Here is a 54940-nt window from a genome sequence, read left to right on the forward strand (position 1 = left end):
CGTTGCGGTTCAATCATTTTCCCTCCGTGTCTTGAAATGAGTCCGCAATGCGATCGTTCCGCCGTTCCATCTTGTCCATTGCCATCGTCGGCACCATTGCGGTTACTGCGGTTGCCCCAGCTCCCGCGACGGCGCAGAGCTCGCTGAGTTCGACGAGCTCCGGCAGCTCCAGCAGCTCCCGCAACCTGATCAGCGAGATGGGCGGTGCCCTGTCGGACTCGCCGAACCCCGATCCAGCTCCCAAGCCGAAGCCGAATCCGAAAACCCGCACCGAACAGGGCCTGGACGTGGAGATGCTCGGCGACCTGATGGGCAAGCACCAGCCCAACCTGGGGCTCGGGGCCGTTGACTTGGGCATCATGGTGCCGCTGATCAACGAGACATTTGCGGTCGTCTTCGGCGACTCATTCACCGGCAAGTACTTCGGCGAAGGAAAGTGGCTCAGCCCAGTCGGTCTCGTGGCCAAGCGCGATGAGAACGGCCGAATCATCTTCACCCGCCCGCTTAACGACGGCAAGACCGCCGATCAGCTGATCAACTACAAGCACTACGACAACCGCACCGTCATCCCGTCCGACGTGATCAACCTGGACGGCACGCTCTACATGCAGGGCATGTGGAATGAAGGCATCGGCAATGTGCGTGAGACCGAAATCTGGAAGTCCACGGACTACGGCGCGAACTGGACGTCTGTCGCGCGCACGTCTTACCGCTACATGAACGGGCTGGGCAACCTGATCAGCTGGGAGAAGGGCCCTGACGGCTACATCTACGTCGTGTCTTCCGAATTCCGCCGCGACGACCCTGTCTACCTCTCGCGCTTCCGTGAAGAGCAGATCGCGGACCGCTACTCGTGGGAGATCTACGATCCCTCCACCGGCGAGTGGAGCACGAAGAGGCGCACCCCGATCCTTTCCAAGAACGTCGAGGCCGGCGAGATGTCCCTGCGGATGGTCGAGGGCCACTGGGTGCTGGCAATGTTCAACGAGGAGACGGCATCTATCGAGGTGCGCATCTCGAAGACCATCGCCCGTGACTGGGATTCCATCGAACCCGCTCGCGTCGTCGTCGCCGGCTCGGGCGGGTGGCGTGCCGAGCAGAACGCGAGCAACTTCACTCAGCTCTACGGCGGCTACATTGTCCCGGGATCCACGCTCGCCAACATGGATCTCGTCGTCTCCCAGTGGAATACTTCGAATAACTCGCGGTACATGTCCACCCAGTTCAACGTGAAGGGCTTGGACAAGTTCTTCGGCATCTCCCCGGAGCAGCCGGAGAGCGCAGAATCCGCACCGCAGGGTACAGCGCGCGCCGCAGCACAGACCGGCGACCAGAACGCCGTCGCAGTCAATGAGACCGCGGTGTCGCCGGAGGCCGTCACCCGTCTCAGCGACGAAGAGACCATGGAAAAGGCCGCGGACAACCCGGCTGACACGCTGAACTAGCCCCGCGGCACCGTGCCGCCGGGGGGCTACGACTCGTCGATGATCTCGGCGCCGGCCTCGTCAGCCGCGTCGTCGATAAGCTCTTCGTCCGTCGGCGTTGTCCCCGGATCGACCTCGGGATCGTTGTCGCGCTCGTACTCGCGGACGACGCGAGCCGCCGTGTCCGCGATCTCCTTCATCGACTGGTAGAAACGCCCCATCTCGTTCCACACGCCGTCTTCGGAGAGCACCCCGTACTGGGCTTCGGGGAAGTCGCGGACGTCCTCGCGCCAGACGGATTCGTAGTAGGCAATGAGCTGCGCCATCGTCTCCCAGTCTTCGGCGAGGCGCTCGGGGATTTCTTCCCAGCGGTCATTCGCTTCGACGAAGTGCGCGAGACGCGCGTCGTTGGAAATTATTCGTTCCGGGATGTCGTCGGCCCCGGGGAAATCAGGCTCACCAGTGGTCATGGCCGTCACTGTACCCCGCTTCAGCCCCCTAAGCGGGGTTATCGACAAGGAACCGGCGCACGAAAATCCGCGTACGGTGGGAAGCGGTTGAACCCCACGGCAAGGAGGCCATTATGACTGCACAGAAGGGCAACGACCACGGCCCGAACCCCTACGTCGTCGATATTGAAAAGGCGACCGTCGACAACGAGGCTTTCCGCGACACCCTGTGGACCGGCAAGAATCTCCAGCTCACTGTCATGACCATTCCGGCAGGCGGCGAGATCGGCGCTGAGATCCACGACGGCCACGACCAGTTCCTCCGCCTCGAGGAGGGCGAACTCCGCGCCCAGATCGGTGCGAGCGAGACCGACCTCGAGGTCGACCAGGTTGTCGGCGCGGACTGGGCTGCATTCGTCCCGGCCGGCAAGTGGCACAATTTCGTCAACGAGTCCGACGCACCCGCGAAGCTCTACTCCATCTACGCCCCGCCGGAGCACGAGCCGGGCACCCACCACGAGACCAAGGCGGACGCCGACGGCGACCCGCAGGAGACCGACGGCGTCTAACCGCACGGCACACAGGCAAAGCCCAGCATTTGAACTGCTCCCCATTAGTTGGACTGAGAAATCAGTTACCGACTAGTGGGGAGTAGTTTTCATTGAGAGCACGAAGTTCGCTGGGCTTTTCGCTTGTCGACGACCCGCCCCAGCCCCACGTCATTCCCTTTTCACCTCTCGGTCACGCACTGGTTACACAGCCGTCACACCAGGTCCATGTGGCTGGTTTAGCTTTGAGGCACCCTGGTTGGAAGCTGGCAACCACAGCATCGTGAGCTGGCTGTTTTCCAACCGGTTACTTCATTCCACCGCTGCCCGAAAGGTTCCCACCGATGCGTAACCGCGTTCTGTGCGCCACCATCGCCGCGCTGTCCGTCAGCGCGGGCGTGCTCTCCCCCGTCACCGCTACCGCCGACGAGAACATCGCCAAAATCTCGATTTCCAATATCACCGACTTCCACGGTCGTTTCGCTCCAAACGACGTAAACGTTCGTGGCACAGATACGCGTGACGACGAGAAGTCCATCCCGGGTGCGGAGCGCCTGAAGTGCGCAATCGACACCGAAGCCGAGGGGTACGGCGACGCGCACATTCTGACTTCTTCCGGCGACAACATCGGTGCATCCCCGTTCTCGGCAATGCTTCTCGACGATGCTCCGACCATCGAGGTCCTTAATGAGATGGGTCTTGAGGTCTCCGCCGTGGGCAACCACGAATTCGACAAAGGCGCAAAGGACCTCTCCGACCGCGTCATCCCGGATGCGAAATTCCCGTACCTCGCCGCTAACGCTGAGACCGTCGAAGGCACCAAGCCGTACCACGTTGAAGAGGTCGACGGTGTGAAGGTCGCATTCATCGGCACCGTCACCGACGATATGCCGAACCTGGTCAGCCCGGACGGCATTGAGGGCATCACCTGGAACGACCCGGTCGCCACCACCAACGCCCTGGCCAAGCAGATCAAGGGCTCCAAGGAAGCCGACGTCGTCGTCGCCCTCGTCCACGCAGGCGGCATCACCCCGGACAAGTTCGAGAACGTCGACGTCGCATTCCTCGGCCACACCCATGTGTACGTCAAACCGGACACATCCACTGCCCCGGTCGTCGCACAGGCCGGCCAGTACTCCCAGGGCTTCGCTAACGTCGACCTGAGCATCGACCGCGCCACTAAAAAGATCACTGTCGACGATGCCAAGGTCGTGGACAACGCCACCGTCCTCGGCTGCACTGACAAGAAGTACCCGGAGATCGCCACCATCGTCGACGCCGCAGAGGCGGAGGCGGAAGAGCAGGGCAAGCAGGTCGTTGCCAAGACCCCGGTCGACTTCACCCGCGGCAAGAACGAGGGCGCCGAGTCCGGCTCCAATCGCGGCGTCGAGTCTTCGCTGAACAACCTCCTCGCCGAGGCCGCCAAGTGGAGCGTCGCCGCTAACTCCAGCGTCACCCCCGATATCGGCATCATGAACGCCGGCGGCGTCCGCGACGACCTGCCGGCTGGCGATATCACCTACCAGCAGGCTTTCTCTGTTCAGCCGTTCGGTAACGAGAACTCCTACAAGACCCTCAAGGGCGCCGACTTCAAGGACGCCCTCGAGCAGCAGTGGAAGCCGGGCCAGGACCGTCCGCGTCTGGCTCTGGGCCTGTCCAACAACGTCTCTTACACCTACAACCCGGACGCTGAGCAGGGCAACCGCATCACCTCCATCACCATCGACGGCAAGCCGATGGACATGGACAAGGACTACATCGTCGCCGGCTCCACCTTCCTGCTCGGCGGCGGCGACAGCTTCGACGCACTCACCAAGGGTTCCGAGATGTCCAATATCGGCCTTGTCGACGTGGACGCGTTCATCCAGTACCTGAAGAGCGGCGAGAAGCTCACCCCGCGCGGCCAGTCCGCTGTCGGTGTGAAGTTCGAGCAGCCGCTGAAGGCCGGCCAGGACGCGAAGATCGACCTGTCCTCCCTGATCTACTCCCAGAACGACGACGCCAAGAAGGTCACCGTCGCACTGGAAAACAAGAAGGGCAAGAAGATCGCTGAAGGTTCCGCCGACATCGACCCGGCCCTCGGCGAGAAGGGCTTGGGCGAGGCTGGCAAGGCCTCCGTCAAGCTCGCCGTCCCGGCTAAGGTTCCGGCGGACGCAGTCCTGCGTATCACCACTGATAAGGGCACCGACGTGACCATGCCGGTGGAGATTGAGGGTGGCCAGAAAGGCGGCCAGGACAGCTCCTCCGGTTCCAGCAACGACGGTTCCAGCGCCAAGCCGGTTCTGATCGGCCTCGGCGTCACCGGCCTGCTGGCTGCTCTCGCCGGCGTCATCGTGGCGTTCGTCCCGCAGTTCGCACCGGTCCGCGACCAGATCAACGCCGCACTGAAGGACTTCGGCATCCAGATCTAATCCAGCGCTGAGTCTGCACTCAACCAGAACCAGCCCTCTTCCCCGCCGGGGAGGGGCTGGTTCTTTTTGTGCGGTCGGCCAGCGGGGATAGACCCATTCGGTGTGAAGGGGGTAGATTGCCGGTGTTGGAATAAAGGGGTCAGGAGGCGCAATGACACAACAGGTTTCGGCGTCGCAAAGCTCCCCGTGGCCGGCGCTGTGGTCGATGATGGTCGGCTTCTTCATGATCCTGGTGGATTCGACCATCGTCGCAGTCGCCATCCCGGCGATCGCGGAGAGCCTGCACGCCACGTACAACGGCGTGATCTGGGTCAATAGCGCGTACCTGTTGGCATACGCGGTGCCGCTGCTCATCACGGGACGCCTCGGCGACAGGTTCGGACCGAAGCGACTGTACATGCTCGGCCTCGCGGTGTTCACCGTGTCGTCGCTGGCGTGCGGGCTGGCAGGGTCCGTTGGAGTGCTCATCGCGGCTCGCGCCTTCCAGGGTCTCGGCGGCGCGATGCTCACACCACAGACGATGTCGGTGATGATCCGCACGTTCTCCCCCACCCAGCGCGGCAGCGCCATGGGCGTGTGGGGCGCGGTCGCCGGCGTGGCCACGATCGTCGGGCCGCTGCTCGGCGGGATCTTCGTGGACCTCGGCGGCTGGGAGTGGATCTTCATCATCAATGTGCCTTTCGGCATCATCGGCTTGCTCCTGGCCTGGAAGAACGTGCCGAAGCTCGAGCTGACTGCCCGCCGCCTCGACTGGCTGGGGGTCGCCTTATCTGCGGTGGGCATGTTCTGCCTCATCTTCGGCATCCAGGAAGGCTCCAACTTCAACTGGGATGCGCGCGCGATCGGGCTCATCGTCACCGGTGCCGTCTTCATCGCCGCATTCATCCTGTGGCAGGCGCGCACCACCCGCGACGCGCTCGTGCCGTTGTCACTGTTCGCAGACCGGAATTTCGCGCTCGCCTCCGCGGCGATCACCACCGTGGGCTTTGCGGTGTCTACCTTCGCTATTCCGCTAATGATCTACGTACAGCGGGTGCAGAATTTCAGCCCCACGGTGGCCGCGCTTCTGCTCCTGCCCTCGGGTTTGGTCTCCGGCGCGCTGTCCGGATTCATCGGCAAACAGACGAACACGCACGATCCGAAGCCGTTCGCGATTACGGGGCTGGCGGTGACGTCGATAAGCATCTTTGCGACAGTATGGATCACCGACCCGCAGATCAGCCCGTACTGGATGTTGTTGATCAGCGTCTTCTACGGCCTGGGCAATTCGATGATCTGGGGGCCGCTGTCCATGATCGCGACTCGCAACCTCGATCCGGCACTCGCGGGCGCGGGCTCGAGCGTGTACAACACCGTGCGGCAGGTCGGCGCTGTCATCGGCTCGGCGGCTGTGGCTGCTGCCATGTCCTCGCAACTCGCCCAGCGTCTCGGCGACGACGCAGCGGGGCATTCGGAGACAGGTCCCCTTCCCGAGTTCCTTCATGAGCCGTTCGCTGAGGCGATGAGCGTCGCACTGCTGCTGCCCGCTGGTGTTCTCGTCCTCGGCGTCGCAGTCGCCGCCATGTTCGCGAAGACCCGCACATGGAGCGATAACTAGCCCGCTGTGCTGTAGCGCACATTTAAAGAGCCATTTGTTCCACGCCATACGCATTCCGGATTTAGAGTGTTTTCTATGTGGAATCCATTTGCCAAGCCATTTCATGAAGACACGAACGACACCCCCTATGTGAAGCCCGCGGACTTCATTGCCGACGCCGCCTCCCGCCCCGCCGCGTTCATCACCGGCGGCGCCAGTGGCATCGGCAAAGCCACAGCGCAACGGCTACTCAACCTCGGCTGGACCGTCGGCGCCTACGACATCCAGGACGTCACTTGGGGCACCAGCGACATCCCCGACGGGCAGCTCATCACCGGCCACCTCGATGTCACCGACCGCGACGAGTGGGACACCGCCCTGGCGGACTTCACGTCCCACACCGGCGGCCGCCTCGACTTCCTGTTCAACAACGCAGGCATCATCATCGACGGGCTGCTTACCGAGCAGGATCCGGAGAAAATCCGCACGCTGGTGGACATCAACTGCCTCGGCGTCACCTTCGGCGCGCAGGCAGCCTTCCCCTACCTCAAGGCGACGAAGGGCGCAGTGGTGATCAACATGAGCTCCGCATCCGCCATCTTCGGCCAGCCGGAGATCTCCACTTACTCGGCCACGAAGTTCTACGTCAACGGCATCACCGAGGCACTCAGCGTCGAATGGCGTAACGACGACATCCGCGTCCACGACCTCATGCCCCTCTGGGCCGCCACGCAGGTCGCCAACGTCAAAGCCCAGTCCGTCAAGACGATGGGCGTGAACCTCACCCCAGGCGACGTCGCCGACGAAGCAGTGCGTGTCCTGACCAAGAACGCACCCTGGGGCAAATGGGTGCCGCACTACGCTGTCAGCCTCACCGACCGCTTGCTCAAGTGGCTGCGTAAGCCGTTCCCGGACCCGATCGCCCAGCTTCTCATGCGCTTCGTGGCGACCTGGTAAGCCACCCCCACTTCTCCACCCCAAAACCAAGAAGGGCCCCGACTGGGGCCCTTCTTCCGTCCGGTGTGCCCTATGCGGTCAATACCTGAGCCCCCGAGCATTAGCTCGGGGGCTTAGGACTAGCAGGGCCGGAAGGACCAGCAGGACCAGCAGCGCCTAGCGGGAGAACACCGACTGCAGCGGCTCCTCGCCTTCGCGGACCTCGCGCTCGTACTTCGCGCGCTCGCGCTCGTTCTCGTTCGGATCATCGATGAACAGCGCGTTGCGGCGGGCGTCGTAGATCACAATGGACGCGCCCAGGGCCAGAGCGGTGAACACCAGCAGGACCACGATGGCGATCCAGAACGTGCCGTCGTAGATGCCGTCGACCGAGCGAACGAACAGGTTGCGTGCGTGGCTCATCGGGTGCAGCGGGTTCATGAATGCCAGCGGGGCCGGCAGGGTGGACAGCGGCCAGACCGCACTGGAGACGAACAGGCCCAGGGCGAAGAAGCCGATATTGAACATCGCGCCGACGACTCGGCCGAACAGAACGCGGAAGAACTGGAAGATGGTGGTGCCGGCGACGTCGATAAGCAGAAGCGCCGCACCAATGATGAACCAGTTCTCCGGGCGCCAACCGAGGGTGATGGACACGAATCCCAGCAGCGCGGTGAGCGCGACGTTGATTCCGAGCATGCGGGCCCATGCGCTGAGCACCGGGCTGGCGGCGCTGGACGCCTTGTGGCGGCGACCGATGGCGTGCGGCAGAAGAATGGACACGACTGCCATCAGCAGGAAGTTGATCACGATCAGGCCGAGGATGGAGAAACCGCTCGACGGCTCCTTCTTCGTCGGGTCTGCCGGGTCAACCACGACCTGCGTCGGGTGCAGGTTCGCCTCGTCGAAGATGATCGGAACTGCGATCTGCTCGGAGGACTTGTCCATGGCCTTGACCTTCGGCGCACGGCCGGCACCTTCGTCGAGTTTGGTGGACAGCTCCTCGGAGCCGTCCTTCAGGCGGTTCATGCCGTCTTCGAGCTGCCCGCCACCGTCGACAAGCTGTTGCGTGCCGTCGGTGAGGCGGCTAGTGCCGTCGTTGAGCTGCCTTGCACCGTCGTCCAGTTGGTTCGCGCCGTCCTCGAGGCGGGAGACACCGTCGGTGAGCTGGCCCGTGCCGTCCACGAGCTGATCGGAGCCGTCGATGAGGCGGTCCAGGCCGTTGCGGTACGGCATCTCCGGGTCGGAGAGGTTCGCGTAGAGTTCGCCGGTACCGTCGCGCAGACGGTTGAGGTCGTTGACCACGTTCTCCGGGTTTTCTGGGTCGAGCTGGCTGACGATACCGTCGAGCTTGTCCGCCTCGGCGTGCAGGCCGAATTGACGCAGCGTGTCCACGATGGGCTTGAGCTGACCGACACCGCCCTGGACGTTCTCCAGCAACGGGATCAGCATGCCGGTCAGCTTGTCCACACCCTCGTCAATCTGGCGTGCGCCGTCGGCGAGCTGGTCGGTACCGTCTTCGAGCTGGTACAGACCGTCATTGAGTTGCTTCGCGCCGTCATCCAGACGCCCAGCACCATCGCTCAGCTCGCCGACACCGTCGGTCAGCTCACCAGTGCCGTCGACGAGCCGGCCCGTGCCGTCATGGAGTTCATTCGCACCGTCGTCGAGCTTGTTGATGCCGTCGACAGCCTTCTTGCCACCGTCTTTGAGCTCGCCGACACCGTCGTCGAGGCGCTTCGAGCCGTCGGCAGCCGCGCGAATACCATCGCCAAGTTCGTTGATGCCGCCGAGAACTTCCTCCGCATACGTCTTGGCAACCTCGGCGCGGACCTCGGATTGGATCTGCGGGACCAGACCCGCGGTCAGGATCGCGCCGTTACTGCCGTTGTAGTCGTTGAAATCGACCATGATATTGGCCTGCTTCGGCTCCGGGTCGATGACCGTGACCACGTTCTTGGAGAAGTCCTCCGGGATCGTCACCGTGAACAGGTACTTGCCCGTCATCAGGCCTTTTTTGGCATCCTCTGAATTGACCACGTCGAAGTCGAGGTAGTCCCGGCTGGTCAAGCCCTCTACGACATCGGCGCCAAATTCTTCTAGGCCTGCCCCTTCGCCACGGTCAACGCCCTTGTCGTTGTTGACCACTGCGAGCTTGGTGTTGGGCACCGAACCAGTCGGATCCCACATCGCCCACATGAACAGGCCCGCGAACAGCAGCGGGAACACGAGTGCCAGAATGATAATGGTGCGTGCGACCGTGGAGAACGGACGCCACATCAACAGGCGTTCAAGCGGCCTTAATACCCTGCCCCCGCGCTCAGTGCGCGGTGTGTCTGCATCGCCGCCGGTGACTTTCGTGCTCAACGCAAGTACCTCATTCCTCTTCGTGTTTCGTATCCTCGCCACGCCCCTTTGCGGCGGAGCACACTCGGATTGATACGTGACTTAGATTACTTTGTAGAGGAATATAGTACGAACCAAACTAGAATTCAGGCTTTTATTTACTGTGGCGAAAATTTTTTCTCATTCATCGCCGAAGTTCGTCTGTCCAGCGAACCTCACCAGGATCCTTGTCGTCGCGCCAGCCACGCCACACGGCATGCCGCACCTTGCCGTCGCGCGTTCGACCAGCTAGGGCGACTTCACCGACGAGTTCAGGGGCCACCCACCACACGCCGTCACGGTCGACTTCAGGCACATCGCTTATCGATGCCTTCCCCACCTTCTTTTCCCTCAATTTCTCCTCCATTGCCTGCAGCTGGTGAGTTGTGAACCGCGTTTCCACGCGCCCGGCATAGAAGAGTTCACCAGTCGCATCGTCGGGAACCGCCAGAAGAAGCGACCCGATTCCGCTGACACGGCTCCCCTTTCCTTCCCGCACGCCAATTACGACAACCAGGTTTAAGCGCATGCTTAAAGGCTGTTTCGCCGCGCCCTACGACACCTTGGGCTATCCAGAGCACGCGTACGCCGTCGATAAGTTCCGGGTCCTACTGGTCGAGCCCTCCGGAAATTTCTGCGTCTTCGTCCCTGGCAAGGGCTTTGAAAGCTTGGGCTTCTTCGCGGCGGGTCTTGACCGCGTTGATAAGTTCGCGGCCAGAGCTGAATTGTTGGCGCGGGGGTGGGGCGAACTGGTCTTGTCCTGCCATATCCCTCACCTGCTTTACCAAGTCTCCAAGGCGCATCATCTGGTTGTGCTGCCTATACCAACGATCAGCGGTAGGGGCCTTGCCTGTGTAGAACGGGTTTCGGCTAAAGCGATGGGCAAAGTGCGGATCATGATCTAAAAGCTCACCCAGCACGCGCATAGTCGACTTTTTGGCTTACAATCACCTCTGATTATTCGGGAATGTCTAGAGGTAGTGACGGCCCTGTTTCGTTACCCATGAACCTGCCCTAGCGGACAGTGGGTTAAATGCGTCGAATGTATTCCCGAACTGTTTATTTTGGGTGTACTCCTAGGGACAAGACAGGGACTTAGACAGTAAAGCGTTCCCGACATCACTATATATTGCACAATTATCTCGTTTATAACATTAATCGATATTGGTTTTTGATAGACTGGGGTCATCCAAGCTTTTGACTTTGGAGGAAAAACATGTCTTTGTTAAAACGCTTAACCCTATCTGCCCTTACCTTTGCTTTACCTTTGAGCCTTGCAACTCCCGCTCAAGCTGCATCTTCGACCGCAGTTGGTACTCCGGAAAGGGTAGTAACTTCATACGGCCATAGCAGCCGTCCGCCCAACTACATTGCAAGCTATAGCCAACACGCCCAAGATCGCATGCGAGAACGGAATATATCCCGCGACGAGGTTGAAGGTGCCGTTGCTCATCCAAAAAGCTTCCACTGGCAGAAGAAGCAGAATAATTGGTGGATCATGTCTCAGAATGGGCATCTTGCAGTTATTATCGACGACAACGCCAATGTCGTAACCGTCATGCGGATTTTATGGTAGGTCTTTTAATAATGAATGATTCGGACCCCTTCGCTAGCGATGCGCAATACTTCAATATCAGCGGCGCGAAAGGTGAAGGGATAGTTAAAGGCTCTATTCCGCTGTTTTTAGACGATGGGGAACTTGCAGCTTCTCTTGACATCGGACACGATGGAAAACTTGTTGGTATTGAAGTGCTTATTTCTGACTTTTCCAGCGCTTTCCCCACTTAGGCGCATTAGGCGGATGTTCGCGCTGGCAGGGCATATAGCTATGCGCATAGGTGAGAGCCCGAGGTGAAGTGCCCCGAGTTTTGTTCCTAGGCATTTGCCTTGATTTCTATTATTTCCCGTGGCGGGTTCTGCTTCCAAAATGCGAACGCCGCCCGACCTCCGGGGGAAGGTGGGCGACGTTCTTGCCAGCGGGGCAAGTAGTGCTTTCTCGGGGGCTAAATAAGTTAAGCCTCCTTGCCAGCACTACTGACTAACCAAAAGCATTACCACGCGACGTGGTTCCGCAACCGGAACGGCAAATTCGTTCTAGAGTTCCTCTGTGGCGAAGTCTGTGAGTGCTCTTCGAAATGTAGCCCACTGGCGCTCTTTGAAAAGTAGCCCAGTGTGGTCGTAATTGATGTCGTCGACCTCATGGCGGCGCTCGAAGCCTCCCTCGGCCGCAAATCCGGTAAGGCGGGCGCGAAGACATCAACGAAGAAATCCGTCAAAAAGACCACGGAGAAGGCCTCCAAGAAGTCGACGAAAAAGACGGCCAAGAAGAAAAGCACCAAAAGCGCCTAGTAGCGGTCAGGACACTCACCTGGACCAGGCCGACCGCCTCAACGACCAGGTATTCGTAGAATGGCCGCCATGAAGATGAAGTACTTCTTCGGCGCCGACACCGCCCGCAAGCTGGGAAACCAGCTGGGTATCGACGGTGAGGAGTACGCGGCGTGGATCGCCCCGCGCGTCGACGACCTGGAGATCAAGGACCGCGTCGGGGTTTTCGCGAAGGGCCTGCGCGAGCGGTTGCCGGAGGATTACGGGGAGGCGGTGGCGGGGGTCGTCGATAAGCTCGGCCCCGAATTGGAGGAAGGCGAAGGCTATTTCAACCACGCGTTCCACCTTTGGCCCGTAAGCCGCTTCATCGAGGACTACGGCCTCGACCACCCCGAACTTTCCCTCGCCGCGACCGAGGCGCTCACCCGCGCGTTCACCGGCGAGTGGGCCGTGCGCCCGTACCTTACGCACTACCCCGCGCTCACTATGGAACGCGTCGAGGAATGGTCGCGCTCGACTAGCCACAACGTGCGCCGCTTATCGACGGAAGGCATCCGCCCCCGCCTCCCCTGGGCCCCCGTTCACCGTCCGTTTCTGGACGATCCTGCACCTATCATTCCGGTGCTGGACCGCCTCTACGCAGATACCTCTTTATATGTGCGCACCTCCGTAGCCAATAACCTCAACGACATCGCGCGCACCCACCCTTTATTCGCCGTCGCCACCGCTGAGCGCTGGCTCGCCGAGACCCCGTCCCCGGAGGTCACCTGGGTCGCCGAGCGCGGCCTGCGCGGATTAATCAAGCAGGGCGACCCCGCCGCACTCGCTGCCGTCGGTTTCGCCGCCACCGACAACATCCAGCTGGTCGCCACAGCTTTCCCGCCCCGTGTCGCGATCGGCGAGAAAGCCGAGCTCACCGCGCGCGTGATCAACGCTTCAGATGAACCCCGCGACATTCTTGTCGACTACCGCGTCCACTTCCTCAAGAAGAACGGCACCCGCCGCCCCACCACCTTCCGCCTCGGCCGGCTCACTCTCGCCCCCGGCGAAGAACGCGACCTGACCAAGCGGCACCCTTTCGCTGTCACCAGCACCCGGGTCCTCTACCCCGGCGCGCATGCCATTTCCGTGGTGCTCAACGGTATCGAAGGAGAGCCGATCCCCTTTGAGCTCGTGGCCTGAGCCACCAGCGAACAGTCTCGGCAGCCCCGCCCCGACACGCCCCCGCCCGAGAGGCCACGTGGATCTACTTTCACTTTGACCGGGACCTGCTCTACAAAACCCCAGTTCAGGTTTAGTAAACACGGAAACTATTTAAACTATGTCCACGGCCCTCATCACACTGGCGTGCAACCAGCCTTAGACGACCTCTCCGGTGTGTCTGAACCGTGCTACTTTGAGCGCATGACTTCTCGACGCCGTGCCACGCGTTTCACCAGCGTCATCACCGGCGCCTCCCTGCTTCTCGCAGCCTGCGGCAGCAATGAATCCGCCGAGGTTCCGCAGGCCGCGCCGGAGGAACCTGCCGGCGATGTCGAGATCGTCACCGTCACGCAATACAACGACGGAACTGTGCTCGGCCCCGACGACGAGAGCGACGGCGGAAGCGGGAACGCGACTGAAGAACCGGAGGCCGTCGGTGACACTAAGGCCGATGCCGCGCCCGATGCCGAGGCGGAGGCTGATACCGCGGAGGACAAGGACGAGCCGAGCGACCTCGCGCCGGGAGAATTCGAGTTCATCGGCACGGTGGAAAAGCTGACCGCCGAAGACCTCTTGAATGGCGATCCTCACCCGAACCCTGACTCTGCCAAGCCCTCAGACCGGTACTTCGTGCTTGTCTTGGACGAGCCCACCGAGTTCACGGCGAATAAGGCAGGCGACCAAAACTACAGCCGCGTCAACGAGCTCGTCGAACTCGGCACGAATAGTAAATTCTCGGACGCAAGCCCGCGGTGGGACCCGTACGTGGGCAAGCGCATTAGGCTGATCGTCACCAAACGCGACATGTCCTATCGCTCCGATACGGGTTTACCGCTCGGTGCGCTCATGTTGACCCAAGATCAAGGACGGATCGAGGAGCTTTAGCCCTCCAGCTCCCGGATGTAGCACAGCATCCGGTAGTCCTGTCCGATTTCGTAGTTGGAAAAGCCGTGGCGCTCATAGAAGCGCCGGGCATCGTGGTCGATCTCGTCGACGTTGATGAGCATCTCCTGGGCGCCGCGGGAGCGGGAGAGGGCGCAGGCTTCGTCGATAAGCGTGCTACCGGTGCCGTGACCTCGGTGCGCGGGTGCTACGTAGAGTTCCTCGAGCTGTGCGAGGGGGCCGTCCCAGTAGGGCGTGGGGCGCAGGGTCAAGAATGCGAAAGCGACTTCGCCGGCGAGAAGGACGAGGACGTCCTCGCGCGCAAGCAATGCTTCCCACCTGTGAGTCAGCGTCGCTTCGTCGGGAACGGGTGTGTCGAACTCGGTGTTGAAGGCGTGCAATAGCTTCGCGACGGTGGCGGCATCGCTGGGCCGTGCTCGGCTCACACGATTTATAGCCATGAATCCTGCCCTTCTTCTCTTTGCGATAAATGTAACAATCGCAGCGTGGGCCGGATCGTTCCGTGGCATGTTATAGCTAGATCGCATGAAGGGTTACCGCACGGGCGAGCATCTCCTCGCTGTTTATCTGTCGTCCATCACGGGCTTCATCGACGCTCTCGGATTCATGTACCTCGGCGGATATTTCCTGTCATTCATGTCCGGCAACACGACGCGCCTCACCGCGGCGCTTAACGACGGCCACCTCGACGTCGCCGCCAAAGCCGGCACCTTGATGGTGCTCTTTCTCGTCGGCGTGGCCATCGGCGCACTGATCAGCCAACTCGGGCACCGCCACCTTCCGCGCACCCGGACCCGCGAAGCGATCCTGTTGTTCGTCTGTCTGACATCGGCGATCGCGTCGGTGTGGGTGGCCACCGGGCACGAAGACCTGGCGGTCTACAGCCTCTCGTTCACCGTCGGCGCGATGAACTCGACGTTCGAGCGCAACGGTGAGGTGTCCATCTCACTGACGTACATGACCGGCACACTAGTGAAAATGGCGCAGCGCTTCGTCGCTGCGTTCTTCGGCGGCTCGCACAGCGCGTGGCTGATCAATTTCGCACTGTGGCTCTCGCTCGCATGCGGCGCACTGATCGGTGGCCGCTGCTATGTCGAGTTCGGTCTGTACTCCGTGTGGGTAGTCACCGCGCTCCTCGTCGCGGGGACCGCGGCTGCCCTAGTGAACCGGCACATCCGCCGTTCCCGCGGACTACACGTCTAGCTACTTGCCCAGCTCCTTGCGCCGCTCGTGCGCGATGCGGAGACGCTCCGCGCGCTCCTTGCCGCGGTCCTCCAAAATCTTGTCGAGCATCTCGTCTTCTTCGTCGCCAATGTCGTAGTACGAGTACAGGCCCCAGGTGAGCACACCCGCCACCGGGAACACCACCCAGAAGTAATCCCCCTCAAAAACGAAGAGCCAGAGGAAAAACGCTGCCATCGTGATCGACCAGAGGATGCCCAGCGCACGGTTCAGCTTCTTCTTCCGGTCGAGCGCTTCATCAAGCTCACGGTCGGAGTACTCCGCGTTCGCTACCGTCGAGCCGTTCTCGTTAGTCGCTGGCACAGGTACCTGCTGTGCCTGACCACCCGGCAGGTCACCGAATAGCGCTGTCAGATCCGCCCGCGTGCGCGCCGCTGCTGCCCGTCCCGTGCGTTCCTCGAACTCGTTGACGTCAAGGTAACCGTTAGCGAAGTGCTCCCCCAACCGGTCCAGCGCCTCCGAGCGCTCCGGGTCTCCCACGCGCACCTGGTTCGGATCGAAATTCTCAGTCACGAGGGTGGACCTTTCTAACTAGTCGCGGACTCCGCCACGGAGCGCGAGCCCGTTCGCCATCAACTCATCGCATTTTAGCAGTCTAATCCGCATAGAATTCTGCCTATGAACTGGATCATCGCGCTCATCGCATTAGCACTTTTCACCGTTGTCGCCGTGGTCTTCGTAATGATTTATATCGCCGAAGACGTGACGCCGCACCCCGATCCGAGTCAATGGGGTCCGCCGCCGGTGTTCCGGGGCAGTCCACGCGTCGTTGCGCTCGCCCAAGCTTTGTATCCACGTTTGCTCGGAACGATGTTCACCATCACGACGACACCTTCGAGCATGGTGATCCAGACTCGCCGGGACAATATCGTCAGAGAATACGCCACCGAAAGAGAAGCTTTCGACGAGGAGCGCGTTGTGATCCTGCACGACCGTCCCGAAGGATTCGTGCGCGAGGATCGCATCATTCGCCATGGCACCGAACAGGGACCGAATTCGACCAGCAAATTCACCTCCGGTTTCATGGGCACGGCGTTTAGGGCCGACCTGAACTGGGAGGTGTGGCGCGACGAACGCGGCAAATGGGTCAAACGCAGAACGAGCGGACCGAACCTGGATAGCGAGATCCACAAAGCAATGAAAGAAACCGGGGTGAAATTCGCGCCGTTCAAATTCAAGGAGCAGGACTTCAAGACACAGATCGGATGCGTCTTCGGTGTTATCGGACTGTCAATAGCGTTGGTGCCGTTCGTGATCTTTCTTTTTCTTTAGCGAGTCCGTGATCAGGGCAGTCCCACCCTCCCAAGCGACCGCTGCTGGTGCTCGTTACAGTGATGCACGTTCCACGAATTCACGGCTAGGTCAGTGTCGAGGAGGTCGCAGTTGCCCACGTCCAATCCGCTGTTCCAGATGGGTCCTGCTCAGCGCGACCATATCCCGGCATTCCGCACGGCCCTCGGCGTGGCCATCCCGATGTTCACGCTGCTGGCGATCGGACGGATCGATCTGGCTATCTACGCGAACTTCGGGGCATTCACCGGCGTGTACGGCCGGCATGCAACCCGCCAGAAACGACTGAAGCACCACATCCTCGCCGGGATCGCCTTGACCCTCGCTGTCACAATCGGCGCGACAATCGCCTGGTTCGACCTGAGCCCCTGGTTGCTCATGGTGGTCACGGCGTTGGCCTCCTCGCTGTGGGCGACAATCGCATTGTCGGCGGACATGAAACCGTCTGGTTCGGTCTTCGTGGTGTTCTCCGTCGCGGCGGTCGGCTCCCTGAGAAACCCGGTCCATCCTCTACTGGCCTTCGCCATCGCCGGCAGCGCGGCACTGCTGTGCCTCGTGCTCGGTCAGCTGTCCCAGTTCATCGGCGAGGGGCCAGGCGGCAACGCGAAACCGAACGAGGTCCCGACTCGCGCCCCGGGCGCTGCGCGCCTCCCCTGGCAGCGCTTGGCTGTCGAAGCCAGCCGGTTCTTCTTCTCGCCGCTCATCGCCGGCACGCTGGGGCTCATCTCAGTGAGTCTTTTCGACCCGCTCTCCCACTCGTACTGGGCGATGGTCGCCGCGGTCGCGCCGCTGGTCAACTCCCGGTTCAAGATGCAGTACTACCGCGCAATCGAGCGCGTGGTCGGCACCCTTACCGGCATCGCCGTAGCGGGCTTTCTCCTGTCTCACTCGTTGCACGGCTGGCAGATCGTCGTGTGGATCATTGTCCTGCAGTACCTCACGGAGATGTACGTGACGCGGAATTACACCATCGCCGCCACCTTCATCACCCCTACCGCTCTGCTCATGGTCCAGACCGTCGACGCAGCCCCCATCGCCCCGATGCTGCTGGCCCGCACCGCGGAGACCGTCATCGGCGCATTCGCCGCGCTGGTCATCATCGCGGTCGGTTACGTGCGCACGTACCCTTCCGTCGTGCTGCCGGGTCGCCGGTAGCGCAGTTGCTTTACGACGGGACACCGCCCGTCCCTGGCCCTACCGGCCGTCGCCAGTAGTGATGTTCCAGGCCAGACCGAACTTGTCCTCGACGACGCCGAAGTGCGCACCCCACGGGGCCTGCGCGAACGGCATGGTGACCTTGCCGCCGCCACGGGTGAATTTCTCGATGAGCAGCTCTCCTTCTTCCACCGAATCCACCTCTGCGGTGAAGCCGAAGACGCCGCGGTCGAGAACATCGGCGTTGTTCTGCAGGTCGTCGCCGCCGCCGAATGTGAACGGGCCTGTCAGGGTGCCGTGCGCAACTGCGTCGCGGGGCGGGTCGAACGGGAACTGCGCGCCGCGGTCGAGCTGCTCGCCGTAGGTGATGATATCGAGTTCGCCGCCGAAGACCTCGTGGTAAAACTCGAGCGCTTCGCGGGCATTGCCGGGGAAGGAAACATAGAGCGATGTCTTCATGCCCGCCAGTGTAGGCGGTCACACGTCCGTCAAGTAGCCCCCTGCACTGCTTGTAGGGTGGGCTGCATGAAGGACCTGACCATCGCGCCCGGCCCGGGGACCCCCCGACGGAATGGTCATCGCCGCCGCCGACCTGAAGGAGCGTTTCGTGAAGGCCTCGGGGCCGGGCGGCCAGGGCGTCAACACAACGGACAGCAAGGTCCAGCTTTCCATCGATATCGCCAAAAGCGCATCGCTTACCGACGCACAACGACGCCGCATCTTGCGCAACCTCGAGCACCGCCTGGACGGAACAGTCCTCACAGTGACTGCATCGACCCAGCGGTCGCAGGTACGCAACCGCGCCGAGGCGCGCGAACGCATGGCCACCCTGTTGCGCGAGGCCCTCGCGCCACCGCCTCCCCCACGGCGTAAGACGAAGCCGACACGGGGCTCGGTGCGGCGCCGACTCGAAGCGAAGAAACGGCGCTCGGAGCTCAAGTCCACGAGGCGGCGGCCCCAAATCCCCTAGGTCGGGTCTACGCCGATGCTGTTGGAGCCGTTCCTGAAGGTCTCCTTTAACGGGTACACGGCTTTCCGGCGAAACCTTGCAGGTACGCAAACGACCACCGAAAATGGAGACCATGAGCGACGCTAATTTTGTCATCCGACAGATCACCTTCGACTGCCACGATCCGTCCACACTCGCTGAGTTTTGGTCCTCTGCGACTGGTTGCGAAATCGCTGGCGACTACGGCGATTTCGTGATGGTTGATTCCACTCCAGCACTGGGCTTTCAACGCGTTGAGGAGCCCACGCCTGGGAAGAATCGTATGCATATCGACGTTAGCGGGGCGGAGCGCGAAACCTTGGTAAAGCGCCTCAAGGGGTTGGGCGCTACCGAACTCGGTGCCCACGAGGCACCAGGACTCGTTTGGACTGTCATGCAGGATCCGGAGGGCAACGAGTTCTGTGTGGGCGGCCCCACTGCCTAGTAACACGTCAAATTTGAATTCCACATAGCTGCAAACGAATTCCACCAGCCCTTTCGCGCAATCCGCAATGTAGAGTCAGCATCATGGAGCGCATCTACAAGTGGGAGCACGTCGACAACCCCCTCATCCGGAACGATGCTGCAATTCAATTCTTCGGATCCGGGCTGACAGCCACCGGAATGCAGTTCGGCGAGGGATACGAAGCCAGGTGGGAGCTGCAAGCCACTGAGAACTGGGTGACCCAAAGTGTGTCAGTGACGGTTGAGGGAGACGGCTGGGAGCGGAGCCTCAACCTGGTCAGGTCAGAGCAAGGCATATGGTCATCGGAGACCAATGAAAAGGGCACCCAGCCTTCCGATCTGCCTTCCCCCGGAATCGCGCAGTCAGCCGACCTGAGCGCCGCTCTGGATTGCGATCTCGGTCTTTGTCCTCTCACAAACACAATGCCCATTCGGCGCCTGGGATTATTGGAAACGCAGGTTCCGAAGACTCAACTCATCATGGCGTGGATTGATATGCCGTCTCTTCAGGTAATCGCCTCGGACCAGTATTACAGCTCAATCGACTCAAAGACCGTCCGCTATGCGAGCGGAACGCGCGGGGTCGATGTCGAGTTAGAAGTCGACGGTGACGGAGTGGTCGTGCAATACCCGGATATGGCGCAACGGATCTGATGAGAAAAGAACTCTAAGTAGTCTGGTCGGCATCAAGGACCTGACCATCGCGCCCGGCCCGGGGACCCCCGACGGAATGGTCATCGCCGCCGCCGACCTGAAGGAGCGTTTCGTGAAGGCCTCGGGGCCGGACGGCCAGGGCGTCAACACAACGGACAGCAAGGTCCAGCTTTCCATCGATATCGCCAAAAGCGCATCGCTTACCGACGCACAACGACGCCGCATCTTGCGCAACCTCGAGCACCGCATGGACGGAACAGTCCTCACAGTGACTGCATCGACTCAACGGTCGCAGGTACGCAACCGCGCCGAGGCACGCGAACGCATGGCCGCCCTGTTGCGCGAGGCGCTTGCCCCGCCTCCTCACCTGCGGCGCAAAACGAAACCGACTCGGGGCTCGGTGCGGCGCCGTCTCGAAGCGAAAAAGCGGCGCTCGGAGCTCAAGTCCACGAGGCGGCGGCCCCAAATCCCCTAGGTCGGGTCTACGCCGAGGCAGCTTGGACCGGCTGAATCTGTTCAATCTCGGCGAGGATCTTGTCTTCCGCCACGTCCAGGTCGTACTGGGTCTGCAACCCGAGCCAGAACTGGGGGCTCATCCCGAAAAACTTCGCCAAACGAAGGGCTGTGTCAGCGGTGACAGCGCGCTTGCCGTGGACGATTTCGTTGATCCGGCGAGGGGGAACGCCGATAGAAACAGCAAGCTTGTGCTGCGTAATCCCCATCCCCTTGAGGAAGTCCTCCATGAGGATCTCGCCGGGGTGAACCGGAGGGAGCTTGTCAGTGGTAGTCAACGACCTCAACCTCTTCTGGCCCCGCGGCGGACCACCGAAAACAGATCCGCCACTGGTTGTTGATTCGAATACTGTGCTGACCCTGCCGATCGCCTTTCAATGCCTCGAGACGGTTTCCAGGAGGAATCCGCAACTCTTGAAGGCTTTGTGCATAGCCAAGCTGACGCAATTTACGCAGCGCCACTGAGTGAATGCGGGAATCGATCGAGGGCACCCTATCTCGATTCCACAAACGCTCAGTGTCCTTGTTGGCGAACGACTGAATCATGCTTCACCCTATCCCCCCATAACGCGAAGCGTCAATAACGTATCGCGTTAAACGTTAAACTTGAACTCCACGGTATCTCGTTGCACAGTTACTTTCTCGTTAACACCATCCCCACCGGGATGGGCGTGGACGTCAACGTGAAGATCTTGGACAGCTTCGCCACGCATGTCGCCCCCGCGTTGGGTTGGCAGCCGAACCGCGAAGGCCCAGTTACCGGCTATCTCATCGACTAATTCCCGCAGGTTGCAAGCTCTTCGCTCCAATGTCAGTTCAGTGCGTGTTAAATAGTTCAGTGAATACTGTATAGTTCAGCACATGCTGACTATTGCTTCACGCCTTGACGTCATGAACCGGCTCGGCCGGGCTATGGCCGATCCGACGCGCTCCCGAATCCTGATGACCCTACTAGACGGCCCGAGCTACCCAGCCGTGCTTGCGCGCGACCTGGACCTGACCCGCTCGAACGTCTCGAACCACCTGACCTGCTTGCGCGACTGCGGCATCATCGTCGCCGAGCCAGAGGGCCGCAAGACTCGCTACGAAATCGCCGATCCGCACCTCGCGGCAGCGCTCGACGCGCTAGTGAACGCGACGTTGGCTGTCGACGAAAACGCCCCGTGCATCGACCCTGAGTGCTCCGTGCCCGGCTGCGGCGTGAAAGGAGCGGACGCATGAGCTCGGCGTGTGGATGCGAACACGAACCCGCCAATGAGATCGAAGAGCTCGATCGGCCATGGTGGAAGGACCCCGAGTTGCTACTGCCAATCTTCTCTGGCGTAGCCCTCTGCATAGGCCTCGCGTTGGACTGGACCGGGCTGGAGACACCCGCGACAGTACTGTTCTGGGTCGGCCTGCTGCTAGGGGCGTATACCTTCGCGCCCGGCGCGATACGGAACCTTGTCACGAAGCGCAAGCTCGGCATTGGCTTGCTGATGACGATCAGCGCGGTCGGTGCGGTGATCCTCGGCTTCATCGGAGAGGCCGCGGCGCTAGCGTTCCTGTACTCGATCGCCGAGGCACTGGAAGACAAGGCGATGGACCGGGCCCAGGGCGGACTGCGGGCACTGTTGAAGTTGGTACCGCAGACCGCGACGGTGCTACGCGACGGCACGGCGGTCGAGATCGCAGCGAAGGACCTCGTGGCTGGCGAGCTGATGCTCGTGCGCCCCGGGGAGCGGATCGCCACGGACGGCATCATTCGGTCTGGGCGCTCCAACCTTGACACCTCAGCGATCACCGGAGAATCCATTCCGGAGGAGGTCGCGCCCGGCGACGAGGTGCCCGCGGGAGCGATCAACTCCGCCGGTTCGCTGGAGGTCGAGACGACCGCAGCTGGAACGGACAACTCGCTGACCACACTCGTGGACCTAGTCGAGCAGGCGCAGGCGGAAAAGGGCGACCGCGCCCGGATCGCCGACCGGATTGCCCGACCCCTCGTGCCCGGGGTGATGATCCTGGCGGTGCTAGTCGGCGTGATCGGCTCGCTGCTGGGCGACCCCGAGACGTGGATCACCCGAGCGTTGGTGGTCCTGGTCGCAGCGTCGCCATGCGCGCTGGCAATCTCCGTGCCGCTGACAGTCGTGGCCGCGATCGGGGCAGCCAGCCAGTTCGGCGTGGTCATCAAGTCCGGCGCGGCATTCGAGCGGCTCGGCGGCATCCGTCACCTAGCGGTGGACAAGACCGGAACCCTCACCCGCAACCAGCCCGAGGTTACCGACGTGGTCCCGGCAGACGGATTCAATCGGGCGCAGGTGCTTACTTTCGCGGCGGCAGTTGAGCAGCAATCGACGCACCCCCTCGCCGCGGCGATCGCGGCGGCGGAGCCCGAAGCGCCCGCTGCCCTGGACATCAGCGAGGAAGCCGGTCATGGCATCGGCGGCACCGTCGAAGACCGACGGGTGCTGGTGGGCAGCCCCCGATGGATCGACGCCGGGCCACTGAAGGCCGATGTTGAGCTCATGGAGTCCGAGGGGCAGACCTGCGTCCTGGTCGCCGTCGATGACGCCCTTGCCGGGGCGATCGGGGTCCGCGACGAGCTGCGGCCCGAGGTGCCCGAAGCCGTGCAGACCCTGCACGCCAACGACGTGGAAGTAAGCATGCTCACCGGTGACAACACTCGCACCGCCCGGGCACTGGCTGGAATCGCCGGAATCGACGACGTGCGCGCCGAGCTGCGCCCGGAGGACAAGGCGAGCATCGTTGCCGAACTCTCCTCCAAGACGCCGACGGCGATGATTGGTGACGGCATCAACGACGCGCCGGCACTGGCGGGCGCTACGGTGGGCATCGCGATGGGAGCAACTGGCTCCGACGCCGCGATCGAGTCCGCTGACGTCGCCTTCACCGGCCACGACCTCCGGCTGATCCCGCAGGCGCTACAGCACGCCCGCCGAGGCAGCAGGATCATCAACCAGAACATCGTGCTGTCTCTGGCCATCATCATCGTGTTGATGCCGCTTGCGATCAGCGGCGTGCTGGGTCTGGCCGCCGTCGTGTTGGTTCACGAGGTCGCCGAAGTCATCGTGATTTTGAACGGCCTGCGGGCCGCGCAAGCGAAGCGCTGAGCCACACTTTCGCCCAGCGCGCTGGCTCTCCAACGCGGATCTTGGAAGGATCGAGCTGATCAGGGACCAAGCGTCATCTCAAAACTTGTGATGCCGAGCTTCATCGACACGGCCCGCAACTACCTGGGCGGTGTGTTTGGCAAAGGGCCCCACACCCATCAGCGTTGCCGAGCCGTCGCCGGTCCAGTTGCCGTAACCGACTAGATGCAAATTCTCCACCTCAGGTTCGCGGTCGCGCATGAGGTGGCGGAATGGAGCGAGGGCCGGACGAAAACCAGTGCACCAGATCAGGTGGTCGTGGTCGAGCTCGCTCAAGCTATCGAAAATGGGGGTAGCGGTGAGCTGACCGGAGTTGCGGAGCTCACGTAGATGAGGAAGCGCGACAATGTCCCCGAGGTCCGGTCCGGAACCGCCGCCAAGAATCCGGCGGCGGCTGTTGAGAAAGAGATCGCGGCCATCGACGTCGTCAGGCATCCAGCGCGGTTGCTCACGTGTGAACCATGTGACCTCCGACGTCCCGATGAGGTCTGCGGCGATCTGGGCACCCGAGTTCGCCCCACCGACCACCGCGACCTTCGCCCCGCGGAATGGTTCGGGACCGGGGTAGGACGACGAGTGCCACTGGCGTCCCTGGAAGGTACCGGGATAGTGGGGCACGAAGGGCGCGGACCACGTACCTGTGGCCGCGATAACGTGTTCCGCTGTGAATTTACCGGCGCTCGTATCTAGGTAGAACATCCCTTCGTCATGGGACACGCTGTGAACGTGCACTGGGCGCCTAACCGGGAGTTCATAGCGTTTTTCGTAGCTTTCCAGATAGTCGATGACATGACTTGCCGGCGGGTACCCCGGGTACCGCGGCATAGGCCAGCCGGGCAGGTTGGAAAACTCCGCGGCGGAGAAAAGTGTCAGTGAAGGCCACGTGTGCAACCACGCTCCACCGGGTTCCTCTTGGTTGTCCAAGATCATGAAGTCCACTTTGAAGCGCCGCAGGTAGTATGCCGTGGCTAGGCCGGACTGGCCACCACCGACGACGATGGCCGTGTGATGCTCAGCCAATCGATCATCCCTCCATAATCTCCCGGAAGTGACGCTTCAGTATCGTTTCTCACCTCATCGGGCACATGCCCGACCAGTTGTGTCTCCGCAAACTCACCAACAGGGAGAGCTTGTCAGTAGTAGTCAACAATCACCACCTTAACGCCCCTCGTTACACGTTGAGCTTGAGCTCCACGGATTGTCGAAAGACAATCACCTCCCCCGAGCCGCCAAGCCCTTTTCCGTATTACGATTACGTCGCGACGCGGTCTTCGTTTCCGCCGAGACAAGAACGACTCGTAGGGCACCTAAACTGGGCTGCATGAACGACCTGACCATCGCGCCCGGCCCGGGGATCCCCGACGGTGCAGTCATCGCTGCTGCCGACCTAACGGAGAGGTTCTCGAAGTCGTCGGGTCCGGGCGGCCAGGGCGTCAACACGACCGACAGCAAGGTCCAGCTTTCCATCGATATCACTGAAAGCGCATCGCTTACCGACGCCCAACGCCGCCGCATCTTCCTCAACCTCGAGCACCGCATGGACGGCTCCGTCCTCACCGTGACTGCATCGACCCAGCGGTCGCAGGTGCGCAACCGAGCTGAGGCACGCGAACGCATGGCCACCCTGTTGCGCGAGGCCCTCGCCCCGCCTCCTCCCCCACGGCGTAAGACGAAGCCGACACGGGGCTCGGTGCGGCGCCGACTCGAAGCGAAGAAACGGCGCTCGGAGCTCAAGTCCACGAGGCGGCGGCCCCAAATCCCCTAGGTCGGGTCTACGCCGAGGCAGCTTGGACCGGCTGAATCCGCTCGATCTCGGCAAGGGCCTTGTCCTCCGCCACCGCAATCTCATACTGGTTCTGCAGATTCATCCAGAACATAGGCTCGACGCCAAAGAACTTTCCGAGCCTAAGCGCGGTGTCAGCCGTAATCCCGCGTTTCCCGTGCACGATCTCGTTGATACGACGAGGGGGCACCCCGATCGATACGGCAAGCTTGTGCTGGGTGATTTCAAATCCCTCAATGAAATCCTCGAGAAGAATCTCTCCAGGATGAATCGGCGGATAAAGCTTCTCCGACATGGCGTTCCTTAGTGATAATCCTCGATGGTCACTTGTTCGGGCCCCGCGCTCGTCCAGCGAAAAGTGATTCTCCACTGGTCATTGACCCGGATGCTGAAAGTCCCTTTCCTGTCGCCCTTGAGCGCCTCTAGGCGGTTCCCGGGCGGCATACCGAGGGAGTCAAGGGAGACTGCCGCATCGAGCTGGTGGAGTTTCTTGTTCGCCGACGTGTGGATCCGAAGATCCAATTTCGGAACCGGCTCACGCAGAAACACCAGTTCTGTTTGTCGATTCCCGAACGAATAAATCATGCTTCGCCCTATCCCCCATAACACGAAGCGTCAATAACGCTACACGTTAAATTTGAACTCCACGGTATATCGTTGCAAAGTTACTCCCTCTCGTTAACACCATCAAAAGGAGTGTTATCCAATGAAAGCGTTCGGCTTCTTAAGCTTCGGGCATTACGCCTTCGGCAGCTAGTGCGGGCCATCTGCGGAAAAGATCGCCAAGACTCGTCTGGAGATCACCCAGGCTGCGGACGAAATCGGCGTGAACAACGCGTCCTTCCGAGTCCACCACTTCGCGCTGCAGGCCTCCGCCCCGATGCCGCTGCTGTGTGCTATCGCGGCCACCACCAAAATCATCGAGGTGGGCACCGGCGGCATCGACATGCGCTAGCGCATATCGGGGTTGTAGCGTTTGAGTCATTGACTCCCGCCGTCTACAAGTACCTACACACTTGATCGGTGCTGCACGTTTCAGGATCCGGGTGCGCGGCTTCCTGGCTAAGGTCCGCGATAGTGTCGCGCAGCACGGAGAGCTGCGCGATCTGCTGCTCGATCTCAGCGAGGCGCACGTCAAGCAGGTCGCGCACGTGCTCGCAGGGCGCATGGCCGCCGTCGCGGATGTCGAGGATCTGGCGGATCTGGGCGAGGGTGAGGCCCGCGGCCTGGCCGCGGTGGATGAAGTCGATCCGAGCGACCGTCTCGGGCGCGTAGTCGCGGTATCCGGACGGCGTGCGCTCGGTCGGGGGCAGAAGGCCCTGTTCCTCGTAGAAGCGAAGGGTCTTCGCGGTAGTGCCCGCCCTCTCGGCGAGTTCTCCGATCCACATTACTGTCTCCCTCCGTGGCCGCGCTTGACCTTCCCCTGCACTGGAAGGTCCAGTATGGCTGAGACAGAGCAGAAAGCCAAGAGTTGACAGGAGCAGCGATGCCTACGAAGTACGATCTCGCCATCATCGGATCGGGAGGCGGCGCGTTCGCCGCTGCGATCCGCGCCAGCACGCTCGGGAAGTCGGTGGTGATGATCGAGCGCGGGACGCTCGGCGGCACCTGCGTGAACACGGGCTGCGTCCCGTCGAAGGCGCTCATTGCCGCGGCCGGCGCGCGGCACGTCGCGGTCGACGCCGCAACCCGGTTCCCCGGGATCGCGACGACGGCGGATCCCGTAGACATGCCCGCGCTGATCGCTGGGAAGCAAGCGTTGGTGGAGTCGCTGCGCGGCGAGAAGTACGCCGACGTCGCCGACTCCTACGGCTGGCAGGTCCGACGCGGCGACGCCTCGTTCGTGGGCACCCCTGATGCGCCGGTTCTCGATGTTGCCGGATCCGACGGAAGCGTCGAGACCATCGAGGCCCACCACTACCTGGTCGCGACTGGTTCTCGCCCGTGGGCACCGCCGATCGACGGCCTGGAGGAGACCGGATACCTGACCTCGACCACGGCGATGGAGCTGACGGAGGTCCCCGAGTCGCTGCTGGTGCTCGGCGGCGGCTACGTCGCCCTGGAGCAGGCGCAGCTGTTCGCCCGCCTCGGCTCGCAGGTCACGCTGCTCGTGCGGTCCCGGCTCGCGTCGAAGGAGGAGCCGGAGGTGTCGAAGGCGCTCCAGGAGGTGTTCGCCGACGAGGGCATCCGCGTCGTCAGCCGCGCAGTGCCCACCCGGGTCTCCCGCGGCACGGGAGGCGAGGCCGTCGTGACCGCCGCCTTGTCCGGCGGCTCGCAGGAGTTCCGCGCCGACCAGGTCCTGGTCGCCCTCGGACGCCGTCCCGTCACCGATGGCCTGAACCTCGATGCGGTCGGGGTGAATACCGGAGACTCCGGCGAGGTGGTCGTCTCCGACCGGCTGCAGTCCTCGAACCCGCGGGTCTGGGCCGCGGGCGACGTGACCGGGCACCCCGAGTTCGTCTACGTCGCCGCCCACCACGGCACCCTCGTCGCCGAGAACGCGTTCGCCGACGCCGACCGGTCCGTCGACTACGCCCGCCTGCCGCGGGTGACGTTCACCGGGCCCGCGATCGGCGCGGTCGGGATGACCGAGAAGGACGTCCTCGCCGCGGGGATCCGCTGCAACTGCCGCGTCCTGCCCCTGCACCACGTGCCCCGCGCCTTGGTGAACCGCGACACCCGCGGGTTCATCAAGATCGTCGTGAACGCCGAGACGAACGAGATCCTCGGCCTGACCGCCGTCGCCAAGGACGCCGGGGAGCTCGCCGCCGCAGGCATCCACGTGCTCGGCAGGACCGTCGCCGAGGTCGCCAACGCCTGGGCCCCCTACCTGACCATGGCCGAGGGCATCCGGATCGCCGCGAAGGCCTTCACCACCGACCCGTCGCTGCTGTCGTGCTGCGCATGAACGGCAACGCAGGCAATCGGGGAGATCTCATCCTGAAGCAGACGATGAGCGCCGATCAGGACCGCGACGAATGGCGCGCCGGTCCCGTCGTCGCTGCAGTGACCGGGCTGCTCTTGCTGGCATGCTGCGCGCTTCCGTCGCTGCTCTGCTGCGGCCTGCCGTTCATCGCGGCGGGCGGAGCACTCGCAGGCGTCGGTGGGCTCCTCGGTAATCCCTGGATCATCGGTGCCGGGACCGCCGTCGTGATGGCCGTCATGGCGGGGATGCTCGTCAGGCTACGGCGGCGGCACCGGCGCCGCAGGTCCGGCTGCTGTGAAAATCCTTCGACCGCTGATCGGAACCGGTAGTTCGAGCGGATCCAGCGATCACTGCCACCTGCGGAGGCCGCTGAAATCGAAGCCCGACGGGAGAAGGAGGAGCAAAAAGCGTTCGAATCAACCGGTGACGAGGATAATACTGAGGCTGGATCCCGGCCGTCGCGACGCGGTCTCCGCTTCCGCCGAGACGAGAAAGGGTTGTGGGCACCTAGGCTGGGCGGCATGAACGACCTGACCATAGCGCCCGGCCCGGGGATCCCCGACGGTGCGGTCATCGCCGCCGATCTCGCGGAGCGTTTCGCGAAATCGTCGACTCCAGGCGGCCAGGGCGTCAACACGACGGACGGCAAAGTCCAGCTTTCCATCGATGTCGCCGAATGCGCATCGCTTACCGACGCCCAGCGTCACCGTATCTCGCGCAACCTCGAGCACCGCCTAGACGGCTCCGTCTTTACCGTGACTGCGTCGACTCAGCGGTCTGTGTTTCGCTCCTGGTCCTCTCGCTTGCACCTGCGACACAGCCTCGTGCCCCCGGGCCGTAGCGTTCGGGGGAGCACAATAGCCCCAGCCCCTTCACGTCCCGGGATCAAAGAGTTCCTCGCAGAGGTTAAGCACTACACGTTGAACTTGAACTCCACGGAGTGTCGGCGATAAATAACCATTTTATTCGCAAGTGCGGAAGTAGCAACGAAATACCGCTAAAACGGACAACATGGGGGTGCACAGAAATACATATAGGTTCTGCGGAAAACCTATAGGGATCGTCGCTATAAACCGCTGTGCGTGGAAAACATAAAGGGTTTACGGACCCGGTCCCAGCCCCCTCAATACTCTGAGCCGGGAGAATGGAAAATGGAAGTCGATGTATCCCCACTATTCATTTTTCCGTTCTTCGGAGTACACCGGGAGCTACTCCTTCGGACCAGCTCCGTGTGAACTAGATGAGAAAGCGCAGCAGCGAATCATCGACGCTGGACAGTTGGTACTGCGGGCCCGCGAGCGGCACCCCGAGGGGTCACTCGCGGAGCACTACAACCCGTTAGCGATGGACCAAACTCTGCTCAAGGCTCACGACGAAATGGACCGAGAAGTAAATAAAGCTTTCGGTGTGGCACGCAAACTCACCAACGAGCGCCAGCGCCAGGAGCTACTGTTCGCCAGCTACGGGGAGTTGTCGAGGGGCTAATCTCCTCGCTTCCATCAAAATCGAAACCACCAGCAGGGTCGTTCCCCGTGCGGGTAATTTTGATCGGCCCCGCTGCTGGGTATAGAACCCTGTCGCCGGCAACGCCGGGAACTATGACTGTGCCCGACGAGAACACGTCACTGTCATAACCCGGCTCACGGTAGACCAGCACTGGTCGTCCACTACTACTGGTGGATTTCGGTTTGGGTGGCGGGGAGATTAACGCCGCCGGCCTCGTTTTTTGCGTTGAGGAGGGCGTTGACTACTTCCCGATTGTGAAATTGGCCGATGGTGCGATGGAGAGGAACCAGTCACCTGAAAGAGATCGATCCAGTCGCTGGTGCGCAATCTGGGGGGTAGGGTTGCGGGGTCGATTCCTCGCGAGCGCAACCATGATTGTGTATCTGAACGTGATGAAAACAACCCTGCCCTTCGGAGAATTTCCCCTATCCCGCGTCCCCGGGCGGTGAAAACGGTGTGCACCATAGCCTGAAAGGCTTTGCGTTGCTCTATCGGGATCTTCGGGTCACCCACCCGGCGGATCACTAAGATCCCCCCGTCAACGTTAGGCTGTGGACGGAAAGCAGACCTTGGTACTCGGGAACCAAGGTGAAACGTGAACCATGGGGACCACTGAGCCGTCATCATCGTGCTTGCGCCTACCCCGGCCCGGCGGCGAGCGACTTCCCACTGCATGAGGAGTACAGCGTCAGTCCATGCCGGCGCATGCAACAACTTTCGAAGAATGGCAGTGGTGAGGTGAAAGGGAATGTTTCCCACAATGACGCAGGGAGTGGCGGGTAACGGGAAGTTAAGGAAATCATCATGGACCACTTCGACCGACGCCGAGGCGGTCTTTTTTGTGAGTTTGGCAGCTAGTTTTGCGTCTACCTCAACTGCCGTTATTGCCCTCCCCAAGCGGGATATCGGGTGAGTGAGGGCACCGCTTCCCGGCCCGATCTCGATGATGGGGCCGGTGGTTTGTTTTACAAGATCGACGATGGTGTTGATGATCTTTTGGTCTGTGAGAAAATTTTGGCCATGTTCGTGACGGCCGTATCCGTATGTAGACATCAGGTGTGCTCCGTGGAGTTGAAACGGAGCCGGGCATGGCAAATGGCCGCCCGGCTAAAGGACCGGAGCGGTTTTTGACCCGCGGGAGGGAGAAAACCGCCTTAGCGGTTGGTGAGCGGCCGCATGAAAACGGAACCTGAAATCAACATGGTTCTATCGTATCCAATTAATTTCACAGGGTGCAATACGGTGAGAAAGAAGACAACCGCACCGCAACAGTGCAAGACCTCTCTGGATTGGAATTTGTCCTACCTTCGGGGCGTCATACAGACGCCACTGGCGTATTTTGTCTCTGGGCAACGAGGGGGAGTTACCCCCACCTCCGAATGTTTTTAAGGTGCACCCCTGATTACGCTGGGGTGCGGGAGTAATTCTGTCCGACCGATCGGACTGTCCAGCGAGGTCCCAGCAGATGATCGCGTCGATTTCGCCGCGTTCGAGGGATGCCACCATGGCGTCGTAGTTGGGGCGAGCCACATTCTTCTTTGACGCGGAAATGGACTGATCGACGTCGTTATGTCCTATGTCCAACGTGCAAGCCACGCTGCTTTGCAATGACTTCACAGTCCTGAGGCTGCAGGTCGATGGTGCGGCCATCCACGTCAGCGTCTCGTGAGATACGACGGCAAATAGGAGCGCGTGTTGTCAAACGCTATTAATAAGGCCCTTAGCTACACGTTGTACTTAAATTCAACGGTATGTAGTTGCAAAGTTACTTTCTCGAGAACCTCGCCACCCACGTCGCTCCCGCGTTGGGCGGCAGCCGAACCACAAAGGATCAGTCATCTGCTATCCCATCGACTAATTCTTGCAGGTCGCAGGACCTTCGCGTAACTGTCAGTTCAGCACACTTTGAATAGTTCAGCACACGATGTATTGTTCAGCACATGCTGACTATTGCTTCACGCCTCGACGTCATGAACCGGCTCGGCCGGGCCATGGCGGATCCGACGCGTTCCAGAATCCTGATGACACTACTCGACGGCCCGAGCTACCCGGCCGTACTTTCGCGCGACCTGGGCCTGACCCGCTCAAACGTCTCGAACCACCTGACCTGCCTGCGTGACTGCGGCATCGTCGTTGCCGAGCCGGAGGGCCGCAAGACACACTACGAAATCGCCGATCCGCACCTCGCGGCAGCGCTCGACGCGCTAGTGAACGCGACGTTGGCTGTCGACGAAAACGCCCCGTGCATCGACCCTGAGTGCTCCGTGCCCGGCTGCGGCGAGAAGGGAGAGGACGCATGAGCTCGGCGTGTGGATGCGAACACGAACCCGCCAATGAGATCGAAGAACTCGATCGGCCATGGTGGAAGGACCCCGAGTTGCTACTGCCGATCTTCTCCGGCGTAGCCCTCTGCGTAGGCCTGGCGCTGGGCTGGTCCGGGCTAGCGACACCCGCGACAGTACTGTTCTGGGTCGGCCTGCTGCTAGGGGCGTATACGTTCGCGCCCGACGCGATCCGAAACCTTGTCACGAAGCGCAAGCTCGGCATTGGTTTGCTGATGACCATCAGCGCGGTCGGCGCGGTAATCCTCGGTTACGTCGGAGAGGCCGCGGCGCTAGCGTTCCTGTACTCGATCGCCGAGGCGCTGGAAGACAAGGCGATGGACCGGGCGCAGGGCGGACTGCGGGCACTGTTGAAGTTGGTACCGCAGACCGCGACGGTGCTGCGCGACGGCACGTCGGTCGAGGTCGCAGCGAAGGACCTCGCGGCTGGCGAGCTTATGCTCGTGCGCCCCGGAGAGCGGATCGCCACGGACGGCATCATTCGGTCTGGGCGCTCCAGCCTTGACACCTCAGCGATCACCGGAGAATCCATTCCGGAGGAGGTTGCGCCCGGCGACGAGGTGCCCGCGGGAGCGATCAACTCCGCCGGTGTGCTGGAAGTCCAGACGACCGCAGCTGGAACGGACAACTCGCTGACCACACTCGTGGACCTGGTCGAGCAGGCGCAGGCGGAAAAGGGCGACCGCGCCCGGATCGCCGACCGGATTGCCCGACCCCTCGTGCCCGGGGTGATGATCCTGGCGGTGCTAGTCGGCGTGATCGGCTCGCTGCTGGGCGACCCCGAGACGTGGATCACCCGTGCGTTGGTGGTTCTGGTCGCAGCGTCGCCGTGCGCGCTGGCAATCTCCGTGCCGCTGACGGTCGTGGCCGCGATCGGCGCGGCCAGCCAGTTCGGCGTGGTCATCAAGTCTGGCGCGGCGTTCGAGCGGCTCGGCGGCATCCGTCACCTGGCGGTGGACAAGACCGGAACCCTCACCCGCAACCAGCCCGAGGTTACCGGCGTGGTCCCGGCAGACGGGTTCGATCGGGCGCAGGTGCTTACTTTCGCTGCGGCAGTTGAGCAGCAATCGACGCACCCCCTCGCCGCGGCGATCGCGGCAGCGGAGCCCGAAGCACCCGCCGCCCTGGACATCAGCGAGGAAGCCGGACATGGCATCGGCGGCACCGTCGAAGGCCGACGCCTGCTGGTCGGCAGCCCCCGGTGGATCGACGCCGGGCCACTGAAGGGAGACGTTGAGCGCATGGAATCCGAAGGCCAGACCTGCGTCCTGGTCACCGTCGATGACACCCTCGCCGGAGCGATCGGCGTCCGCGACGAGCTGCGGCCCGAGGTGCCCGAAGCCGTGCAGACCCTGCGCGCCAACGATGTGGAAGTGAGCATGCTCACCGGCGACAACACTCGTACCGCCCGGGCGCTGGCTGAAATCGCCGGAATCGACGACGTGCGCGCCGAGCTGCGCCCAGAGGACAAGGCAAGCATCGTAGCCGAACTCTCCTCCAAGACGCCGACGGCGATGATCGGCGACGGCATCAACGACGCGCCGGCACTGGCGGGCGCAACGGTGGGCATTGCGATGGGAGCAACCGGCTCTGACGCCGCGATCGAGTCCGCTGACGTCGCCTTCACTGGCCACGACCTCCGGCTGATCCCGCAGGCGCTGCAGCACGCCCGCCGAGGCAGCAGGATCATCAACCAAAACATCGTGCTGTCTCTGGCTATCATTATCGTGTTGATGCCACTGGCGATCAGCGGTGTGCTGGGCCTGGCCGCCGTCGTGTTGGTTCACGAAGTCGCCGAAGTCATCGTGATCTTGAACGGCCTGCGGGCTGCACGAGCGAAACGCTGAGGCTGTGACCGGCAAGTCTTATAAGAGTTAAACCACGCGCCGAGCGCACACACGTTGGACCAGGCGAGTCATTCGAGTTCACCACCTGGTCCTTCTCGATGCGTGCAGGCACGGGAACTGTGGGTGAACCTAATAGTTCAACGGCCCGATACCGCTTGCAGATTCTACACTCGAGGTAGCGGAATGGACCGAGGCCGAACGAAAACCGGAGATAGAGACAGCGCTCTTCAACCTACCCCCCAATAACGCGAAACGTCATTAACGCTCCGCGTTACACGTTAAATTTGAACTCCACCACTTCGACATCAGTCGCCAAGAAGTCTTCCGGTGGTGCATGCGCTACAACACCCGCAGACGGCACTCCTGGTGCAACTTTCTAGCCCCCAATGACTTCGAAGCACTCACATCAGCTACGCTGACCCAAGCAGCATAGCTAACCCCCGACGTGTCTACTTTCCGGGGGTCAGGCCCGTGCTCGACAACCCCAGCGGACTCAACGCCCACGCCAGCGTCGCGGACCATGCGGCCGGGTACCGGAAGGTGGCCAAGGCCGCGGGCATCGCGATTTAATCCCGCGCAGAGCCGGAGACTGTGACCTGGCGATCATTGATGCACAAGGTGCTGTCAGCGGCAGCAATAACTGCGGCATCGTGCGTGGCGGCCAGAACGAGTGCGCCCCCGTCCGCAGCTCGCCGCAGGAGCGCGATAACTTGGTCGCGGTTAGTGGGGTCGAGGGAGGCGGTCGGCTCGTCAGCGAACACATAAGCCGCGCCGCGGAGCAGGGCTCGGGCGATCGCCAGCCGCTGCTGCTCGCCTCCGCTGAGAATAGCTGCCGGCCCGTCGAAGGGGACATCAAGACCGACTTCGCCGAGGGAGTGCAGCAATTCTTCTTTGGAGTATTGCTTCCTGGATAGCCCGAGGGTGAGGTTATCTTCGCAGCTTAGTTCGGGAATGATTCCGTGGTCTTGGTGGATTATCGCTGCGCGTTCTCGCCAGAACCTCCGCCTCCGCTTCATCCTCCACGCGGAGGCATTCTCACCGTCTATCCGGAGGAGGCCGTCCGCCGGCGGCAGGAGCCCGGCCAAGGTGTTGAGCAGCAAAGTCTTTCCGGAACCGCTGGCTCCACAGATGGCGACAAAGCCTGGCCCGGGTAGGGAAAACGTTGCATTTTCCACGAGGGACTTCTTCACCATCCGCGTGCTGCGCCCCACAGAAAAAGTCGACTCCGCGGCGAGACAGAGATGAGAGGTGGAAATCTCCGGCGGCAGAGTGGGGGACTGATTGGGGCTAGCCAATGACATTGTGACTCCTAGGGGAGGCGGACATGTGCTGAGAAATACTGAGACGGACAAAACCGAGGTAGACGATTAAGACAAGGCAGCTTAGTGCGGTGAAGGTGTAGAGGAACGGGTTGGGAAGCAGTAGCGGAGCCAGGACGGACAATATGACGACAACTGTCAGGCTGACCAGTTGGCTTTTGAATAGTCGCCACATCGTTTTGTCCGGTGATTGCCCAGCGCTGTGGAGGAGTACCAGGAGGCGACGGTGAACTCGGAGCTGGATGCGCGCCTGGACTATCAAGGCCGCAAGCGTGGCGAGCAAAGCTCCGAGGACGCTCAGGATACTCAGCCAGAACAGCGCCGTGCTGGCTACTAGTTCGGCCAGACCGCGATCGGCCGCGTGTACCGGGTACACGTAGCCTTCGAGGCCGGCAGCGGTAAGTTCTGGACCCAGTTCCGAGAAATCCGCGAAGAGCAAATTTTTACTCGAAGCTGTGGAGCTTAGGAAGTCTGCGTCGAAGCCGGATAGATCGTCCGTTTCAAGCACGTAAAAACAATCGCCGGGAACCAGTTCCCCCGACATTGTTCCACTAATGAATCCGACCGCATGATCGGCACTGACCGGACCAATTTGCGCAGATTTAAGGAGCAGGTCGCCGGATTCCTGAGCCCACAGATCCACGGAAGCTGCGAAATGCTCTTGGGCTGCGGAATAGTCGACCGAGTGGTTGTCGTCTCCGGGACGGAACTGATAATCCTGCAGATCGTGCCATTGGCGGTTGGCAAGTGCCACGGGGCAGGAGTCCGGCACACCGGTAGCTTCTTTCGGCAAAGTATGGCTGAGGACAGCCCCGTGCTCCCGTTCCCAGCTGAGCGCGAAGTCGCGGAAGTTCTGCTGCACACTGGGCGGCAAGAGCTCGCCTCCTTCCGCGCGGCCAGCAGGGCCGTCGAAGTTGGCTGAAAAATGCAAGGCTCCAAACTCTGCGAGAGATTTCCAGGTCTGTTGGGCCTCGGATTCCTGCTGGTAGGAGCGGAGCGCAGCCGCTGAGCTAAGACCCGCTGCTACAAAGGTCACGCAGGTAAAGACCGAAATTACTTTCAGCGCTTTTCCCGCCGCCTTCTCTGCGGGGGCACGCTGCCCCAGCAGCGCTACTGCGCGGCGCAACAATGGGGCGGTGACGGCTACGGCCAAACCGGTGGTAGCCAGGGCCAAGCCTATCCCGGCGGCGTAGAACCTGAGGAACTGGAGGGCAAAAGAATAGCTCCCTTGGCGGGCGAGGAATGTACTCGCAAGGCCAATGAGAACTAGGTGCGGGAGGATGACAAAGGTCCATTGCCGCCAATTGCCTTTTTGACTGCGGTGCCCGCCATTTATTGTGCGCAGCGCTGCCAATCTAAGACCGGAAACCCGAAGAACAAATACCAGGGCAAAAAGGGAAACGACAAATAGAAACAGGATCGCCACCAACGCGGGCAGGCGGAATACGACCGATTGGATGAGGTGAAGGAACTGCGTCTTTTCGCTTAGCCTGAGCCCGTCATTCCTGGCCGATTCGTAGAAGTGGTTCGCATTGCCACCCGTTGCTTTGGGAACCAAGACGTAGTCACCGTGGTAATCCAGCGACCCAAGCTCACTGGACGCTTGGCTCAAGGCATCCGGCCGGTTGAGCCGGGGAATGCGTTCCGGTGCTGGATAATTTTGCTCCAGCGGGATGAAAACCTCGTGGGAAGTCCCGCTTGCGTCATCGGTGCCAGTCAGCCGGTAGATGGAGTAGCCGTTCTGCTCGGCCAATGAAACCAGTGAGTTACGGATTACCGTCGGTGCGTAGTCTGACTCAAGTTCCTCCGCGAGTGAAGTCTTAGGCTCGACGTAGTCAAGACTAAAGGTTGATTCGACCCCTAAGGACAAGGGCTTGGTGGAGTCAACCAGGGCTGTCAGCAGCCACCCAGTAGTCGCGATGACTGCAGCAAGAAGTAGGCTCAAAAGCCCAAGTACTAGGGGTCGAATGCGCATGAGTTCTAGCAGAAGTTGTAGTAGTAGCTGTCCTTAGTGCCCGGCAAATTCGTTGCCCAAAGCTCGGCGATCGACTTCTGGCCGCCGCGGGTGTTGATGCTTCGTTGCGTTCTGCCGTTGACGGTCACAGTCGAAGTATGGCACCGATTCACGGTGAAATAAGAACGCGCCTTAGCGTTCCAGAATCCGTCGATCTCGCCGCGCTCAAAAGACGCCACCATCGCGTCGTAGTCGGGGCGGTCCACGTCCTTCTTCGACGCGGAGATCGACTGATCGACGTAGGTATGCACGACGTCCCAGCCGCGTTGCTTGGCAAGGGCTTCGCAGTCCTGACGCTGCCGGTCGATGGCGAGGCCGTCCATGGCAGCGTCTAGCGAGATACGGAGGTAAATAGCGGCGCGTGTAGTCATACGCTATTCATAGCGCATTTAGGTTACATTGAAACGAAATTCCACGACATCGCCGTCCGCCATGACGTAGTCCTTGCCCTCCTGCCGAACCTTGCCGGCGGCGCGGGCTTCGGCCATGGAGCCGAGCTCGTCGAGGTCGTCGAAGGCGACGATTTCGGCCTTGATGAAACCCTTCTCGAAGTCAGTGTGGATCACGCCGGCAGCCTTGGGTGCGGTGTCACCCTTGTGGATGGTCCAGGCGCGGGATTCCTTGGGGCCGGCGGTGAGGTAGGTCTGGAGACCGAGGGTTTCGAAACCGGCGCGAGCGAGCGTCGATAAGCCGGGCTCGTCTTGGCCCACGGCCGCGAGAAGCTCTGCTGCGTCCTCTTCGTCGAGCTCGAGGAGCTCAGTCTCGGTCTGGGCATCGAGGAAGACAGCCTCAGCGGGAGCGACGAGATCGCGGAGCTCCTGCTTCTTCGCGTCGTCGGTGAGGACTCCCTCGTCGGAGTTGAAGACGTAGAGGAACGGCTTCGCGGTCATGAGGTGCAGGTCGCGGACGAGCGAAAGGTCGATCTCGCCGGCCTTGGATGCAGCGAAGAGAGTCGTGTCGTTCTCGAGAATGGCCTGCGCCTTCTTGGCTTCCTCGGCCTGGGCGGCGAGGTCCTTGTCCTTGCGGCCGTCCTTCTCCAGACGCGGCAGCGCCTTCTCGATGGTCTGGAGATCAGCGAGGATGAGCTCGGTGTTGATCACAGCGATGTCGCTGGCCGGATCCACCTGGCCGTCGACGTGGATGACATTGTCATCAGAAAATGCGCGCACGACCTGGCAGATCGCGTCCGCCTCGCGGATATTTGCGAGGAAGGCATTGCCCATGCCCTCGCCTTCGGAGGCGCCCTTGACGATGCCGGCGATGTCCACGAAGGAGACCGTGGCCGGCAGGATCTCCTGGGAGCCGAAGATCTCAGCCAGGCGGTCGAGGCGCTTGTCCGGCAGCGGCACCAGGCCGACATTCGGCTCGATGGTGGCAAACGGGTAGTTGGCCGCCAGGACCTCGTTGCGGGTCAGTGCGTTGAACAGGGTGGACTTGCCCACATTGGGCAGGCCGACGATTCCAAGAGTAAGGCTCACGGTGGCCAATGATAACGCACGCCCCAGCCAGCCCGGGCGACGGGCGTGGATGGGGCGTGGACGAAGCGTGCGGGAAGAGGCAGCGACTAGAGCTTGATGCCGAACTGGTCGGCGAACTGGCGCAGCTGCGGAACCTGAGCGGCGATTTCGCGCAGCTGCGGGGCAGCCAGCACTGCCCCGCCGATCAGGCCGAGCAGGACGGCGATGCCGATGCCGATACCGGCGGCAGAAGAAGCGTCGATCTCGCCGGCAGACGAGCCGCTAGACCCATCTTCGTCTGCGTCACCGCCGCCCGGGGCCACAACTCCGGGGTCGACGGTCCCCGGCGCGGGGCGGTCGGTGCTGGACTTGTCCAGGGTGAATTCGTCGACAAGCGAATGGTCCGCGACATTGAACGTGCGCATGGTCAGCCTGTCCTTATCCACGTCCACGACGGCGTAATCCGGGGTCTTGTCCTGGGTCCAGAAAGCGATCTCTTTGGCCTGCAGGTCCGTGCCCTCGGTCTGGGAGCGGTCAGTGATCTCCGGGTGCGACTTACCGTCGGGGCTGTGGAAATCGTAGTACTTGCCGCCGCCGGCCGTGGTGGTGGTGACGTACATGACCTCGCCGGCCTTCGGTTTCAGCACATCGCCGGCATCGGGGCGCGCTTCCGGCACCGTCGGGGTGAGCCCGTTCAGCAGGTGGGAACGGTTGTACATGTGGTCGTGGCCGGACATGACCATGTCCACGCCCGCCTCGGAGAAGACCGGGGCGAGCCCTTTGCGCAGCGCCTTCACGTCCGAGTCCTTCATCGCGTGCGAGCCGTGGCTGAACGGTGCGTGGTGCATGACGGCGATGATCCAGTCCTTGCCCGAACCATGCTCGGCGACGGTCTTGCGCACGAAGTCAGCATGCTTTTCGATGTCGCCCTTCGAGCTCTCGTTCGAGTCGAGCACGACGAACAGTGCGTTGTTGCGCTCGAAGAAGTAGTTCGCGGTGCGGCCGTCTCGGTTCGGGAGGTTGCCGTGCTCGTCGAAGTGCTTATCCGAGAAATTGTAGGTTTCGTGGTTACCCTTCGTCAGCGCGACCGGGTAGTTCTTCAACTCCCCCGCGGAGAAGAACGCTTCCCACTGCTTGATCGGGTTGCCCCAACCCTCCACTTGGTCACCGGCGTGCAGGATGAACTCGGAGTTCGGGTATTTTCCGGTCGCCTGCTTGACGGCGGTGCGCCACGCATCGGCCTGCTCCTCGACCTTGAGGTCGACGCCGATCTGAGCGTCGGCGAAGTTGAGGAAGGACCAGCTGTCGCCTTCGGCCTGCACGCGGAAGGTCTCCGGGTCGGTCCACTCACCCTTGTCGGAGCCGATCTGGTAGGTGTACTCGGCACCCGGCTGCAGCCCGGAGATGCTCGCGTGCATAGAACGGTAGAGCAGCGCGCCGTAATCGGCTTCTTTCGCCGCGACGGTCTTTGCCTCTTCCGGATGGCCGGACGGGTAGTACTTAACGGCTTCGTCCCCGTTAGACGTCGCGCGCCACGAGAAGTTCATGTCCGTCGATGTCGCGCCGACGCCGATGTGGCTCACAGTCTCCTTGTTCGTGCCCGTGGACTGTGCCGCAGCATCAGGAACAGCGGCGAAAGAGCAGGTCAGCGCCAGCGTCATGGACGCAGCAGCCAGTGCGGATGGACGGCGGATAGTCATGTGGTTCTTCTTTCTAATTTTCAGAAACGGATATTGGCGAGCATGTCGCGGATCTGCGGCTGGAAATGCACCGCAGCGGCACCCAGCCCGACAGCGAGCAGAGCGAGAATCACGGCCACAATGCCCCCAGTCGACGAGCCTGCAGAAGCAGCGGCCGTATCGGTGTCATTCGTGTCCGACGGATCCCCCTCCCCTGGCTGGGACGGCGCGCGGTGGTCGAGCGTGACTTCGTCGACAAGCGTGCCGTCCGAGTTGTGGGTGCGGGCGACGAGCGTGTCCGGCGTGATTTCGACAGCCGTGTAATCGGGAGTGCGGTCCTGGCTGAAGTACGCGATGGTGGGCTGTTCGAGACCGAGCTCGCGAGCACGCTCCGGCGTCATGTCGTCGTAACGCTGGCCGTCGTTGCCCTTGAATTTGTAGAACTTCGAGCCCGACGGGCTGTTCATGGTCAGGTACAGCACCTCGCCATCCTGCGGGTGAAGGACGTCGCCCGGCTGCGCGGGGTTTTCCGGGACGACCGGGGTCTCCCCATCCATCAAGTGGGAGCGGTTGTACATGTGGTCGTGGCCGTTGAGCACCAGGTCGACGCCCAATTCCGACATCGTGGCCCCGAGATCCTTGCGCATCACCCGCTGCTTGATCTCGTCATAGCGCCCGCCGTAGGAATGCGGCGCATAGTGGAAGCCGACGATGATCCAGTCTTTGCCGGCACCGTGCGCCTTCACCATTCGGCGCACATTGTCCTCCATCGCCGAGACAGGCTGGTTCGAGTCGAGCACCACGAACAGGGCGTTATTGCGCTCGAAGTGGTAGTTCGCCCGCTTCGCATTCGGCATGTTGAAGTGCGAATGGTAGTGCTGCCCCAGATCGAGAAGCAGCTCGTGATTGCCCTTGGACACCGCCAGCGGGTACTGGTCCAGCTCGTCGGGCGCAAGGAACTGCTCGTATTGCAGCACCGGGTCCGATTCGGCGTTGACCTGGTCACCGTCGTGGAAGATGAACGCGGAATCCGGGTACGCCCGTGTGGCGTTCGTCAGGGTCTGCTGCCAGCCGGCACCATCGCTGGCGTTATCGTGGCTCGCTCCGATCTGGGCGTCGGAAAAGGCCAGGAAATTCCAGCTGTTCGACGCACTCTGCGTCGTGAATGTGGCTGTGCCACTCCACCCGCCCTCCTCGGAGCCGAGCTCGTAGCTGTACTGCGTGCCGGGCTCCAATCCCGAGATGCTCGCGTGCATCGCGCGGTAGCGCGCCGCGCCAGGCTTCCAGTGCGCACGCACGGTCTCCGCGGACTCGGGCCCCTCACTCGTCTTGTAATAACGGACGAATTCATCACCGCGGTAGGTGGTGCGCCACGCGAAGTTCACGGCCGCAGCATCCGCGCCGATCTGCAGCGAGCTCAAGGTGATCGGACCACCCTGCGCCTGCGCGGATGCCTCCGGCACCGCGAAAGTCGAACCGGCCAGGGCTACCGTCAGCGCGGCGGCCGTAACAGTGGTCTTCAGGCGCATAGCAACCTCATCAACATCAATCGGCGGAAGGCGGTACGGGAGACGTTTCAGACAGCGAAAATACAGCTTCTCCTGCGTCTGCGCACAAGAATGTAGCACAGGTCATTTTGGGGCGCTCGTCGAAAAGCGAAGTGCGAACCCGTACCTGCACCCCGACAGGTTAGGGCACAATAGGGCGCGTGAGTTCTGCACACACTGACCCCGATGCGGGCAAGGAAACCGTGACTGACGACGCGCAGACGCTGGCTGAGAAGGTCAAAGCGACGGACGCCCAGTCGAACGGCTCCGCCGACGTGCACGAATACGGCAACCGTGTCGATCGCTCTGTGATCGTGAACTCCTGGATGAAATCCACCGCGCAATTCTCGCTGCGGATGCTCATCATCGTGATCCTGCTCGGCGCGACCTTCTTCCTCGTCGGGAAATTCTGGGCCGGAATCCTCCCGGTGATCCTGGCGCTCATCGTGTGCACGGTTCTCTCCCCGATCACGAATTTCCTGCGCAGACACAAAGTCCCCGGCGGGCTCGCCGCACTATTCTCGCTGCTGATCTTCTTCGCCGTGCTGGTCTTCTTCGTGGCCATCATCCTCCCGGATATCCTGCGCAATTCACGGGTTCTTGTGATTCAGGCCGGCCAAGGCATTCAAGGACTCCAGCTCTGGCTGCAAAACCAAGACAGCCTGCCGTTCAATATCGACGCGGGCCAAGTCGACAGCATCGTCCAAGACGTGGCCACGTGGATGCAAGACCGGGCGGGCGCCATCGCCGGCGGCATTTTCAGCGGCATCAGCACCGCCACATCGATGTCGATCACCCTGGTCGTTGTCGTCGTTCTGACCTTCTTCTTCCTCAAAGATGGGCCGAAATTCCTCCCGTGGGTACGCAGCGCCACCGGCGGCCGCGCGGGCCTGCACGCGACCGAGCTGCTCACCCGCGCATGGGAGACGCTCGGCGGCTACATCCGCGCGCAAGCCGTCGTTTCGCTTATCGACGCCCTCTTTATCGGCATCGGCATCTGGATCCTCGGCGTACCGATGGCGTTCACACTGGGCGTGATCACCTTCATCGCCGGGTTCATTCCTCTCGTCGGCGCGATCGTGGCCGGTGCCCTTGCCGTGCTGATCGCGCTGGTCTCCCTCGGCTTCACCAAGGCACTGATCGTGCTTGCCATCGTCCTTGCCGTGCAGCAACTCGAAGGCAATGTCTTGTCTCCGCTGTTGCAGTCCCGCGCCATGAAGCTGCACCCGGTGATCGTCCTCGTTTCCGTCACCGTCGGCGGCGGTCTCTTCGGTCTCGTCGGCGCTTTCCTCGCCGTGCCCGTCGCAGCGACTTTGGCTGTGGTGTTCCGCTATATCCAGGACATGTTGCGTCTACACGCAGGCGAAGTCAGCGCCGCCGATCTCACCTTCGCCACCGATGTCGGCCGCGCGCTCGCCGAAGCTGAGGAGCGCGAAAGCGACACAGCCCGCACCGACCTTTTGTCCCAGCACGCCTGGTCCCCGCCCACCGTCGACGAGGACGAACGAGAACAGGCACCCGCTGCACCACGCAGCCGCCGTGCATCAGCCCTGGCGAAACAGGTTAAAGGCATCTCTTTGCGCTCACCAAAAGACTGGCGTATCGAAAATGTGTTCGGCTCACGTAAGGGTGGCGACGACGACGTGTCCTAGCCGTGTGCAATTGTGTGGTGCATGAGCACCACCGTTGCCGTTAGCCTGATCCTGGTCGCCGCCGTACTCGCATTCGCCGCCGGCGTGTTTGTCGGTGCCGCCTTCTACGCGGTGCGGATACAACGGCGCACCCCGGCTCACGAGTCCGCCCGCTCGCCCCACCCCGACGAAATCGAGCCCTCCCCCGCGACCCGCGCCCTGGAAGCACAGCGCCAACGCGAATTCGACCGTCTCGGCCACACCATGGAACAGCTCTCGGTGCAGCTGCGTGAGATGGACGAGGACCGTGCCGTCGCATATTCGGCGCTGGCGGGGCAGGTGCAGGCGGTAACAAGGGCGTCGTCACGCTTGGGTGACCGCACTGATCAGCTCGTCGCAGCGCTGCGCTCCCCCAATACCCGCGGGCGGTGGGGCGAAATGCAGCTCGAACGTGTCGTGGAGCTCGGCGGCATGACTCGGCACTGCGATTTCGACGTCCAGGCCACCGCCATGGTCGACGGGCGCATGGTCCGCCCCGACATGGTGATCCGTCTTAGCCGTGGCCGCAATATCGTCGTCGATGCGAAGGTCCCCTTTGGCGCCTACCTCGACGCCCTTGGCACGGAAGACCCCGAAGAAAAGCAGGGCTACCTGCGCCGGCACAGCCACCTGGTGCGCAACCATGTGACCACGTTGGCGTCGAAAAGCTATCTCGAGGCGTTCTCGCCCACCCCGGAATTCGTCGTGCTGTTCATTCCCGCCGACCCCTTCCTCGACGCCGCTCTCGAGCAAGACCCGGAACTGCTTGACTTCGCCTTCTCCCGCGGTGTCGTCCTCGCGACCCCGACGACGCTATTCGCACTGCTTCGCACCGTGAGCCTCGGCTGGCAGCACGAGACCGCCGCCGAAAAAGCTCACGAAATCCAGCGCCTCGGCTCGCAGCTGTACACGCGCCTGGGAACCATGGCGGAACACTACAACCGTCTCGGCGCCTCCCTCGACAAGGCCGTCGAAGCGTTCAACGCAACACTCGGCTCCATGGATTCGCGCGTCATGGTCACCGCGCGGCGCCTCAAAGACCTCAACGTCCCCGCGCACACATCCGCCGCGCCCGCCACCTTGAACCCGGTGTCCACCCGCACGCGCACAGCGCTACCGCGCACCGACGCCGACCCCGCCGAAGAAAAATGGGGGTAGACGGGCCGAGTGAACACGGAGCTGGCAAACCCGGCAGGTAACATGTTTCAGCGTGTCTCACGCTTCACCCCGCTCGTCGTCCACGTCTTCATCGACGCTGTCCGGCTTCTCCACGGGCTCCGGCATCGCCATCATCGTCGCCGCGCTCGTCACCGGCGGGTTGATCGCGCTGTACAACGAAGCAGTCGGCCTGCCGTTCCTCGTGCTTTTCACGGTGGCGTCCATCGTGGTGACCACGTTCGTCAACCCCCGCGGCCTCTTCGTCACCGTCGCGTCGATCCCGCTGCTGTACACGTTCTTCCTGCTGCTCACCGGCACGTTGATCGCGCATTTCCAGCTCCCCGAGGGTCAAACCTCGCTGGGTAAGACCTCTGCGGTTCTGATCCTGTACCCGCTCACGCAGTATTTTCCAGTGCTGCTCTTCGCCGTGCTCGGATCGATCCTCATCGCGCTGCTGCGCTACCGCCTGCTGAAAAAGCAGAACGAAGAGATCCGCGCGCACGAAGAACGCCACCGCCGCAGCGTCAGCGCCACAAACCGGCGAACGAGCCACGAGGCTTCCCGTTTGCGTCAGCGTAGCTCAGACAAGAAAGTCACCGTCGAAGAGCTCCTCGCGCGCCGCGCCGAGCGCCAGAAAGCAGACGGCGGAAGCAGCCGCGGCTTGAGCCGCAAGCTTACCGACGACCTCTACGACTCCTAAGCCTTTGTCCGCGGCGCACGCAGGTCGCGGGGCAGAGCGAATGTGATGGTCTCCGTCGTCGTGGTGACCTGCTCAACGTTGTCGTAGCCGCGCTCACCCAGGTACTCGACGACCTCACGGACCAGGATCTCCGGCACCGATGCGCCGGAGGTGACACCGACGGTCTCGACGCCTGCGAGCCACGTGTCATCGATCTGGTTGGCGTAGTCGATCAGGTAAGCGGCATCCGCGCCATTTTGCAGAGCGACCTCCACCAAGCGCTTGGAATTCGACGAGTTCTGGGAGCCGACCACGATCATCAGCTCGACGCGCTCGGCGATCGCCTTCACCGCGACCTGGCGGTTCTGGGTGGCGTAGCAGATATCGTCGCTCGGCGGGTTCTCCAGATTCGGGTACTTCTCGCGCAAGCGGGTGACGATCTCCATGGTCTCGTCCACCGACAGCGTGGTCTGCGACAGCCACACCAACTTCTGGTCTTCAGGGAAGTCCGGGGCGGCCTCGACGCCTTCGACACCGTCGACGAGGTGCACGACATCCGGCGCCTCGCCCGCGGTTCCCTCGACTTCCTCGTGGCCTTCGTGGCCGACGAGCAGAATGTGGTAGCCGTCGCGGGCGAAACGCTTGACCTCGTTGTGCACCTTGGTCACCAGCGGGCACGATGCATCGAGCGCCATGAGGTTGCGCTGCTGAGCGGATTCGCGAACAGCCGGGGACACGCCGTGTGCGGAGAACACCACATGGGCGCCCTCCGGGACCTCGTCAGTCTCTTCGACGAAGATCACGCCGCGCTGCGACAGCGTCTCCACAACATATTTGTTGTGCACGATTTCTTTGCGGACATAAATGGGGGCGCCGTATTTCTCCAGCGCCTTCTCCACGGTCTCGACTGCGCGGTCCACGCCGGCACAGTATCCGCGAGGGGCTGCAAGAAGGACGTTTTTTCCGGTTGTCGACATGGAACCAAGGGTAATGGAAAGGCAGTCTAAAAGGTAAGCTGGCTTGCTCGAGCAGCATCGAATCGCAGAAGAAAGGGGGCGCTAGCTGATGGCAGGACAACAGGCGGGAGGGCCGCCGAAGAGCACACCGGAGACTCCGTGGTCGGTGTCAAAGGTCAACCAGACGGTCAAGCAGTGGATTGAGCGGCTGGGCTGGCTGTGGATCGAGGGGCAACTCACCCAGGTCAACATGAAGCCGACGTGGAAGCTGTCGTATCTGACGTTGCGCGACACGCAGGAGCAGATGAGTCTGCAGCTCACCGCGTCGACGGAGCTGTTGCGCAGCATGCCGACGCAGCTCAAGGACGGCGACCACGTGGTCGTGCGCGGCAAGCCCGCGTTCTACGCCGGGCGTGGGTCGTTCTCGATGTGGGTCACCGAGATCCGCCACGTGGGCGAGGGCGAGCTGTTGGCCAAGATCGAACAGCTACGCAAAATGCTCGCCGCAGAGGGGCTTTTCGACGTCTCCCGCAAGCGCCCCCTCCCCTACCTGCCCAACAGGATCGGCCTGATCACCGGCCGCGGTTCCGCCGCCGAGCGCGACGTGATGTCCGTGGCCAAGGACCGGTGGCCCGCCGTGGACTTCCGCGTCATCAACACAGCAGTACAGGGAGCCAACGCCGTTCCGGAGGTCGTCGACGCGCTCAAGCTTCTCGACGCCGACCCTGCCGTCGACGTCATCATCATCGCCCGCGGCGGTGGTTCGGTAGAAGACCTGCTCCCGTTTTCCGAGGAAGTCCTCCAGCGCGCTGTCGCCGCCGCCCAGACTCCTGTCGTCTCCGCGATCGGCCACGAGCCCGACAACCCGGTGCTGGACAATGTCGCCGACCTGCGCGCCGCCACCCCGACCGATGCCGCCAAGCGCGTCGTCCCCGATGTCGCCGCTGAACTCGAGCTCATCGCCGAAGCTCGTTCCCGCATGGCTGCCGCCCTGCGCGGGTGGGTGCGCCGCGAACGCGAGGGCCTCCGCCAGATGCGCTCCCGCCCCGTCATGGCGAATCCGCTGACACCGATCACCCAGCGCCGCGACGAGCTCGACCGCGCTCGCGCATCCATCCGCCGCGACATCACGCGGCTCATTTCCACCGAGTCCGCCGAGGTCCGCGCCCTGCGCGCCCAGGTCTCAGCACTCGGCCCTTCCGCGACGCTCGCACGCGGCTACGCCGTCGTCCAGGTCCAGCCCCGCGACGGCACTGAAGCACAAGTAGTCACCAGCATCGATCAAGCACCACCGGGCTCCCAGCTCCGCATCCGCGTCGGCGACGGCTCCATTACCGCCGCTGGCATGGCCACCACACCCGCCGAATAACACAAGGAGAAAACAATGGCAGACAACACTTTCGGACAAGGCACCCCGGGCGACGAGGCATTCCCCGACCCCACCACTCTCACCTACGAACAGGCCCGCGACGAGCTCATCGAGACCGTCAAGATCCTCGAGCTCGGCCAAATGAGCCTCGACGAATCACTCAAGTATTGGGAACGCGGCGAAGCCCTCGCGAAACGCTGCGAAGTGCTTCTCGACGGCGCCCAGCGCCGCGTCGAAACCGCCCTCGGCTCCGCCGCAGACTCTCACGAAGAAGAACCGGAAGAAAACTAAGAAGCTGCTCCGGTCCCAGTACCAGCGTCTGTGTCTGCGGCTCCCCCTGCAGGCAACGGCTCCGTTGCGATAGTCGCAGCGAGCAGCTCCCGGAACTCATCGTCTACTGCTTCGCCCTTCACAAGCAGGCGCACATCGCCCAAATCCACGACCCACAGATCACGGATGTCTGCCTCGGGGGAAGAGTAGACGGTGGCGTGGTGGGAATCGTCGATAAGCTGTGTGCCTGATTCCTCGCGGGGCGCGGAATCGATGCGCTCAACCGCCGCATCCACGTCCACGTCCGTCTGCGTGAGCTGCACGTACCCCTCCTGCGGAGTCACCCAGCCCACCACCGGTGCCGGCGCCTCACCGATCGTCGTGCGGCGCGCCGAGTTATTCACCCAGCCCTCCGGCATCTGCGGGAAACGCACCGGGAACTGCGCGGCACGGGCCTCCATGCCCATGAACGTCGCGCCGTCGACCTCCTTCACCGGGCCGTTTTCCGGGCGACCCGGACTGAAGCTGCACATGCCAGTGAACCCGACAGCGCCAATCATCAGCAAGACAATGACGATCACATTGATCGTCATGTCCCTTCCGTCCTGGAAAATCCGGGGTTTCTCCTTAGCCACGCCAGACAGTATGACACGGCGTGCCGACACTCCCGAAATAAGACCATCGCCCCCAATCAGGTGGGAAACCGGGCATACCGGACACGCAAAGGTGCCAGAATGGGCCGAAAGGTGTCATCATTTCACCGACGTATCACCCCCACTGCCCAGGAGGCACACATAATGTCCAACTCCGTTGAAGCTCCGGACCGCAACCTCGCGATGGAACTCGTTCGCGTGACAGAAGCGGCGGCGCTCGCCTCCGGCCGGTGGGTCGGCCGCGGCAAGAAGAACGAGGGCGACGGCGCCGCAGTCGATGCCATGCGCAAGATGATCAACTCCGTCACCATGGACGGCGTCATCGTCATCGGCGAAGGCGAAAAAGACGAAGCACCGATGCTCTACAACGGCGAGAACGTCGGTAACGGCCAGGGTGCACCGCTCGACATCGCCGTCGACCCGGTCGACGGCACGCGTCTTATGGCCGAAGGTCGCCCTAACTCCATCTCCGTCATCGCAGCCGCTGAGCGCGGCACCATGTACGACCCGACCGACGCGTTCTACATGAACAAGATCGCCGTCGGCCCCGAGTGCGCCGGCAAGATCGACATCACCGCGCCCGTCGCGCACAACATCCAGGTTGTTGCCAAGGCGAAGGGCATCGACCCGCGCGATGTCACCGTCGTCGTTCTCGACCGCCCCCGCCACTCCCAGCTCGTCTCCGAGATCCGCGAAGCAGGCGCGAAAGTCCGCTTCATCATGGACGGCGACGTCGCCGGTGCCATCGCCGCGGCGCGCAACAACAACTCCATCGACATCGCCATGGGCGTCGGCGGCACGCCAGAAGGCGTCATCACCGCATGCGCACTGAAGTGCCTCGACGGTGAAATCCAGGGCATGCTCGCCCCGCAGTCCGACGAAGAGCGCGAAAAGGTCCTCGCCGCCGGCCACGACCTCGACCGCGTCTTGGGCCTCAACGACCTGGTCAGCTCCGACAACTGCTTCTTCGCCGCCACCGGCGTCACCAACGGCGACATGCTCCGCGGCGTGTCCTACCGCGCTGACGGCGCAACCACCCGTTCGCTCGCGATGCGCTCGAAGTCCGGCACCGTCCGCCTCGTCGAGTCCCGGCACAAGCTGTCGAAGCTGCGCGAATACTCCGCAATCGACTACTCCGGCCCGTTCAACTAAACGCCCCCCTCAAAGCGGGGGCACCATCCGGGCATTTGTATGCCCGAACACCTCCGGTTGGGGCATAATCACGGGTGGAAAGGCACGCGCGAAACAGCCCACATCCCGGCTCGCTTCGCGACGTGTACGCGACTCACACGAAGGAAGATAATGGCTGATCAGGAATACCGCATCGAGCACGACACCATGGGTGAAGTGAAGGTTCCCGCGCAGGCTCTGTGGCGTGCGCAGACGCAGCGTGCGGTGGAGAACTTCCCTATCTCCGGCCGCGGTCTCGAGGCTCAGCAGATTCGTGCGCTCGGCCTGCTCAAGGCGGCGTGCGCGACCGTCAACAAGGCCTCCGGCGCGCTCGACGCAGCCAAGGCAGACGCCATCATCGCAGCTGCCAAGGAGATCGCCGACGGCAAGCACGACGCTGAATTCCCGATCGACGTGTTCCAGACCGGTTCGGGCACCTCGTCGAATATGAACACGAACGAGGTCATCGCGTCCATCGCCAAGAACAATGGCGTCGAGGTCCACCCGAACGACGACGTCAACATGGGCCAGTCCTCCAACGACACCTTCCCGACCGCGACCCACGTCGCCGCCACCGAGGCAGCCGTCAACGACCTCATCCCGGGACTGAAGGTTCTTCAGGAGTCCCTGGAGAAGAAGGCCGACGAGTGGAAGTCCGTGGTCAAGTCCGGCCGCACCCACCTCATGGACGCTGTCCCGGTCACCCTCGGCCAGGAATTCTCCGGCTACGCACGCCAGATCGAGCTGGGCATCGCCCGCGTCACCTCTACCCTGGAGCGCCTGGGCGAGCTGCCGATCGGCGGCACCGCAGTCGGCACCGGCCTGAACACCCCGGCTGACTTCGGCGCGAAGGTCACCGAGGAGCTCAAGAGCCTCACCGGCATCAACGAGCTCACCGAAGCCGGCAACCACTTCGAGGCGCAGGCCAACCGCGACGGCCTCGTCGAGTTCTCCGGCGCGATGCGCACCGTCGCTGTCTCCCTGTACAAGATCGCCAACGACATCCGCCTCATGGGTTCCGGCCCGCTGACCGGCTTCGCCGAGATCCACCTCCCGGACCTCCAGCCGGGCTCCTCCATCATGCCGGGCAAGGTCAACCCGGTCCTGTGCGAGACCGCAACGCAGGTCTCCGCCCAGGTCATCGGCAACGACGCAGCTGTCGCATTCTCCGGCACACAGGGCCAGTTCGAGCTCAACGTGTTCATCCCGGTCATGGCGCGCAACGTCCTCGAATCCGCGCGTCTGCTCGCCAACACGGCACGCCAGTTCGCCACCAAGCTTGTCGACGGCATCGAGCCCAACGTCGAGCGCATGCAGACCCTCGCAGAGTCCTCCCCGTCCATCGTGACTCCCCTGAACTCTGCCATCGGCTACGAGAACGCCGCGAAGGTGGCTAAGACCGCCCTCAAGGAAGGCAAGACCATCCGTCAGACCGTCATCGATCTCGGCTTCATCGGCGACGACCTGACCGAGGAAGAGCTGGACCGCCGCCTCAACGTCCTCGACATGGCTAATACCGACCGCAACTAACGTCGAGCCTCTCCCTTTAAGACCCTGGCAGTGCAAGGCTGCCAGGGTCTTTTGGTGTGCATGGGGCGTCGATAAGCGCGCTCTTGCGCTTTTTTGCACTGGGTGTATTCTTGCTGCTCGTGGATAGAGAACTTAAGCGTCGCGAAACTCGCGAACGCATCGTCGAGAGCGCGACCGACCTCGTCGAAGAGCACGGCTTCGATAACGTCACCGTCGAAGATATCTGCACCAAAGCAGGCATCTCGCGGCGCACTTTCTTCAACTACATGGACGGTAAGGACGAAGCCGTACTCGGCCCCGCCCCGCTCACCGTCACCGACGACGCTCTACGCCGCATCGCCGAAACACAAGCCGACAACCTCGTTGACCTCATCATTTCTGCGACGAGCCACCCGCGCAACGACATTCCCGACCACGCCACCGTCGAACGCCGGCGCGCGATTTTCGCCGCGAACCCGACCCTGGCCGCTCTCGCACTCACGCGACGGCGCACCACCTTCACCGCCATCGCCGAAGCGCTAGAAGAACACTTCGAGACATTTCCCGGCGACCGGCTCCTGTCCGACCAACCAGTAAATGCAGAGATCCACGCGATCATCGAAATCGTCCAAAGCGCCGTCAGCATCACCGCCCACTGCGACCTCCGCGACAACGTCCGCGGCGCCGCATCCTTCATCACCGACTACGCCAGGAGGCTCGAATGGTAGACACCCAACACAAAGGCCCTAATGTCGGCCTCGTCTTCACCGCGCTGCTCATCACGATGCTGATGAGCTCGCTCGGGCAGATGATCTTCTCCTCCGCGCTGCCCACCATCGTCGGTGAGCTCGGCGGTGTCGAGCACATGAGCTGGGTCATCTCCGCGTTCATGGTCACCATGACCATCGCGCTCCCGCTCTACGGCAAGCTTGGCGACGGCCTCGGCCGCAAATGGTTCTACATCTCCGGCATCGCCTTCTTCATCATCGGTTCCGCCCTTGGCGGATTCGCCAACACCATGACGCTGCTCATCATCGGCCGCGCCGTCCAAGGCTTCGGTGCCGGCGCCATGATGATCAATTCTCAGGCGATCATCGCCGAGGTCGTCCCCGCCCGCGAGCGCGGCAAGTACATGGGTGTGATGGGCGCTGTATTCGGAATCTCCTCCGTGCTCGGTCCCGTCCTCGGCGGCTGGTTCACCGACGGGCCTGGCTGGCGCTGGGGCCTCTGGATGAATATCCCGCTCGGTCTTCTCGCCATGACCGTCGCCTCGATCGTCCTCGACCTGTCCAAAGGCAACCGCGACGGCTTCCGCTTCGACTGGCTCGGCGCGACATTCATGGCAGTGTCCACCTCCACGCTCATCCTCGCCACGACATGGGGCGGGCTGCAGTACCCGTGGGGCTCCCCGCGCATCGTCGGACTGCTGGTCACGTCGGCTGTCGCAGCGGCGCTCTTCGTGGTCGTCGAACTGCGTGCGACAGACCCGCTGGTGCCGATGCACCTGTTCCGCAACCGCAACATGGCGCTGACCACCGCCGCCAGCGTCGTGCTTGGTATTTCCATGACCGGCGTCATGGCGTACCTGCCGACCTATCTGCAGATGGTCCACTCCATGACTCCCACGGAGGCAGGCCTGATGATGATCCCGATGGTCGGCGGCATGATCATCACTTCCATCGGCATCGGCGCCCTGATCAGCCGCACGGGCAGCTACAAAATCTTCCCGATCGTCGGCCTCGGCGTCGTCGCTCTCGGCTGCTACCTGCTGTCGCGCCTCACGGTCGACACCGGCCTGTGGACGCTCGGGCTGTACATCTTCATCTACGGTTTCGGCCTCGGCATGGTCATGCAGGTGCTCATCCTCATCGTCCAGAACTCCTTCCCCATCGCCGTCGTGGGCACCGCCACTGCCGCGAACAACTTCTTCCGCCAGATCGGCATGTCCGTCGGCGCGTCGGTCGTGGGCACCGTATTCATCCACAACATGCAGCAGAATATGGAAGAGCGCCTCCCGGGTGCGCTCGCCGCGCTCGGCCCGGAAGGCGCGAAATACGCTGAATCATTCAGCGACGGCGCCACTCAATCAATGACGCCAAGCGCCGTCAACCAATTGCCGCAGCCGCTTCACGACGCCATCTCGACCTCCTACAACGACGGTTTGACCCCCATTTTCCTACTGCTCATCCCTCTCGTGGTGGCAGCGGCGCTTCTCCTCGTACCAGTTCACGAGGACACGCTAAAGGAGACAATCGAGTAGCAAGGCGACGTCGATAAGCGCTGCTTTTAGTTCTCCTTGCCTGGCTTGGGCAACAGCAACTCGTAGATATCCGTGTCGCGCCAGGTGCCGGCGAGCTCGCCGTACGTCATCTTCGCCATCTGGTGGTACGTGCCCACCTTGACGAAACCGCGCGAGACGTGCAGCCCCGCCGAACCCTCGTTCTCCGGGAAAATCCACGAGTGGATCGACCACTTATTCAGCGCCTTGCACGTCTCGATGAGCTTGTCCAGCAGCGCGCCGGACACGCCGCGGCCGCGCGCATCCTCGTGAATGTAGATCGAGTCCTCGACGACGCCGTGGAACACCGAGCGTGTCGACGCCTGCGCGGCAGCGACCCAGCCAAGCACCTTATCGTCGTCATCAGGTTCGACGGCGACGAACACCGTCTCAATGATCTTGTTGGTGGCAAACTTCGCCCACGTCGGCCCTTCGGTCTCGTACGAAGCGTGGCCTGTCCCCAGACCCGACTCGTAGATTTCGCGGACCTGCGGGTAATCCTCAGGGCGGATCGGGCGGATCGTGAAATCGCGATTCGACATGGCGACCATCGTACAACCGCCCTCCCCTACCTGTGAATCGGCAGCCTAGCGTGCATGTCAGCGCGCTTAAGCATGGTCCTCGAGCAAGTCCGTGACCAGCTCCGCGATCGGCGAACGCTCCGAACGCGTCAGCGTCACGTGCGCGAAGAGATCCTGGCCCTTCAGCTTCTCGATCACCGCCTGCACACCGTCGTGGCGCCCCACCCTCAAATTGTCGCGCTGCGCGACATCGTGAGTGAGCACCACACGGGAGCCGCGACCCAGGCGCGACAGCACCGTCAACAGCACATTGCGCTCCAGCGACTGCGCCTCATCGACGATGACGAACGCGTCGTGCAGGCTGCGCCCGCGGATGTGCGTCAGCGGCAGCACCTCGAGCAGATCACGCGAAGCGACCTCGTCGAGCACATTGTCCGATACGACGCCTTCCAACGTGTCGTAAACCGCCTGCGACCACGGATTCATCTTCTCCATCTCGTCGCCCGGCAGGTAGCCCAGGTTCTGGCCGCCTACCGCATACAGCGGACGGAACACGATGATGCGCTTGTGCTCCCCGCGCTCCAGCACCGACTCCAGACCGGCACACAGAGCCAGCGCCGACTTACCAGTGCCGGCGCGGCCGCCGATGGAGACGATGCCCACCGTAT

At 62.3% G+C, this 54940-nt stretch carries 60 protein-coding genes and 3 pseudogenes (1 of these 63 running past the window's edge); 38 read left to right on the plus strand and 25 right to left on the minus strand.

Annotated features, from left to right (window positions below; translation table 11 throughout):
• The first annotated feature begins 47 nt into the window (after positions 1-47).
• Positions 48-1445 (plus strand): DUF4185 domain-containing protein, encoded by a 1398-nt coding sequence (locus tag M3G19_RS05400; protein ID WP_259901247.1) that lies wholly within the window; start codon positions 48-50, stop codon positions 1443-1445.
• 26 nt (positions 1446-1471) lie between these two features.
• Here the strand turns inward: M3G19_RS05400 and M3G19_RS05405 are convergent, their stop codons facing one another.
• The gene (locus tag M3G19_RS05405) at positions 1472-1894 is read right to left on the minus strand and encodes a DUF4298 domain-containing protein (protein WP_259901248.1); all 423 of its coding nucleotides are present in this window, start codon (positions 1892-1894) and stop codon (positions 1472-1474) included.
• A gap of 113 nt (positions 1895-2007) precedes the next feature.
• Between M3G19_RS05405 and M3G19_RS05410 the strand changes: the two genes are divergently transcribed.
• The 4 genes from M3G19_RS05410 (at position 2008) to M3G19_RS05425 (ending at position 7365) form a co-directional block, all read left to right on the plus strand.
• Positions 2008-2442 carry a cupin domain-containing protein gene (locus M3G19_RS05410; protein WP_259901249.1) on the plus strand — a complete coding sequence of 145 codons (435 nt, stop codon included), beginning with the start codon at positions 2008-2010 and terminating at the stop codon, positions 2440-2442.
• Positions 2443-2765: 323 nt separating this feature from the next.
• Positions 2766-4832: a bifunctional UDP-sugar hydrolase/5'-nucleotidase gene (locus M3G19_RS05415; protein ID WP_259901250.1), complete on the plus strand. Its 2067-nt coding sequence runs from the start codon at positions 2766-2768 to the stop codon at positions 4830-4832.
• Between the two features lie 151 nt (positions 4833-4983).
• Positions 4984-6429, plus strand: coding sequence for a DHA2 family efflux MFS transporter permease subunit (locus tag M3G19_RS05420; RefSeq protein WP_259901251.1), 1446 nt, complete (start codon positions 4984-4986; stop codon positions 6427-6429).
• Positions 6430-6504: 75 nt separating this feature from the next.
• Positions 6505-7365 (plus strand): SDR family oxidoreductase, encoded by an 861-nt coding sequence (locus tag M3G19_RS05425; RefSeq protein ID WP_259901252.1) that lies wholly within the window; start codon positions 6505-6507, stop codon positions 7363-7365.
• A gap of 156 nt (positions 7366-7521) precedes the next feature.
• Here the strand turns inward: M3G19_RS05425 and M3G19_RS05430 are convergent, their stop codons facing one another.
• The 3 genes from M3G19_RS05430 to M3G19_RS05440 all read right to left on the minus strand — a co-directional run bounded on the left by M3G19_RS05430 (position 7522) and on the right by M3G19_RS05440 (position 10655).
• A complete protein-coding gene (locus M3G19_RS05430) occupies positions 7522-9711 on the minus strand; it encodes a YhgE/Pip domain-containing protein (protein WP_259901253.1) in 2190 nt (729 codons plus the stop codon).
• A 163-nt stretch (positions 9712-9874) separates the two neighbouring features.
• Positions 9875-10258: a hypothetical protein gene (locus tag M3G19_RS05435; RefSeq protein WP_259901254.1), complete on the minus strand. Its 384-nt coding sequence runs from the start codon at positions 10256-10258 to the stop codon at positions 9875-9877.
• A gap of 79 nt (positions 10259-10337) precedes the next feature.
• Positions 10338-10655: a replication initiation protein gene (locus M3G19_RS05440; RefSeq protein WP_259901255.1), complete on the minus strand. Its 318-nt coding sequence runs from the start codon at positions 10653-10655 to the stop codon at positions 10338-10340.
• Positions 10656-10945: 290 nt separating this feature from the next.
• Between M3G19_RS05440 and M3G19_RS05445 the strand changes: the two genes are divergently transcribed.
• The 5 genes from M3G19_RS05445 to M3G19_RS05465 all read left to right on the plus strand — a co-directional run bounded on the left by M3G19_RS05445 (position 10946) and on the right by M3G19_RS05465 (position 14145).
• Positions 10946-11305, plus strand: coding sequence for a DUF4258 domain-containing protein (locus tag M3G19_RS05445; RefSeq protein WP_259901256.1), 360 nt, complete (start codon positions 10946-10948; stop codon positions 11303-11305).
• A gap of 11 nt (positions 11306-11316) precedes the next feature.
• Positions 11317-11517, plus strand: a complete 201-nt coding sequence (locus tag M3G19_RS05450; protein WP_259901257.1) for a hypothetical protein — start codon at positions 11317-11319, stop codon at positions 11515-11517.
• A gap of 384 nt (positions 11518-11901) precedes the next feature.
• Positions 11902-12078, plus strand: coding sequence for a hypothetical protein (locus M3G19_RS05455; RefSeq protein WP_259901258.1), 177 nt, complete (start codon positions 11902-11904; stop codon positions 12076-12078).
• A gap of 69 nt (positions 12079-12147) precedes the next feature.
• The gene (locus M3G19_RS05460) at positions 12148-13239 is read left to right on the plus strand and encodes a hypothetical protein (protein WP_259901259.1); all 1092 of its coding nucleotides are present in this window, start codon (positions 12148-12150) and stop codon (positions 13237-13239) included.
• A gap of 222 nt (positions 13240-13461) precedes the next feature.
• Positions 13462-14145, plus strand: coding sequence for a hypothetical protein (locus M3G19_RS05465; RefSeq protein WP_259901260.1), 684 nt, complete (start codon positions 13462-13464; stop codon positions 14143-14145).
• Here M3G19_RS05465 and M3G19_RS05470 read toward each other — a convergent pair.
• Positions 14142-14603, minus strand: coding sequence for a GNAT family N-acetyltransferase (locus M3G19_RS05470; RefSeq protein WP_259901261.1), 462 nt, complete (start codon positions 14601-14603; stop codon positions 14142-14144). The genes M3G19_RS05465 and M3G19_RS05470 overlap by 4 nt on opposite strands.
• An 85-nt stretch (positions 14604-14688) precedes the next feature.
• Between M3G19_RS05470 and M3G19_RS05475 the strand changes: the two genes are divergently transcribed.
• Positions 14689-15366, plus strand: coding sequence for a YoaK family protein (locus M3G19_RS05475; RefSeq protein WP_259901262.1), 678 nt, complete (start codon positions 14689-14691; stop codon positions 15364-15366).
• Here the strand turns inward: M3G19_RS05475 and M3G19_RS05480 are convergent, their stop codons facing one another.
• Complete coding sequence (locus tag M3G19_RS05480; RefSeq protein ID WP_259901263.1) at positions 15367-15918, minus strand: DUF1707 domain-containing protein; 552 nt, start codon at positions 15916-15918, stop codon at positions 15367-15369. It lies immediately after the preceding gene.
• A 105-nt stretch (positions 15919-16023) separates the two neighbouring features.
• Here M3G19_RS05480 and M3G19_RS05485 point away from each other — a divergent pair, with 105 nt between their 5' ends.
• Positions 16024-16677: a hypothetical protein gene (locus M3G19_RS05485; protein ID WP_259901264.1), complete on the plus strand. Its 654-nt coding sequence runs from the start codon at positions 16024-16026 to the stop codon at positions 16675-16677.
• A 111-nt stretch (positions 16678-16788) separates the two neighbouring features.
• Complete coding sequence (locus M3G19_RS05490) at positions 16789-17850, plus strand: FUSC family protein (RefSeq protein ID WP_259901265.1); 1062 nt, start codon at positions 16789-16791, stop codon at positions 17848-17850.
• Positions 17851-17889: 39 nt separating this feature from the next.
• Here M3G19_RS05490 and M3G19_RS05495 read toward each other — a convergent pair whose 3' ends face one another.
• Positions 17890-18309, minus strand: a complete 420-nt coding sequence (locus tag M3G19_RS05495) for a VOC family protein (protein WP_259901266.1) — start codon at positions 18307-18309, stop codon at positions 17890-17892.
• Between the two features lie 66 nt (positions 18310-18375).
• Between M3G19_RS05495 and arfB (M3G19_RS05500) the strand changes: the two are divergent.
• The 4 genes and pseudogenes from arfB (M3G19_RS05500) (at position 18376) to arfB (M3G19_RS05515) (ending at position 20432) form a co-directional block, all read left to right on the plus strand.
• A pseudogene (arfB, locus tag M3G19_RS05500) lies at positions 18376-18820 on the plus strand (alternative ribosome rescue aminoacyl-tRNA hydrolase ArfB).
• A gap of 103 nt (positions 18821-18923) precedes the next feature.
• On the plus strand, positions 18924-19283 hold the full coding sequence (locus tag M3G19_RS05505; RefSeq protein ID WP_259901267.1) for a VOC family protein: 360 nt from the start codon (positions 18924-18926) through the stop codon (positions 19281-19283).
• An 83-nt stretch (positions 19284-19366) separates the two neighbouring features.
• Complete coding sequence (locus tag M3G19_RS05510) at positions 19367-19957, plus strand: putative glycolipid-binding domain-containing protein (RefSeq protein ID WP_259901268.1); 591 nt, start codon at positions 19367-19369, stop codon at positions 19955-19957.
• Between the two features lie 31 nt (positions 19958-19988).
• Positions 19989-20432, plus strand: a complete 444-nt coding sequence (arfB, locus tag M3G19_RS05515) for an alternative ribosome rescue aminoacyl-tRNA hydrolase ArfB (protein ID WP_259901306.1) — start codon at positions 19989-19991, stop codon at positions 20430-20432.
• Positions 20433-20439: 7 nt separating this feature from the next.
• Here arfB (M3G19_RS05515) and M3G19_RS05520 read toward each other — a convergent pair whose 3' ends face one another.
• Both M3G19_RS05520 and M3G19_RS05525 read right to left on the minus strand, forming a co-directional pair.
• Positions 20440-20700 carry a HigA family addiction module antitoxin gene (locus tag M3G19_RS05520; protein WP_259901307.1) on the minus strand — a complete coding sequence of 87 codons (261 nt, stop codon included), beginning with the start codon at positions 20698-20700 and terminating at the stop codon, positions 20440-20442.
• A gap of 34 nt (positions 20701-20734) precedes the next feature.
• Positions 20735-21016: a type II toxin-antitoxin system RelE/ParE family toxin gene (locus M3G19_RS05525; protein WP_259901269.1), complete on the minus strand. Its 282-nt coding sequence runs from the start codon at positions 21014-21016 to the stop codon at positions 20735-20737.
• Between the two features lie 119 nt (positions 21017-21135).
• On the opposite strand from M3G19_RS05525, the gene M3G19_RS05530 reads away from it, so the two are divergent.
• The 3 genes from M3G19_RS05530 to M3G19_RS05540 all read left to right on the plus strand — a co-directional run bounded on the left by M3G19_RS05530 (position 21136) and on the right by M3G19_RS05540 (position 23580).
• The gene (locus tag M3G19_RS05530; RefSeq protein WP_396121748.1) at positions 21136-21249 is read left to right on the plus strand and encodes an alkane 1-monooxygenase; all 114 of its coding nucleotides are present in this window, start codon (positions 21136-21138) and stop codon (positions 21247-21249) included.
• 82 nt (positions 21250-21331) lie between these two features.
• On the plus strand, positions 21332-21691 hold the full coding sequence (locus tag M3G19_RS05535) for a helix-turn-helix transcriptional regulator (protein ID WP_259901270.1): 360 nt from the start codon (positions 21332-21334) through the stop codon (positions 21689-21691).
• On the plus strand, positions 21688-23580 hold the full coding sequence (locus tag M3G19_RS05540; protein ID WP_259901271.1) for a cation-translocating P-type ATPase: 1893 nt from the start codon (positions 21688-21690) through the stop codon (positions 23578-23580). Before M3G19_RS05535 ends, M3G19_RS05540 begins: the two co-directional genes overlap by 4 nt.
• Before the next feature lie 78 nt (positions 23581-23658).
• Here the strand turns inward: M3G19_RS05540 and M3G19_RS05545 are convergent, their stop codons facing one another.
• Entirely contained in the window at positions 23659-24639 is a 981-nt protein-coding gene (locus M3G19_RS05545) for an NAD(P)/FAD-dependent oxidoreductase (protein ID WP_259901272.1), read from the minus strand.
• Positions 24640-24940: 301 nt separating this feature from the next.
• On the opposite strand from M3G19_RS05545, the gene arfB (M3G19_RS05550) reads away from it, so the two are divergent.
• The gene (gene arfB, locus M3G19_RS05550; RefSeq protein WP_259901273.1) at positions 24941-25384 is read left to right on the plus strand and encodes an alternative ribosome rescue aminoacyl-tRNA hydrolase ArfB; all 444 of its coding nucleotides are present in this window, start codon (positions 24941-24943) and stop codon (positions 25382-25384) included.
• Positions 25385-25391: 7 nt separating this feature from the next.
• On the opposite strand, the gene M3G19_RS05555 is transcribed toward arfB (M3G19_RS05550), so the two are convergent.
• Positions 25392-25697, minus strand: a complete 306-nt coding sequence (locus tag M3G19_RS05555; protein WP_259901274.1) for a HigA family addiction module antitoxin — start codon at positions 25695-25697, stop codon at positions 25392-25394.
• 8 nt (positions 25698-25705) lie between these two features.
• Complete coding sequence (locus M3G19_RS05560; RefSeq protein WP_259901275.1) at positions 25706-25987, minus strand: type II toxin-antitoxin system RelE/ParE family toxin; 282 nt, start codon at positions 25985-25987, stop codon at positions 25706-25708.
• Between the two features lie 121 nt (positions 25988-26108).
• On the opposite strand from M3G19_RS05560, the pseudogene M3G19_RS11895 reads away from it, so the two are divergent.
• Positions 26109-26354 (plus strand): annotated as a pseudogene (locus tag M3G19_RS11895) (alkane 1-monooxygenase); the annotation flags it as partial.
• A gap of 46 nt (positions 26355-26400) precedes the next feature.
• Here M3G19_RS11895 and M3G19_RS05570 read toward each other — a convergent pair.
• The gene (locus tag M3G19_RS05570) at positions 26401-26790 is read right to left on the minus strand and encodes a heavy metal-responsive transcriptional regulator (RefSeq protein ID WP_259901276.1); all 390 of its coding nucleotides are present in this window, start codon (positions 26788-26790) and stop codon (positions 26401-26403) included.
• Positions 26791-26888: 98 nt separating this feature from the next.
• Between M3G19_RS05570 and merA the strand changes: the two genes are divergently transcribed.
• From merA to M3G19_RS05590, 4 genes are all read left to right on the plus strand, one after another.
• Entirely contained in the window at positions 26889-28310 is a 1422-nt protein-coding gene (gene merA / locus M3G19_RS05575; protein WP_259901277.1) for a mercury(II) reductase, read from the plus strand.
• Complete coding sequence (locus M3G19_RS05580; RefSeq protein ID WP_005293255.1) at positions 28307-28657, plus strand: hypothetical protein; 351 nt, start codon at positions 28307-28309, stop codon at positions 28655-28657. Before merA ends, M3G19_RS05580 begins: the two co-directional genes overlap by 4 nt.
• 192 nt (positions 28658-28849) lie before the next feature.
• Positions 28850-29281 (plus strand): peptide chain release factor I, encoded by a 432-nt coding sequence (locus M3G19_RS05585; protein ID WP_259901278.1) that lies wholly within the window; start codon positions 28850-28852, stop codon positions 29279-29281.
• A gap of 208 nt (positions 29282-29489) precedes the next feature.
• Positions 29490-29813, plus strand: a complete 324-nt coding sequence (locus M3G19_RS05590; RefSeq protein ID WP_049189366.1) for a type IIL restriction-modification enzyme MmeI — start codon at positions 29490-29492, stop codon at positions 29811-29813.
• A gap of 219 nt (positions 29814-30032) precedes the next feature.
• Here the strand turns inward: M3G19_RS05590 and erm are convergent, their stop codons facing one another.
• A complete protein-coding gene (gene erm / locus M3G19_RS05595; RefSeq protein ID WP_070429178.1) occupies positions 30033-30887 on the minus strand; it encodes a 23S ribosomal RNA methyltransferase Erm in 855 nt (284 codons plus the stop codon).
• A 153-nt stretch (positions 30888-31040) separates the two neighbouring features.
• Complete coding sequence (locus M3G19_RS05600) at positions 31041-31484, minus strand: recombinase family protein (protein ID WP_223845690.1); 444 nt, start codon at positions 31482-31484, stop codon at positions 31041-31043.
• Positions 31485-31774: 290 nt separating this feature from the next.
• On the opposite strand from M3G19_RS05600, the gene M3G19_RS05605 reads away from it, so the two are divergent.
• From M3G19_RS05605 to M3G19_RS05615, 3 genes and pseudogenes are all read left to right on the plus strand, one after another.
• Positions 31775-32134, plus strand: a complete 360-nt coding sequence (locus M3G19_RS05605) for a helix-turn-helix transcriptional regulator (protein ID WP_259901279.1) — start codon at positions 31775-31777, stop codon at positions 32132-32134.
• Positions 32131-34023 (plus strand): cation-translocating P-type ATPase, encoded by a 1893-nt coding sequence (locus tag M3G19_RS05610; RefSeq protein WP_259901280.1) that lies wholly within the window; start codon positions 32131-32133, stop codon positions 34021-34023. Before M3G19_RS05605 ends, M3G19_RS05610 begins: the two co-directional genes overlap by 4 nt.
• 310 nt (positions 34024-34333) lie before the next feature.
• Positions 34334-34456: pseudogene (locus tag M3G19_RS05615) on the plus strand (IS3 family transposase); the annotation flags it as partial.
• Between the two features lie 133 nt (positions 34457-34589).
• On the opposite strand, the gene M3G19_RS05620 reads toward M3G19_RS05615, so the two are convergent.
• The 6 genes from M3G19_RS05620 to M3G19_RS05645 form a co-directional block, all read right to left on the minus strand.
• Positions 34590-35198 carry an ATP-binding cassette domain-containing protein gene (locus tag M3G19_RS05620; RefSeq protein WP_259901281.1) on the minus strand — a complete coding sequence of 203 codons (609 nt, stop codon included), beginning with the start codon at positions 35196-35198 and terminating at the stop codon, positions 34590-34592.
• A gap of 112 nt (positions 35199-35310) precedes the next feature.
• Entirely contained in the window at positions 35311-37317 is a 2007-nt protein-coding gene (locus M3G19_RS05625; protein WP_259901282.1) for a hypothetical protein, read from the minus strand.
• Positions 37318-37322: 5 nt separating this feature from the next.
• Positions 37323-37727, minus strand: a complete 405-nt coding sequence (locus M3G19_RS05630) for a recombinase family protein (RefSeq protein WP_259901283.1) — start codon at positions 37725-37727, stop codon at positions 37323-37325.
• 18 nt (positions 37728-37745) lie between these two features.
• Positions 37746-38834, minus strand: coding sequence for a redox-regulated ATPase YchF (gene ychF, locus M3G19_RS05635; RefSeq protein WP_259901284.1), 1089 nt, complete (start codon positions 38832-38834; stop codon positions 37746-37748).
• A gap of 86 nt (positions 38835-38920) precedes the next feature.
• Entirely contained in the window at positions 38921-40513 is a 1593-nt protein-coding gene (locus M3G19_RS05640) for a metallophosphoesterase family protein (protein ID WP_259901285.1), read from the minus strand.
• A 20-nt stretch (positions 40514-40533) separates the two neighbouring features.
• Positions 40534-42021 carry a metallophosphoesterase family protein gene (locus M3G19_RS05645; RefSeq protein WP_259901286.1) on the minus strand — a complete coding sequence of 496 codons (1488 nt, stop codon included), beginning with the start codon at positions 42019-42021 and terminating at the stop codon, positions 40534-40536.
• 179 nt (positions 42022-42200) lie between these two features.
• On the opposite strand from M3G19_RS05645, the gene M3G19_RS05650 reads away from it, so the two are divergent.
• The 3 genes from M3G19_RS05650 to M3G19_RS05660 are packed head-to-tail and all read left to right on the plus strand — an operon-like array spanning position 42201 to position 45567.
• Positions 42201-43691 carry an AI-2E family transporter gene (locus M3G19_RS05650; protein ID WP_396121749.1) on the plus strand — a complete coding sequence of 497 codons (1491 nt, stop codon included), beginning with the start codon at positions 42201-42203 and terminating at the stop codon, positions 43689-43691.
• 21 nt (positions 43692-43712) lie between these two features.
• Complete coding sequence (locus M3G19_RS05655) at positions 43713-44867, plus strand: DNA recombination protein RmuC (protein WP_259901287.1); 1155 nt, start codon at positions 43713-43715, stop codon at positions 44865-44867.
• Between the two features lie 52 nt (positions 44868-44919).
• A complete protein-coding gene (locus M3G19_RS05660) occupies positions 44920-45567 on the plus strand; it encodes a DUF6542 domain-containing protein (RefSeq protein ID WP_259901288.1) in 648 nt (215 codons plus the stop codon).
• Here M3G19_RS05660 and M3G19_RS05665 read toward each other — a convergent pair.
• Entirely contained in the window at positions 45564-46523 is a 960-nt protein-coding gene (locus tag M3G19_RS05665; RefSeq protein ID WP_210573057.1) for a 4-hydroxy-3-methylbut-2-enyl diphosphate reductase, read from the minus strand. The two genes, M3G19_RS05660 and M3G19_RS05665, sit on opposite strands and share 4 nt — an antisense overlap.
• Before the next feature lie 88 nt (positions 46524-46611).
• Here M3G19_RS05665 and xseA point away from each other — a divergent pair, with 88 nt between their 5' ends.
• Together xseA and M3G19_RS05675 are read left to right on the plus strand one after the other, a co-directional pair.
• Positions 46612-47871: an exodeoxyribonuclease VII large subunit gene (gene xseA, locus M3G19_RS05670; RefSeq protein WP_259901289.1), complete on the plus strand. Its 1260-nt coding sequence runs from the start codon at positions 46612-46614 to the stop codon at positions 47869-47871.
• A 15-nt stretch (positions 47872-47886) separates the two neighbouring features.
• Complete coding sequence (locus tag M3G19_RS05675; protein WP_210573059.1) at positions 47887-48162, plus strand: exodeoxyribonuclease VII small subunit; 276 nt, start codon at positions 47887-47889, stop codon at positions 48160-48162.
• On the opposite strand, the gene M3G19_RS05680 is transcribed toward M3G19_RS05675, so the two are convergent.
• Positions 48159-48776: a DUF4245 domain-containing protein gene (locus tag M3G19_RS05680; RefSeq protein WP_259901290.1), complete on the minus strand. Its 618-nt coding sequence runs from the start codon at positions 48774-48776 to the stop codon at positions 48159-48161. The genes M3G19_RS05675 and M3G19_RS05680 overlap by 4 nt on opposite strands.
• Positions 48777-48938: 162 nt before the next feature.
• Between M3G19_RS05680 and glpX the strand changes: the two genes are divergently transcribed.
• From glpX to M3G19_RS05700, 4 genes are all read left to right on the plus strand, one after another.
• Entirely contained in the window at positions 48939-49946 is a 1008-nt protein-coding gene (gene glpX / locus M3G19_RS05685) for a class II fructose-bisphosphatase (protein WP_259901291.1), read from the plus strand.
• A 150-nt stretch (positions 49947-50096) separates the two neighbouring features.
• A complete protein-coding gene (locus M3G19_RS05690; RefSeq protein WP_210573062.1) occupies positions 50097-51494 on the plus strand; it encodes a class II fumarate hydratase in 1398 nt (465 codons plus the stop codon).
• A gap of 119 nt (positions 51495-51613) precedes the next feature.
• A complete protein-coding gene (locus M3G19_RS05695) occupies positions 51614-52201 on the plus strand; it encodes a TetR/AcrR family transcriptional regulator (RefSeq protein WP_259901292.1) in 588 nt (195 codons plus the stop codon).
• Complete coding sequence (locus M3G19_RS05700; protein WP_259901293.1) at positions 52195-53733, plus strand: MDR family MFS transporter; 1539 nt, start codon at positions 52195-52197, stop codon at positions 53731-53733. Before M3G19_RS05695 ends, M3G19_RS05700 begins: the two co-directional genes overlap by 7 nt.
• Before the next feature lie 26 nt (positions 53734-53759).
• On the opposite strand, the gene M3G19_RS05705 is transcribed toward M3G19_RS05700, so the two are convergent.
• Positions 53760-54293 (minus strand): GNAT family N-acetyltransferase, encoded by a 534-nt coding sequence (locus tag M3G19_RS05705; protein ID WP_210573066.1) that lies wholly within the window; start codon positions 54291-54293, stop codon positions 53760-53762.
• 66 nt (positions 54294-54359) lie between these two features.
• On the minus strand, positions 54360-54940 hold the 3' portion of the coding sequence (locus M3G19_RS05710) for a PhoH family protein (protein ID WP_210573293.1). 748 nt of this gene lie beyond the right edge of the window; 581 of the gene's 1329 nt are visible here — the last part of the coding sequence; its start codon lies beyond the right edge, outside the window; it ends in the stop codon at positions 54360-54362.

Source organism: Corynebacterium sp. p3-SID1194, assembly GCF_025144155.1.
In the GTDB taxonomy this organism is placed as follows: domain Bacteria; phylum Actinomycetota; class Actinomycetes; order Mycobacteriales; family Mycobacteriaceae; genus Corynebacterium.

Bases quoted from the DNA above. Each gene is read 5' to 3' on its own strand.
- M3G19_RS05675 (WP_210573059.1), top strand. From the start codon at position 47,887: ATGGCAGACAACACTTTCGGACAAGGCACCCCGGGCGACGAGGCATTC.
- erm (WP_070429178.1), bottom strand. From the start codon at position 30,887: ATGTCTACATACGGATACGGCCGTCACGAACATGGCCAAAATTTTCTC.
- M3G19_RS05705 (WP_210573066.1), bottom strand. From the start codon at position 54,293: ATGTCGAATCGCGATTTCACGATCCGCCCGATCCGCCCTGAGGATTAC.
- M3G19_RS05690 (WP_210573062.1), top strand. From the start codon at position 50,097: ATGGCTGATCAGGAATACCGCATCGAGCACGACACCATGGGTGAAGTG.
- M3G19_RS05495 (WP_259901266.1), bottom strand. From the start codon at position 18,309: ATGAAGACATCGCTCTATGTTTCCTTCCCCGGCAATGCCCGCGAAGCG.
- M3G19_RS05605 (WP_259901279.1), top strand. From the start codon at position 31,775: ATGCTGACTATTGCTTCACGCCTCGACGTCATGAACCGGCTCGGCCGG.
- M3G19_RS05640 (WP_259901285.1), bottom strand. From the start codon at position 40,513: ATGACTATCCGCCGTCCATCCGCACTGGCTGCTGCGTCCATGACGCTG.
- M3G19_RS05555 (WP_259901274.1), bottom strand. From the start codon at position 25,697: ATGTCGGAGAAGCTTTATCCGCCGATTCATCCTGGAGAGATTCTTCTC.
- M3G19_RS05400 (WP_259901247.1), top strand. From the start codon at position 48: ATGCGATCGTTCCGCCGTTCCATCTTGTCCATTGCCATCGTCGGCACC.
- M3G19_RS05485 (WP_259901264.1), top strand. From the start codon at position 16,024: ATGAACTGGATCATCGCGCTCATCGCATTAGCACTTTTCACCGTTGTC.
- xseA (WP_259901289.1), top strand. From the start codon at position 46,612: ATGGCAGGACAACAGGCGGGAGGGCCGCCGAAGAGCACACCGGAGACT.
- M3G19_RS05465 (WP_259901260.1), top strand. From the start codon at position 13,462: ATGACTTCTCGACGCCGTGCCACGCGTTTCACCAGCGTCATCACCGGC.
- M3G19_RS05425 (WP_259901252.1), top strand. From the start codon at position 6,505: ATGTGGAATCCATTTGCCAAGCCATTTCATGAAGACACGAACGACACC.
- M3G19_RS05585 (WP_259901278.1), top strand. From the start codon at position 28,850: ATGAACGACCTGACCATAGCGCCCGGCCCGGGGATCCCCGACGGTGCG.
- M3G19_RS05630 (WP_259901283.1), bottom strand. From the start codon at position 37,727: ATGACTACACGCGCCGCTATTTACCTCCGTATCTCGCTAGACGCTGCC.
- M3G19_RS05445 (WP_259901256.1), top strand. From the start codon at position 10,946: ATGTCTTTGTTAAAACGCTTAACCCTATCTGCCCTTACCTTTGCTTTA.
- M3G19_RS05505 (WP_259901267.1), top strand. From the start codon at position 18,924: ATGGAGACCATGAGCGACGCTAATTTTGTCATCCGACAGATCACCTTC.
- M3G19_RS05415 (WP_259901250.1), top strand. From the start codon at position 2,766: ATGCGTAACCGCGTTCTGTGCGCCACCATCGCCGCGCTGTCCGTCAGC.
- M3G19_RS05475 (WP_259901262.1), top strand. From the start codon at position 14,689: ATGAAGGGTTACCGCACGGGCGAGCATCTCCTCGCTGTTTATCTGTCG.
- M3G19_RS05600 (WP_223845690.1), bottom strand. From the start codon at position 31,484: ATGGCCGCACCATCGACCTGCAGCCTCAGGACTGTGAAGTCATTGCAA.
- merA (WP_259901277.1), top strand. From the start codon at position 26,889: ATGCCTACGAAGTACGATCTCGCCATCATCGGATCGGGAGGCGGCGCG.
- M3G19_RS05570 (WP_259901276.1), bottom strand. From the start codon at position 26,790: ATGTGGATCGGAGAACTCGCCGAGAGGGCGGGCACTACCGCGAAGACC.
- M3G19_RS05440 (WP_259901255.1), bottom strand. From the start codon at position 10,655: ATGCGCGTGCTGGGTGAGCTTTTAGATCATGATCCGCACTTTGCCCAT.
- M3G19_RS05405 (WP_259901248.1), bottom strand. From the start codon at position 1,894: ATGACCACTGGTGAGCCTGATTTCCCCGGGGCCGACGACATCCCGGAA.
- M3G19_RS05645 (WP_259901286.1), bottom strand. From the start codon at position 42,021: ATGCGCCTGAAGACCACTGTTACGGCCGCCGCGCTGACGGTAGCCCTG.
- M3G19_RS05610 (WP_259901280.1), top strand. From the start codon at position 32,131: ATGAGCTCGGCGTGTGGATGCGAACACGAACCCGCCAATGAGATCGAA.
- M3G19_RS05540 (WP_259901271.1), top strand. From the start codon at position 21,688: ATGAGCTCGGCGTGTGGATGCGAACACGAACCCGCCAATGAGATCGAA.
- M3G19_RS05580 (WP_005293255.1), top strand. From the start codon at position 28,307: ATGAACGGCAACGCAGGCAATCGGGGAGATCTCATCCTGAAGCAGACG.
- M3G19_RS05520 (WP_259901307.1), bottom strand. From the start codon at position 20,700: ATGGAGGACTTCCTCAAGGGGATGGGGATTACGCAGCACAAGCTTGCT.
- M3G19_RS05590 (WP_049189366.1), top strand. From the start codon at position 29,490: ATGTATCCCCACTATTCATTTTTCCGTTCTTCGGAGTACACCGGGAGC.
- M3G19_RS05530 (WP_396121748.1), top strand. From the start codon at position 21,136: ATGGGCGTGGACGTCAACGTGAAGATCTTGGACAGCTTCGCCACGCAT.
- M3G19_RS05460 (WP_259901259.1), top strand. From the start codon at position 12,148: ATGAAGATGAAGTACTTCTTCGGCGCCGACACCGCCCGCAAGCTGGGA.
- M3G19_RS05625 (WP_259901282.1), bottom strand. From the start codon at position 37,317: ATGCGCATTCGACCCCTAGTACTTGGGCTTTTGAGCCTACTTCTTGCT.
- M3G19_RS05525 (WP_259901269.1), bottom strand. From the start codon at position 21,016: ATGATTCAGTCGTTCGCCAACAAGGACACTGAGCGTTTGTGGAATCGA.
- M3G19_RS05700 (WP_259901293.1), top strand. From the start codon at position 52,195: ATGGTAGACACCCAACACAAAGGCCCTAATGTCGGCCTCGTCTTCACC.
- M3G19_RS05655 (WP_259901287.1), top strand. From the start codon at position 43,713: ATGAGCACCACCGTTGCCGTTAGCCTGATCCTGGTCGCCGCCGTACTC.
- M3G19_RS05420 (WP_259901251.1), top strand. From the start codon at position 4,984: ATGACACAACAGGTTTCGGCGTCGCAAAGCTCCCCGTGGCCGGCGCTG.
- M3G19_RS05410 (WP_259901249.1), top strand. From the start codon at position 2,008: ATGACTGCACAGAAGGGCAACGACCACGGCCCGAACCCCTACGTCGTC.
- glpX (WP_259901291.1), top strand. From the start codon at position 48,939: ATGTCCAACTCCGTTGAAGCTCCGGACCGCAACCTCGCGATGGAACTC.
- M3G19_RS05450 (WP_259901257.1), top strand. From the start codon at position 11,317: ATGAATGATTCGGACCCCTTCGCTAGCGATGCGCAATACTTCAATATC.
- M3G19_RS05560 (WP_259901275.1), bottom strand. From the start codon at position 25,987: ATGATTTATTCGTTCGGGAATCGACAAACAGAACTGGTGTTTCTGCGT.
- M3G19_RS05510 (WP_259901268.1), top strand. From the start codon at position 19,367: ATGGAGCGCATCTACAAGTGGGAGCACGTCGACAACCCCCTCATCCGG.
- M3G19_RS05435 (WP_259901254.1), bottom strand. From the start codon at position 10,258: ATGCGCTTAAACCTGGTTGTCGTAATTGGCGTGCGGGAAGGAAAGGGG.
- M3G19_RS05470 (WP_259901261.1), bottom strand. From the start codon at position 14,603: ATGGCTATAAATCGTGTGAGCCGAGCACGGCCCAGCGATGCCGCCACC.
- M3G19_RS05535 (WP_259901270.1), top strand. From the start codon at position 21,332: ATGCTGACTATTGCTTCACGCCTTGACGTCATGAACCGGCTCGGCCGG.
- arfB (WP_259901273.1), top strand. From the start codon at position 24,941: ATGAACGACCTGACCATCGCGCCCGGCCCGGGGATCCCCGACGGTGCA.
- M3G19_RS05665 (WP_210573057.1), bottom strand. From the start codon at position 46,523: ATGTCGACAACCGGAAAAAACGTCCTTCTTGCAGCCCCTCGCGGATAC.